Genomic DNA, 44,596 nt, shown 5'->3' on the forward strand with positions numbered 1-44,596 from the left:
ACTTCAGCCCCGGGGGGTTCACGAGCGACCTGTCGATCATCGCCGATTCGAGCCCCCACTTCTTCATGATCTGCTGGTAGACGCCGCTTTCCATGAGTTCCTGGGTGGCGAGCTGCAGGGGCTTGGTGAGCGGGGATCCGGCCTTCAGCAGGAAGCCGATGTGCTCGTTGTAGATCTTGTTGACGTAGGTGAGCCGGTGCGGCTGGCGTTCGGCGGCGTACTGGAGGAACACGCTGGACAGGACCAGGACGTCCATCTTGTTCTGGGACAGCGCCAGCATGCTGTCGGCGGTGCCCCGGTACACGGAGACGCGGTAGCTGTCCTTGCCCTTCGCCGCGCACTTCGAGGCGTTGTTGTGCAGCAGCTCCTCGAAGCTGGTTCCCGCGTTGGTGCCGACCCGCAGCCCGCAGAGGTCCGACACCTCGCGGACGGGCGGCTGTTTGCGCTGGGCCCGTACCAGGAAACCGAATCCGTCGTCGTAGTACGTGACGAAGTCGGCCTGCTTCTTGCGTTCCTCGGTCACTCCGAAGTTGCCCTGCCCGATGTCGTAGCGCCCGGACCTGATCGCCGGGATGATCTGGTCGAAGGTGGCGTCCTCGCTCTCCATCCGGACGCCCAGCACCTTGCCCACGGCCTTCTGCAGGTCGATCTCGACGCCGACCAGTTCCTTGGTGTCCTCCGTGTAGTAGCGGACGGGTGCGCTGCCCTTGGCCGCGGTCGCGACCTTGATGCGGCCCGACGCGCGAACGGCCGCGGGGAGCTGCGCCGCGATGGCGTCGACGCGCGACACCTTGGACAGCACGTCCTGCGAGGGGTCGATCTCGCCGGGCAGCTGTGCCCCGGAGGTGCCGCACGCGGTCGCGGTCAGCAACGCGCACAGGCCCAGGGCCAGTCTCGTACGGGTGCGGGACCTCCAGGAGGGCGGCATGGTCACCTCGCCTCCCGGCCGGCGGGGGTGTGCTCAAGGACCCGGGCGAGGAACTCCCTCGTCCTGGCCTCGCGCGGATCGACGAGTACCTGTTCCGGCGGTCCGCTCTCGACGACCTCACCGGAGTCCAGGAGTACGACCGTGTCGGCGGCCTGCCGGGCGAACGCCATCTCGTGGGTGACGACGACCATGGTCATCCCGCTGGCGGCGAGGTCGCGCATCACGTCCAGGACCTCGCCGACGAGTTCGGGGTCGAGGGCGCTGGTGGGCTCGTCGAAGAGCATCAGTTTGGGCTCCATCGCCAGTGCGCGGGCTATCGCGATGCGCTGTTGCTGGCCGCCGGAGAGGTGGCGCGGGTACGCGTCCTGCCGTCCGGCGAGGCCGACCCGCTCCAGCAGGTCGCCCGCGGTGCGTTCGGCGTCCTGCTGGGACAGTTTCCGCACTGCCGTCGGGGCTTCGACGAGGTTCTCCAGCACCGTCAGGTGCGGGAACAGGTGGAAGCTCTGGAACACCATGCCGATGTCGGCCCTGCGGCGTGCGATGGCGGACTCCTTCAGCTCGTGGAGCTTGCCGTTGCGGCGGCGGTGGCCGATCAGCCGGCCGTCGATCTCCACGGTGCCCGCGTCGATCCGCTCCAGGTGGTTCAGGCAGCGCAGCAAGGTGCTCTTGCCGGAGCCCGAGGGGCCGATGACGCAGGTCACCTCGCCGCGCAGGACGTCCAGGTCGATTCCGTTCAGCACCGGGACGGTGCCGTACCGCTTGGTCAGGCCGCGGACCCGGACCATGGGGACCGCGGCGTCCGTGGGTGTGCCTGGCGCGTTCATCGGGCCGCCTTTCCGGCTGCCCGGCGGACGCTGCCCCGGGCGTAGTGGCGTTCCACGTAGTACTGGACGGCGGACAGCACGCTCGTCACGACGACGTACCAGACCGTGGCCACCATCAGCAGCGGAATGATCTGGTAGTTGCGGTTGTAGATGAGCTGCGTGGCGTAGAGGAGGTCCTCGACGGCGAGCACGCTCACCATGGAGGTTCCCTTGAGCGTGCCGATCAGCATGTTGCCCGCGGCGGGGATGATCGAGCGCATCGCCTGGGGCAGCACGATTTTCCGGAAGGTGCGGAACCTGCTCAGGCCGAGCGCCTGGGACGCCTCCGTCTGGCCGTGCTCCACGGAGAGCAGGCCGCCCCTGATGATCTCCGCGGCGTACGCGGCCTCGTGCAGCGTCAGCCCGATCACCGCGGCCGCCGTGGGCCCGATCAGATTGACCATGTCCAAGGTGTGGAAGGTGGGGCCGCCGAAGGGCAGCCCGAGTGTCAGCGTCGGATACAGCGCGCCGATGTTGAACCAGAACAGCAGCTGCACGAGGAGCGGCGTGGACCGGAACAGCCAGACGTATCCCCAGCTCAGCGATGCCAGCACCGGGTTGCGGGAGAGCCGCATGGTGGCGAGCACGGCGCCCAGCAGGAAGCCGACGACGACGGTCACCGCGGTCAGCCACAGCGTGAGGACGAGGCCGTCCAGCACGCTCTGGGCGGTGAAGTAGCGCCACACCACGGGCCAGTCGAAGTTGCGGTTGGTGACCACCGACCTGATCACCACGAGGAGGACCAGCAGCGCTGCCAGTATCGCGGCCCACCGCCCGTAGTGCCGCAGCGGAACGACCGGTTCCGGGGTCTCCTGGTGCTGTGGTGGGGTGAGTGTGCTCAGTCCGCTCATCGTGGTGTCCTTACGTCCGGCTCGGCCTCGGGCACCGCGGCGTGCCCGGCGCCTGCTGACTGCTGGGGTACGTCGGCGGCACCGGGCCCCTGCTCGGTGGAAGCGCCGCCACCACGGCCGCGGCCGAGCAGCAGGATGACCAGCAGCGCGGCCAGCGAGGTGCCGGCCAGCAGCCACATCGCGGCCTGATCGCCCGCGGAGAAGAGCGAGTCCAGGAGATCGTCGGCCTCCTTGCCGGTGATCGAGCCGTGCTCCTTGAGCAGGACGAGCGCCGCGTCGGGGTTGGTGACGGCCTCCTTGGTCCACGAGCCGGTCTCCACGCCCCGGGCGGTCAGGTTCTCGACCAGGGAGCCCTCGGCGGAGGAGCGGTAGACGGTCATGCCCACGGCGAGGCCGACGGCGCCGCCGAAGTTGTGGAAGGTCCAGGTGGAGCCGACCGCGAGCCCGGCCATCCGGTCGGGCACCGACGAGAGGGCTGCCACCGCGGCCGGGCCCAGGACGAATGCCCAGCCGATGCCCATCAGCGCGAACGAGAGGACGACGAACCCGAGGCTGCTGTCGGGCTTCAGCATCGACTGGCAGAGAGCCGACAGCGCGAAGGCGGCGAAACCGAAGGACAGCAGCGGCCTCGGCCCGACCCGCTCGACGAGCCGCCCCACGAACGGTGAGGCGATCGCCATCGTCGCCGTGGTCGGCAGCATCATCAGCCCGATGGTGAGCTCGCCGTAGTCCCGTACCCAGCTCAGGTACAGCGGCATCAGGAACAGCGCGAGGGTGTAGAAGAACGCCAGCGCGAAGTCCGCCGACAGGGCGCTGACGAACAGCCGGTTGCGGAACAGCTCGAAGCGGACGATCGGGAACTCGGCCTTCCGCTCCACCACGACGAACAGCACCAGGGCGACGACCCCGACGCCGAGCGGTCCGAGCACCTGCCAGGAACCCCATCCGAAGGTGTCGTTGAAGGTCAGCCCGAAGATCAGCCCGGACAGTGCGAGCCCGACGAGGACAAGACCCGGCCAGTCGATCCGTGCGCCGTCCTCGCCGCCGCGCGATTCACGGACGCTGAAGGCGCAGATCAGCAGTGCCACGGCGGTGAGCGGCACATTGATCCAGAACACCCAGTGCCAGTCCAGCCAGCCGACGATGAATCCGCCGAGCATCGGCCCGACCGCGAGGCCGACGCCGTTGACGCCGAACAGCGCGCCGATGGCCCGGCCCCGCTGCTCCTCGGGGAAGGCGTCCGAGACGATGGTGCTGGAGCTGGTGTACAGCACCGCGCAGGCCGCTCCCTGGAGGAAGCGGAAGGCGATCAGCCACTCGATCTCCGTGGCCAGTCCCGCGCCGAGCGAGGCGAGGCCGAACAGCCCGGCTCCGATGTAGAGCACCTTCCGCCTGCCGAACAGGTCGGAGAGCCGGCCGGCCGTCACCATGAACATGGACAGCGCGACGATGAAGATGTTGACGATCAGCTGGAGTTGGGCGACGTCCGCGTCCAGCTCCTGGCGGATGGCCGGTGCGGCCGTGTTCACGATCGTCAGGTCGATACAGCCCAAAAAGCTCAGCGTGCTGACGCCTACCAGCACCCACCACTTCCGGTTGGTCTCAGTGATCACGCCGCCCCATTCCCGCACACGGTTGCTCTCTCGTCTCTCGATGTCGTTGGTTTGCGTGCCGCAGCCCGGTCAGGCCGGCGGCCCGAGCCGGTCCAGCGCCTCGGCGAGGACCGGCCCGATCACCTTCAGCGCCTGCGGCCGCATCAGCTCGCTGTGCGGCCGGGCCACGTCGTGCTGCGCGATGTGTCCGGCGACGTAGGGCTCCCACTCCCGATCGAGCAGCCGGACCTCTGGCGCACCGGCCGTTCCCGGGGCGTCGGTCACCGACCGGAAGAGCAGCAGGTCTCCTGCGTACCTGCTCGGCTCGAACTCCTGCCGCAGCCGGAAGTGGTGCCTGATGACGTCCACGAGGGCGAGGAGTTCGCGCTGCGCGGGCAGGGCGTCGGCGAGTGAGCCGCCCGCCTTGATCGCCTCGGCGACGCCCTCGGGGCCCGTCACTCCTTCCGGCAGTTCCGCCGTGTCCACGCCGACCGCCTCGCACAGCAGGTGCAGCACGTCGCGGTCGATGGGCTCGTGGCCCCGCTCGCGCGGGTACGGTCCGATGTCGACGACGGCGAGGAGGTCCACGCGCTCCCCCGCGTCGTGCAGCTGGGCCGCCATGGTCTGCGCGACGATCCCGCCGAAGGACCAGCCGAGGAGGTGATAGGGCCCGGACGGCTGGAGCATGCGGATCTGCGCGACGTAGTCGGCCGCGATCTCGGCGATCGAGCCGGGACGGATGCCGGGTTCGGCGACACCGCGGGCCTGCAGCGCGTACACCGGTCGGCGCCGGTCGACGTACGGCAGCAGCCCTGCGTAGGACCAGCCGAGGCCGCCCAGTGGATGGACGCAGAAGAGCGGCGGCAGTTCGCCCTTGGCGCGCAGCGGGAACAGCACGTCGAGCCCGCCCCCGTCGTCCTCCGAGCCGACCCGGCGGGCGAGTCCGGCAGGGGTCGGCGCTTCGAACAGTGCGCGCACCCTCAGTTCGGCGCCGAAGGCCGAGCGCACCTTCTCCACCAGCCGGGTGGCCAGCAGGGAGTGCCCGCCGAGGTCGAAGAAGTTGTCCTCCACACCGACCGAGGGCAGGCCGAGCACCTCGGCGAACAGCCCGGTCAGCACCTCCTCCACCGGGGTGCGCGGCCGCCGGGACCCGCTGCCGGCGTGGAACACCGGGGCGGGCAGCGCCTTGCGGTCGACCTTCCCGTTGGCGGTCATCGGCATGGCGTCGAGCACCACCACCGAGGCGGGCACCATGTAGTCGGGCAGCCGCAGCCGGACGAACTCGCGCGCGACCGTGCCCAGTTGCCCGACGTCGCGGGAGGCGGCGGGGTTGTTGCTGAAGGAGGCCGGGTCGCCGACGGGGCGCGGTGCGGTCACGACAACGGGGGAGGACGCAGCGTCCGCCGCAAGGAAGACCGCGTCGAACAGGTCGGCGCCCTCCTGCGACCACAGGGTGGTCACCGGCCGTCCGAGCTGTTCACCCAGCCGGTGCAGGCTTTCCGGCACCACCGTGGCGGGAGCCGCGGAGGCGGACGGTTCCAGGACGTCGCCCCTCGTGTGCCCGGCTTCCAGCGCGCGTACGGTACGGACGTCCGCCGCCAGCCGCCGGTTGGGGACGCCGGTGACCCGTACGGCCGACGGCAGGGTGCGCAGCCGCTGCTCCAACTGCTCGGCGGAGCCCACGTCGTGGCCCCAGCGCAGTACGGGCAGGGACTCGGCGGGCACGGTCCGCGGGGGTGCGGTGTGCAGGACGACGTCGTAGCGGTAGCGGGACAGCTCGTTGTCGTACCAGCCCCGCTTGAGGGCGATGTCGGCGGCGGCGAACTCGGGTGCGTCGTGGCTGAGCGCGGCGAAGAACTCGGGGGCGACCAGCAGTTCGTTCTCCCGCAGGGCGCGCTGTTCGATCGCGTGCCGGGCTTCGGCCGGTGTCGTGGCGCCGCTGAGGCGGTGCAGTTGGGTCGCGCCGTGGAAGGTGCGGGCCAGGTGCAGGTTGCGGACGTCGCCGACGAAGACGGTGCCGCCCGGGGTGAGCAGGGCGGTCACGTTGCGCAGGACTTCGGCGAGGTAGGCGCCGCTGGGGAAGTACTGGACGACGGAGTTCAGCACGACGGTGTCGAAGTGGCCCTGCGGGAGGGCGGAGAGGTCGTCGGCGGGCGCGGTATGCAGCCGTACCCGGTCGCGGAGCGCCGGGTCGGCGGAGACCTTGGCGCCGAGCGCCGCGACGACCTCCTTGGAGAGGTCGGTGCCCCAGTACTCGTCGCACTCCCCCGCCAGGCGGGACAGCAGCAGTCCGCTGCCGACGCCGATCTCCAGGATCCGTCGGGGCCGCAGTTCGCCGATGGCGGTGACGGTGCGGTCGAGCCATTCGGCCATCTCGTCCAGCGGGATGGGCGCCTCGTCGTAGCTGGAGTTCCAGCCGGAGAAGTCCTCGCCGAGGGCTCCTGTGTCGGCCGCCCGGTAGACGTCGTTCCAGATCTGCTCCCAGTCGCCAAGCTGCTGGGCGCGCAGCTCGTCCTCCGCCTCAGTGTCCTTGGCGGGTACGACGTAGCCGATGAGCTGCTGGGCGCCGAGGGCATCGGCGCGCGGTGCGACGACGGCGCGGGCGACTCCGGGGGCGGCGGCGAGTACGGACTCGACCTCGCCGAGCTCGATGCGGAACCCACGGATCTTGACCTGGTCGTCGCCGCGTCCGAGGTACTCAAGCGTCCCCTCGGCGGTCCAGCGCACGAGATCACCGGTGCGGTACATGCGTTCCCCGACACCGAACGGATTCGGCAGGAAGCGTTCAGCGGTGAGCGCGGGACGCCCCAGATAACCGCGGGCCAGACCGGCCCCCGCCAGGAACAGCTCACCGGGAACACCCACCGGCACCGGTGACAGCTCCGCATCCAGCACGAACGCCCGGGTGTTGGGCAGCGGACGCCCGATGGTGACCGGGCTGTCGGGGCGGACCTCGCCGCCCGTGGAGTAGATGGTGGTCTCGGTGGGCCCGTAGAGGTTGCTCAGTCGTACGCCGAGCGCGCACAGGTCCTGGGCGAGCTCGGTGGGCAGCGCCTCGCCGCCGGTCAGCCCGGTCAGTCCGGTCAGGCTGGTGGGCGCCTCGTGCACCAGGGCCTTCCACAGGGACGGGGTGGCCTGCAGATGCGTCACGTCGTGCGAGGCGATCTCCTTCGCGAGCGCCTGCGGGTCCCGTACGGTGTCACGGTCGGCGAGTACGACCGCGGCGCCGCAGGTCAGCGGCAGCAGCAGTTCGACCGTCGCGATGTCGAAGGCGAAGGTGGTGATCGCCAGCCAGCGGTCGTCCGCGTCCAGGGCGAAGCGGTCCGACAGCGCGGCGAGGAGGTTGTCGAGGGCGCCGTGCGGCAGGACCACACCCTTGGGCCGGCCCGTGGAGCCCGAGGTGTAGATGACGTAGGCGGGCTGCTCCGGGTGTACGGCGGGCCGCTCGAAAGCGGTCGTACGGTCCCGGGGCTCCGAGTCCGGTGACGCCAAGGCCGTGGACTCCAGCTCGGTCACGGTGCCCGGCGCGTCCAGCAGGGTCCAGGACGCGCTCAGTTCCTCGAACCGCGCGGCCTGCCCGGTGCTGGAGAGTACGAGTGCGGGCGCCGCGTCGCCCAGCACGTACGCGACGCGCTCGGCCGGGTACTCCGGGTCCACCGGCAGATACGCCCCGCCCGCCTTCAGTACGGCCAGTACCGCGACGAACATGTCGACGGAGCGCGGCAGCACCAGACCGACCACGGACTCCGGGCCCACACCCCGCGAAGCGAGCAGTCGCGCGAGCCGGTCCGATGCGGCGTCCAGCTCCCCGTACGAGACGCACAGGTCGCCGAACACCACCGCGTCCGCGCCGGGGTCGTCGGCCGCGCGGGCGGCGAACCGGTCGGCGATCGTGTCGGGCGGCGGCGCGACCGCCGGCCCGTTCCAGTCGGTCAGCAGCTGCTGCCGTTCCCCGTCGGCGAGCAGGTCGATCCGGTCGAGGGCGAGGTCGGGGGCCTCGACTGCGGCGCGCAGCAGTCGCTCCAGCCGGTCGGCGATCCCCTCGGCGGTCGCCCGGTCGAAGACGTCCAGGTTGAACTCGACGTGTCCTTCGAGGCCCTGGGGGTCGCCGTCCTCGGTGCGGTGCTCGAAGAAGTGCATCACCAGGTCGAACTTGGAGGTGCCGTTGTCGACCAGGAGCGGCGTCACGTCGAGGCCGGGCATGGTCAGCTCGCCGCGGGTGATCTGCCAGGCCAGGCTGACCTGGAAGAGCGGGTGGTGGGCCAGCGAGCGGGTGGGGTTGACGGCCTCCACGACGCGCTCGAAGGGGAGGTCCTGGTGGGCGAAGGCGTCCAGGTCCGTTTCGCGGACCCGTGCCACCAGTTCGCGGAACGAGGGCCGGCCGGAGGTGTCGGCGCGCAGCACCATGGTGTTGACGAAGAAGCCCACGAGGTCGTCCAGGCTCTCGTCCAGCCGGCCGGCGGTGGGCCCGCCGACGGGAATGTCGTCCCCCGCGCCGAGCCGGGAGAGCAGGGCGGCGAGGCCCGCATGTACCACCATGAACAGGCTCGCGTCCGACGCACGGGCCAACTGGGCCAGCTTGTCGTGCAGTTCGGAGTCGAACCGGACGGTGAAGGTCTCGCCCCGGTGGGACATGACGGCGGGGTGCGGCCGGTCGGTGGGCAGGTCGATGCGGTCCGGGAGCCCTGCCAAATGCTTTTGCCAGTAGCCGAGTTGTTGCGAGATCAGGCTGGAGCGGTCCTGGGGGTCGCCGAGCAGTTCGCGCTGCCAGAGCGCGTAGTCGGCGTACTGCACGGGCAGCGGTGGCCAGCCCGGTGCGGCGCCGGCCCGCCTGGCGGTGTAGGCCTCCGCGAGATCGCGCCACAGTTTGCCCATCGACCAGCCGTCGCCGGTGATGTGATGCAGCATCAGCAGAAGCACGTGATGCGGCTCGGGGCCTTCGACCTCGTACAGCCAGCCCCGGACGGGGAGTTCCTCGTCGAGCCGGAAGGCATGCCGGGCGGCCTCGCGCATCCGCGCGTCGAGATCCTCCTCGCGCACCGTCCGGAAGGTCACGTCGGGTCGGGCGTCCTCGCCGGTGCGGATCTCCTGGCGCGGAACGCCGTCCACGTCGGGGAAGACGGTGCGCAGGCTCTCGTGCCGCTCGACGACGTCACCCAGCGCCGCGGTGAGTGCCTGCACATCCAGCGCGCCGGAGAGCCGGATCGCCGAGGAGATGTTGTACGTCGGGGAGGGGCCCTCCACGCGGTACAGGAACCAGAGCCTGGCCTGCGCGAAGGACAGCGGCAGTACGTCGGGGCGGGCTCCGCCGCGCAGCGCGGGCCTCGCGGTCCGTGCCCCGGACAGCCGCCGGGCGAGCGCGGCCACCGTGGGTGCCTCGAAGAGCTCCCTGAGGCCCAGTTCGAGCCCGAAGACGGAGCGGATCCGCGCGGCCAACCGGGTCGCGGACAGTGAGTGGCCGCCCAGGTCGAAGAAGCTCTCCTCGATGCTCACGTCGTCCAGTCCGAGCACCTGTCCGAACAGCCCGGCGACGACTTCTTCCACGGGAGTCCTGGGGCCGCCCGACGGGCCGCCGAACGCCGGGGCGGGCAGGGCACGCCGGTCCAGTTTGCCGTTGGGTGTGAGCGGCAGCCCGTCCAGGACGAGCACCGCGGCGGGCACCATGAATGCGGGCAGTTCGCCGCGCAGCCGGTCGCGCACCGCGGTCGGGTCCACAGTGGTGTTCCCGTCCGGTACGACGTAGCCGGTGAGCTGCTGGGCCCCGAACGCGTCGGCATGGGTCGCGACCGCGGCGCGGGCGACTCCGGGGGCGGCGGCGAGTGCGGTCTCGACCTCGCCGAGCTCGATGCGGAACCCACGGATCTTGACCTGGTCGTCGCCGCGTCCGAGGTACTCAAGCGTCCCCTCGCTGGTCCAGCGCACGAGGTCGCCGGTGCGGTACATGCGTTCCCCGACACCGAACGGATTCGGCAGAAAGCGTTCAGCAGTGAGCGCGGGACGCCCCAGGTAGCCGCGGGCCAGACCCGGCCCCGCCAGGAACAGCTCACCGGGAACACCCACCGGCAGCGGCGACAGCTCCGCATCCAGCACGAACGCCGAGGTGTTGGGCAGCGGACGCCCGATCGGCGGCACCTCCCACGGGTCGTCGCCGCTGAGGGGCTCGCTCATCGTGGCGCACACGGTCGCCTCGGTGGGGCCGTAGATGTTGACGAGCCTGCGGCCCGGAGCCCACTGGGCCACCAGGCTTCTGGTGCTCGGCTCTCCGGCGACGGACAGGGTGAGTCCGGCCGGGAGGCCGTCCTGCGGCATGGCGGCGAGCGCGGTCGGCGGCAGTTTCAGATGCGTCACCCCGTACCGTCGAACCGTCTCGGTCAGGGCCGGCCCTGGCAGCAGCCGCTCCACCGGGGCCACGACCAGCGTCGCCCCCGAGCAGAGGGCCACGAACATGTCGGACACGGACGCGTCGAAGCTCGGCGACGCGAACTGCAGGACCCGGCTCTCCGGGCGGACGCCGAGCCGGTCCGCCTGAGCGCTGATCAGGTTGGGCAGCCCGGCGTGCGGGACGACAACTCCCTTGGGTCGGCCGGACGAGCCCGAGGTGTAGATGACGTACGCGGGATGCTGAGGCTGTATCGCGGGACGTATCGCGGGCCGCGCGGCTGACGCGTCTGCGGGTGCGGAGGCCGGTTCGGGCATCGTCGAGGGGTCGTCCAGCAACAGCCAGCCGCGGGAGCGCGCACCGAACGGCGCGGCCGAACCGGTGGTGGAGAGTACGAGTGCGGGGGCCGCGTCGCCCAGCACGTACGCGACGCGCTCGGCCGGGTACTCCGGGTCCACCGGCAGGTACGCCCCGCCCGCCTTCAGTACGGCGAGCAGCGCGACCACCATGTCGACGGAGCGCGGCAGCACCAGGCCCACAACGGACTCCGGGCCCACCCCACGCGCCGCGAGCAGCTGCGCGAGCCGGTCCGATGCCACGTCCAGCTCCCCGTACGAAACCCGCAGTTCGCCGAAGACCACCGCGTCCGCGTCCGGCGTCCGCAGGGCCTGCGCCGCGAACCGGTCCACCACAGAGGTCTCCGGCACGTGTGCCGTCGGCCCGTTCCATTCGACCAGCAGCCGCTCCCGCTCACCCTCGGCCAGCAGGTCGAGGTCTGCCAGCGTCAGCGACGGCGCGTGCGGAGCGGCGAAGGCGCGGACGACGCGGCGGAGCCGGTCCAGGTGCGCGTCGAGTACGGCGCGTCCCCCTGAGGAGGTCAGCTCGACCACGGTCGGCGCCCCCGCTGCGGGGGACGGCCGGACGACGACGGCCAGATCGGCGCGGTCGCGTCCTGGCACCTGGTGCGCCGTGGCCTCGACCTGCCCGAACCGCAGAGGGGATGCCTCCGGTGCGCTCCGCACGGTGATCCCTGTGAAGTCCCTGGTGCCGCCGCGCAGCGAGAGGTCGCGGGCGATGTCCTCACCGCGGCGACGCTGATGCGCACGGGCCTCGCGGGCCCGCTCGGACACCTGCTGCACGAGGTCGGCGAGGGCGGTGTCGGACCGTACGGACAGCCGGAGCGGCAGCACGTTGGCGACGGGGCCCGGCACGCGGTCGAGAGTGTCGTCGGGGCGGGCGGGCAGCGACAGGCCGACCACGAGGTCGCCGCGACCGGTGAGCCGGTGCAGATAGCCGGCCAGGGCCGCGGTCACCAGGTCGGTGGGGTCCGTGTGCTGAGCGCCGGGTGCCGGGTCGGAGGGATCGGCCTGCCGAGTACCGGAGGTGTCGCCGGGCACTTCGAACGTGCCGGTGTGCCAGAGGTCTTCGGGGTCCGCGTGCTCCTCCGGCAGCCGCACGGGCTCCGGCAGGCCCGCCAGCCGGCTCTGCCAGTAGCGCCGGTCGGCCTCTGCGGCCGGGGAGTTCTGGTACGCGTGGTCGCTGTCGACGAGCGTGCGCAGCGGACCGAACGGCGTGGGCCGCGCGTCGAGACCCGTGAGCCGCGCCGTGTACAGCGCGGCCACCCGGGCGGCGAGGAGCGACATCGCCCGCTCGTCCATGACGAGGCGGTGCGGCCCCTGGTACCAGAGGGTCCTGCCCGTTTCCAGCAGGAGCAACGCGTAGGAGAACAAGGGCTGTTGGGCCGGGTCCAGCGGCCTGTCCAGGTCGGCGCGCATCCAGGCACGGGCCGCGCGGAGCGGATCGGGCTCCGCGCGGAGATCGACGACCGGGAGGGCCCAGTCGCTCTGCTGAGTGATCCACTGCCGGAGCCCGCCGCCGTGGCCGTACTCGCCGGCCTCTCCCGGCCTGTCGCCTCCGGGCTCCCCCTCGCCCGATGCCTCGTCGCCGAACCTCACGTGGAGCGGCTCCGCCTCGGCGACCGCCTCGCGGAGCGCCGACTCGAAGATCCCGATGTCGAGGGAGCCGTGGAGCTCCAGGTACTCGCCGATGCGCAGGCCCTGGCCACCGGGGTTCAGTTGGTGTGCCAGCCACGTCTCGTGCTGGGCGCGCGAAAGCGAGAAACGTGCTTCCTGCGCGTCTTGAGCTGGAATTCGCATTTCCCATCCCTGAAATCACGTGGCGAGGCCGCGCACCGCCGGACCGGCGGCACGAGGGGGTGTGGCGGGGATCCGTGGCTCCGGTCAGCTCCAGTAGACGAGCGGCCGGTCCTCACCGAGGTAGCCGATGAAGCTGCCTATCGTGATGCGGGTGGCGTCGCTCGACGGCCGTACGGCGTGGATCAGCCGCGGGTTCAGGAGCGCCAGGTCTCCCGGTTCGGGCTTCACCACCACGGTGGGCTCGGGGAGTTCGGCGCGGTCGATTCCGTAGGCGCGGTCGCCGACCCGGCGCTGGTACTCCTCCTCGTCGAGCTCGATGTCCCACATTTCGAGCTCGCCGCCCACGTCCGGAATGTCCACATAGATGTTGGTGGACAGCTGTGCCTGCAGACGGGCCTGATAGCCCTCGGGCAGGAACCGCTCCACCCGGTCGCTGTGCGGTACGAGATCCACGTTGTTCCCCTGGAACCGGGCCACGCCGACGAAGCACTTCTCACCGTTCACGCGCATGAGTTCGGCACCGGACGGCCAGCGCTCGTCGAGGGTCAGCCGCAATTCGTCTTCCGGGGAGGCGTAAGGAGCGAAAATTTTCCGCAGCCTGGCCATCGAAGGCTGAGCTTCGTCGTGGTACTTGCGCCGTGTCGCCTCGTCGGTGATCTCGGAATAGGGGAACCCCAGGCGCCAGAAGTCGCTGTCCACAGTGGACTGTTCGCGGGCACGGTAGGAGGAAAGTTCCTCCTGTGCCCGCTTGAGGCTCTCCGGGCTGCAGAAGTCCTTCACCAGGACGGCAAAGTATTCCTTCTTGACCACCGCGAGAATGTGCTCGTGCGAGAAGTCGTCCTTTGTCGTCAGCAGAACCCGATCCATGATTCTCCGCTCCCCTCCGGGACCACCGGTTGAAGTTCCTCCCTCAGTCAATAGGGCGGCACCGTGGCCGGAAAGCGGATCCGGGGTCAACTTCGTGAGAACGCAGTCAGATTGGTCAACTTGACCGGTAGAGCCGCTGGTGAACACCGCTTCCCCGGACACGCATACGAAAATCGGGCACCCGCTCCTTGGGAGCGGGTGCCCGTATCGCTGCTCTTTGTTCGAGACACTTTGTCCGAGGCCGTCTGAACAGGCCGGTTCGCTCAGCCCTCCAGCTGTGCCAGACGAGACACTTCGAGAACCGATCCGAGGAAATCGTCGATCCTGTCCGCGATTTCATGAACGGCCGCAGTGCGGTTCCGGCGGGCCGATTCGTCGCCCTTCTCCCGTGTGCTCCCGCCGTTGCCGCCGGCCGCGTCGCGGCGCAGTTCGGCCGCCGCGTTGCGCAACGTGAGCATGACCATGTTGATCAGCTTGTCCGGCTCCAGGGCGAAGACGGGCTCCAGGATTTCGCGCGCCTCTCCCAGGTCGTCGAGCCGTAACCGGGCCCGCATCAGGTCGACCCTGGCCAGCACGTCCACGGCGTAGAAGCTCTGGCCCGCGGGGAGCCGCCCGGCCCAGTCCAGCGAGGCGGTCAACTCCCGCAGGGCCCACTCGGGTTCGCCCAGCGTCAGCAGGGTGGACCCGGCGAGGTAGCGCTGCCGGTCGTGCTGGAGGGAGAAGAGGCCGATGCAACTGCCGACGGCGTCGCCCTCCCCTGCCTGCTCCCACTCGCGCAGCGCTTCCAGGGCCCGGTCGGTAAAGCCTGCCGCCGCCCACGACCGGGCGGCCATCAGCTTGAGGAAGACATCGAGCCCGTCACTGGAGGGCCAGGTCGTGCCGTCGACGGCACGCTCGGCCGACTCCACGAAGTTCCGTGACCAGTAGGACTGCCTGGACTGCACCACGCGCACCCAGCGCCGGGCCTCGTTGTCGTCCGCGAGATCCGCCAGGTCCCAGGCGGCCAGCGCCTGGTTGTACGCGGCGTTGCCGTCGCCCAGATCGTCCGACATCCAGGCCAGCAGTGCACAGGACTTGGCGCCCAGCGACAGGAGCACGCGCCGCTGTGCCGGCTTCTGCCGTCCCTGGAGCAGCCGTGCCAGCCGGTCGCGCAGCATCACGGCGCGATAGACCAGCGAGCTGGGCGGCACGTGCAGATAGGAACTGGAGATGCTGCTCAGTTCGCGCCTCAGCTGCTCCAGGGTCGAGTCGTCGGCGTTGGTCTCGGAGGCGTCCTGCACCAGCCGGGCCGAGCTGCACGAGTCCTTGAGGAGTGGCGTCAGACCCGGCTCCCGGGGCTCGCGCGACGCGGTGACGACCGGCGCGGCTCCGTTCGGGCGTGACTGTGGCCATACGGAAGCGATGTCGACCGTCTCCTTCAGGTGCTGCGACAGGACCTGGGCAACGGCTTCAGGAATTTCTCGGCGCGGATACGTACCGCGCAGCCAATGATATGGGGCTTTGGCACTGACTGTGCCGTCGCCACAGAGCCGATTGATTTCACGCGCAAGTCGCTCCGGCGACCAATTCAATCGTTCCAGGAAGCCTGCTAATCCTACAGCGCCAGCCATGGGAGAGAACGTCACCCCCGTACATATCCCGATCCGAAATTTCACCGATGACCGTAACACGGCGGGCTGGAATCGTGCCACGAATGTGACGGCAGTGTTTCTTGATGAAACCACCGCAGGTGACGGCCGTGCCAACCGCCCGCCCATGGGCTGCAGCGAACACCCCCGGCGGGGCGGTCGGCTCCGACCACGACTGCGCCACTCCCGTCCCTCAGGCCCTCACTGCCCCCGCAGGCTCAGGGGGCGCATGTCATTCCAGTGCTCTTCTATGTACGTCAGGCATTCCGCTTTCGAACCGGACAATCCTGCCACCTGCCAGCCCTGGGGGACCTCTCGGTCCGCAGGCCAGACCGAATACTGCTCCTCTCCGTTCCGGACGACGGAGTAGGCGCGCTGCTCATCTTCGGACATTCGATGCCTCCGTGACGAATAAGCGGATTCCGGTAGCGCTTCGGCCGCCGGGCGGCCGACATCCTGACAGTGACAGAATGAAGCGGCCGGGGCCACCGGAATTCAGTACCGGACCCTTTTATTCACAGTGCGAAATGAACTGTTGTCGACATCGCAGTAGATCCGGAGTTCGTCGCGCGACAGGGCGCGACAGGGAGCCGGTCCAGGTGCGGCTTCGGGTACGGGTGTCAATCCCCTCGAACTGTGGAGATCTTCTAGGACGGCGTCCTGTGTGGTGAGTCGGACGGGGCGTTTGTAGCAGCAGAGGACTGCGGCGGGACCGAGGAAGGCCAGGTGGCTGGAGGGTTTGCGTTCGTAGCGTGGGCTGAGCCTGCGGTGTCCGGTCAGCCACGACATCGTGCGCTCGATCACCCACCTCCGGCGTCCTCACCGTTCGCTGGAGTCGATGCCCTTGCGGGCGATGCGGACGCCAATGTGCTTGCCCATAACTATTTCCGCAGGTAGGGTATGTCATAGGCTTTGTCCGCATGCAGTCGCCGGGGCTTGAAGTAGCGGCCCCGGTGGGGATCGTGTCGCGTTTGGTGACCGGCGACCATGGGCTTCAGTGCGAGGCTGTCGTGGACGTTCGCGGCGGAGCGGCCGACGACCAGGGGCAGTCCGTTCGCGTCCGACAGGACGTGCATCTTGGAACCCGGCCTGCCCCGGTCCACGGGGCTCGGACCTGTGTGTTCGCCCCCCCCTTTTTTTGCCCGCGCGTGCGCCGAGTCCAGCACCATACGGGAGACATCGATGAGGCCGGCGTCATCGAGGCGGTGCACCACCGCTTCGTGGAGCCGGCCCCAGACACCGGCTCTCGACCAGATCGTGAAGCGGCGGTGCACCGTCGACTTCGCCACCCCGAAACACGGCGGCTCCGTCCAGCTCTGCGGTATCCCGTCCGGCGGAGCGCCTCCGCAGCGAACGGCGCGGCTTTCTGGTGTCCCAGGACGGCAGGCCGGTGACGCTCGTCGCCGCCGTGAAGGTCCTCGGTCCGTACGCCGGTCCCGAGGAACCACGCCTGGCCCCCGCGCGTAAGGCGGCCGAGCAACTGCTGGAGGAGCTGGCGGTACTCCCGGACCGACGACTGGTCGTCGGTCTCGTGACCCCGCGCTTCGGTCAGCTCTCGCAGGTGGACGACGTCGTCCCAGCCGACGATGCCCCTTCCCCGGCGTGGTGGCGTCGTCCCCGAGGTGTGCGCGGAGCTTCGCGAGCGCCATCGGCCGGCCCCGTCCCGTCCGCAGGGCGGGAGGGCGCGCGGGACCGACTGACAGAGCTCACACCCCCTAGCGCAGAGCATCGTCCACCCACGTGCTTTGCCGACCGGTGGCCCCGCGCCCGCGACCGATCCGGCCCTCTTGCGTGCGTCGGCAGTGCCCTTTCGGGCCGCCGGACATGATGATGAGCGGAAGTACGGGGCGAGGTGGCGCGGTGTCGCGGGGAGCGGCCGCCTGAGCACGCGGGAACAATAGGACCGCACACTCCGTCCCTGACTTCCGGCGTGCGTCAACCGTGGAGCCGATGGAACCGGAGCGAAGCGGCACGTCTTCCCCCCCCCCACGAATTGGAAGAGGCACTGCGGTGAACGATGTCCATGCGACACCCCGAGTGGTCTTCGCGAACTTCCTGTCCGATCTCGCGGTGGACCTCGGTGAGAGCGAGGCACTGGCCCACTGGGCCCAGCAGGCACCCCGGAAGATCTGGACCCTGCGGCCGGGAGACGTACTGGTGACGCCCCTGCCGCTCAGCGAGGCGTTCATGACCTACGCCTGTGCGCTTCTGCGCATGCCGCCCGCGTCAGTGACGGTGCTGGACGTACCCCCGGCCGGGGCCGTGCCGCTGGCCCAGGCGGTGCGCGAGGCCGAACTGACCGAGCGCGTGCGGGCGCTCGCCGACGCGCCCGGTACGGTTCTGCTGCCCACCGCCCTGGACGCCTCCGCCATCGGGTTCGCACGAGAGATCGGGGTCACGGTGCACCCGTTCCCGACGGTGGACGCCGCCGGGGCCGCCCTGGAGGTCACCATGCTGCTGAACACCAAAGCGGGATTCCGCGACGTGGCAGGGCAGTTGGGCATGCGGCTGCCCGCCGGGGACGTCTGCCGGCGGGCGGAGACCCCCGCCACCGTGTCCGGCCTCCTGGAGAAGTACCCACGGGTGGTGGTCAAACCCGACCGTTCCGCCGGGGGACACGGACTGCGCTTCGTCGGACGGGAGGACCGGCGGTGGGCCGACGAGCCCCTGGCGGCCGTGGGCGGCGCCGAGGGCCTGTGGGTGGTGGAGGAGTGCCTCGACGTGGCGGCATCGGTCAGCATCCAACTGGAGAACACGGCCGAGGGCACCCGTGCCGTGTTCCACGGGGCGATGCGCACGGTGCAGGGGTCCTTCACGGGCTACCTCTCCCCGCTCCCGCCGCAGTGGGCGCACCTGGCCGACGAGCTGGAGGAGTGGGGGACGAAACTGGGCGGGCACCTGGCACAGTACGGCTACGCCGGGCCCTTCAGCCTGGACGCCCTGGTGACGGAGGACGGACGGCTGTACGCGAGTGAGAGCAACATCCGCCGTACCGCCACCACCACGCCCTACGCCATGGTCACCCGCCTGACGGCGGCGTCGGGCCCCGCGCACCCGACGTGGGCGCTCGGCAAGGGCAGGGCGCGGCACCGCTTCGGACTCCCGGAGGCTCTCGAACGGCTGGCGGCACACCGCCTCGCCTTCGACCCCGCACACGGCGCGGGTGTCGTCCTCTACGCGGACGAGCCCGCGGACGGCCATTCCTGGCGGTACGCGGTGATCGCCCCGCATGCCGCACGCCTCACGGAGCTGGAGGACCGCCTGCCGGGAGCCCTCGGGTTCGTGTCCGTCTGATGGCAGTGGCAGCCCGCACGGACAGGGTGCTCACTCGCACCGCCGGCAACGCGCCAGGGCCGTGCCCCGGAAAGCTGACGGGTCTGAGCGGACGGAGCGGCCTCAGTGGGGCTCCCAGTTGCCCTCGGTGCCCGCGGCAGGTGTGACAGGTGCCCACTGGATGCAGCCGCCGGAGCGCCGCGGGGCGAACTCGCTGTTGCGGGGCGGCGGAAACCTGGAAGCCGTCCGGCACCGTCTGAGCACAGCCGCCGGGGCACGGCGGGCAGAGTGCGCCGGCCTGGGCGGTGGCGGCAGAGCCCAAGAGGAGGACCGCGGTGGCGCTGCTCCCGGCCAGCGGACAAGCGGCCGGTCGAAGAAGTGACCTCATTGTTCGCTCCTCCAGGTTCTTCCGGTTCCCTGACCTTGTGCGGTCAGGAAGCGTGGCAAAGTTTCCAGGCGGCCCCTCAGCGCCTCTGGCGTGGGGGGGGGCGGGGTGCCGGTTGTCGGAATCCGTGTCTCCGTACAAAGGGGAGTCACCGTTGCGATGTCGTATGCGTTTTCCGATACGCCAGCGATACGGCCCCGCTTCTCCCAAAATCCCCCGCTCATACGCCGGCCTTGCGTCTTCCGCGCACGCGGGCCGGATCGCCCCGCCATTGCGTAACGGAAAACCACTGGAGTTGCAGGACGCCGCCCTCGACGGGGCCATCGGTCAGAGATCAGAGAGTGGACATGGCCCAGATGCCGTTCCCCGCCACTCCACGCCCTGACCGAACTGCGAAACCCGGGCGCGGCATCTGTCCCGCCCCTCCGGTGTCCGGCTGCCCGGTGACCTCGGCGTGATTGTGCCTGTCCCTGGCCAATTTCCACTACTTCATGGCGTCTTCGCGCCGAGTTTTTCGTACCGTCCGAGAACGGCGCGCGGCGGGGGCCTCGGCCTTTCATCCGTGATGGAAAGGGGTGAGCTTCCGAATTCCGTCGGGCCGATGTGCGGACGCATGGGCTGTGCGGCAAGACTGACGCCGTTCCCAGCCGACCTCACCCTCACGAAGGGAAAGGTGATTTCCATGCGCATCCTCGCAGGAATGGCCCTTGCTTCCGCTGTCGCCCTGACCGGGCTGACTTTCACTCCCGCCGCGCAGGCCGCCGACAGGAGCGGCGCTCCGCACCCGAGTACCGTGAGCCCCTACGCACCGACCGCGTTGGTCCTCTCGGTCCACCGGGGCATCGCCGAACACGACACCGCCGTGCAGCGGGCCGTGACGTTGTCCTGTCTTCCCGTCGCCGGCACGCATCCGGCCCCCCGGGCGGCCTGCGCCGAACTCAACGCCGTACAGGGCGACTTCGCCGCGCTGAGCGCTCCCGCACCCGGTCGGGCGTGTACCAAGCAGTGGGATCCCGTCACCGTGACCGTTGAGGGAGTCTTACGCGGGGCACGCGTCCACCACGTCGAGACCTTCGGCAACACCTGCCTGAAGGACGCGGCCGAGAGCGCCTTCTACTCCTTCTGACGGTCACCCCTGGCTGCCCGTCTCCACCCCACAGATCTTGGAGCGTCCGCCGCGGACACCGCCGTGGGGTGTCCGAGCCCGTTTGCCGCCCGTCCTCCCCGGCGGGCGGCAAACGCCTCACCGATGACATGTTTCGCTGGACACGGCGGCGGCCGGCTGAAGCCGCCCGGCCGACTTCCTCGCCCCCTCCAGGTCGCGGAACTCGGAGTCGTCGACGGTGTGGCGGGCATCCATCGATGCACGGGTTTCTCCGGGGTCGCCGACGACCGTGTGCAGGCACACCGGCGTCGGCAGCGTCCGCGTCGCTCCCTGCTCCGGGCGGCAAGCCGGGCTCCGGCTTGCCGCCCCTCCTCGCCCGCTGCCCGGTCCGCCTCAGGGCCGCGCCGCGCCCGCCCGGTGCATCCCGGGCAGGTGCACGACGAGGAGCGTGAAGACAGCCAGTGCGACGTTGCGGGCCGCGGCGTCCAGACCGTTCCAGTCGGACGACTGCCACATGGCGAACCACTCGCCGCCGATGGCAAGGAAGCCCATCCCGAAGAGCAGCAGCATCATGACCAGACCCACGGTGCTGGCCGCACGGGCGAGATCGTACGCGTCGCGACGCAGCCCCGCGATCCAGAACCAGGTAGCGGCCAGGAGCACGGAAGCGGTCAGCGTCTCCCAGACGATGACGGTGACGTAGGCGGCATTCTGAACGGCGGGGGATTCGACTGCCCGCCACATCAGGTCAGGGTCCTTGAAGGTGGTGTCCATGCTCAGGACGTGCTGGACGAACTGCTGGTTGGTCCCGAAATCGGTGATGTTCCCGAACGCGACCAGGGACATGTAGAGGGCGACGGCCGCCGTCAGCGCGATCGCCGCGACAGGCGGTGCGCCCAGCCGAAGGAACCAGTTGCGCGGGGCGGCCGGGGCCGTTCCCGGGGAACGGGGCCCGGAGCCGGTGCCGGTCGGTCGGTGGGCCTGTGCCATGCCTGTGTCCTCCCTCGTCGTCCCGCGGGCAGTCGGACCACGGGTCGTGCCTGTCCCTTTTTACGTACGCGGGCCTTCCAGCCGTCCTGCTTGGTGACCACTATCGTGCCTCGGCACAACGGGTGGGTAGGTGAGCGGTCCCGCAGGGCGAGTGGCAAGGGGAGGTCCGGGAGGATGCTACGGCGGACGGACTGCCGGCGGTTGCGGTGCGGTCGTACGTCGCGTTCGCGGAGCACGTCGGACGTCCCGGCACGGAATGTCCTCACAGCGCGCTGCCAGGACGCCCCGGTGAGAACCGACAGCCGGGACAACCCGACCGGCCCGGTGGCAGAGGAGCGCGGCTCCGTCAGACGTCGTGACCCGCAGCGCACCCGCACGGTGCTGTTGGACCTGGTCCTGGAGCTCGTCGCGGACGGCACGCGCGAGCCCGCGCGCAAGCCGATCGCCGAGCGCGCCGGGGTCTCCGAGCGGTCGGCCTTGGTGCACTTCACAGGCGGTCTGTGAGCGGTCCGGGGATCGTGACCGCCGCCTTGTCCGTCCAGTCGTCGGCGGCCTCCAGCAGGGGGGCCTCGGCCGCCAGCATGAGCTCCGGCACGACGACGAGTCGCACCTGCGGGAAGCCCTTGCGGACGGCGCGCACCCGTGCGGCGTACCGGTCCCAGGTGCCTTCGAGGTCGTGCGGGACAGGTGTGGTCTGGAGGGCGGCGACAGTGAGCGTGCGGGTCATGGCGGTGGTTCACTCCTCGGTGACGGTGAGCTGGGTGACGGTGGTGCGTCCGTCGCGGAAGAACGCGCGGAACGCGGGGCGGACGGCGAGGGCGACGGCCACGCCGAGTACGAGAGAGCCGACGCCGAGCAGGAAGACTCCGCCGACACCGGCGACGGACGTCGCCCCGTAGTCGGGGTCGGCCATGTCGTATGCGGCGCGGCCGAAGGCGGCGGACATCATCAGCGCGCCGACGGCCGGGAGAATCCCCTTGAGCATCAATGCGCGCACTGAGTCCCGCAGTTGGCTGCGGAAGTACCAGGCGCAGGCGAGGCCGGTGATCCCGTAGTAGAAGGCGATCAGCAGGCCGAGGCAGAGGATGGCGTCGCCCAGGAAGTCCGCGGACAGCGCGGTCAGGAGGACGAGCACCACCGCGGTCGCGGCCGCCCAGCACACGGTGCCGAAGGCGGGTGTGCCGAAGCGGGGGTGGATGCGGGCGAAGGCGGGCGGGAGCGCGCCGTGGGCCGCCATCGGCTCCGGCCGTCCGTCCGATCAGCCAACCGGACCCGCGGAGCCCGCCCTTTCGACGCGGTGGTCCGTTGGCCGCTCCGGCGCCAGGCGTGAGTGAACAGCCATGCCCGCAGTGCGAGGGGCCCCGCCCCGCACCGGCACGCCGGGGACTCAGGTGGCGGTGCGCTCCCGCAGCGTGCGGTGCCAGGCGGGAGCCGTTTCCTGCGGTTCGGCGGGGGCCGGGTGGCCGCCCCGGGCGAAGAAGTCGGCCAGCGGCAGGATCGCCGCGCCGACGGTCACCGCGTCGGGGCCCAGCGTGCCGAGGCTGACGGTGACCAGGCTCGCCGGGTGGCTGAGGGCGTACGAGGTGGCGTGGGCCCGCACCAGGTCCAAAAAGCGCGCGCCGAGCTGGAGGCCCGCCCAGCCGCCGACGAGGATGCGTTCGGGCTGGAAGAGGTTGATCAGGTCGGAGAACCCCGCACCGAGGTACTCGGCGGTCTCCTCCAGGACGGCGAGCGCCGTGGCGTCGGGGGCGCCGTCCCCGTCCGGCGGATAGGCGGCGGCGATCATCGCGGTGAGCGCGGTCTCCTCGTCGGCGCCCGCCGGGGGCCGCCCGCCCGCCTCCGCCCAGCGGTCCAGGAGCGCTTCGGCCCCCGCGTACGCCTCCAGGCAGCCCAGCGCCCCGCACCGGCACCGGCGGCCCTTGACCCGTACCGTCAGATGCCCCCACTCCAGGCCGCGTCCCGGACTGATCTCGTCGGTGACCACGCAGGCGCCGACGCCCGAGCCGAAGAGCACCACGACCGCGTCCCGCGCGCCGCGTCCCGCGCCGAACCACATCTCGGCCTGGCCGAGGGTCTTGGCCCCGTTGTCGATGAAGTACGGCACAGATGCGGGGAGTTGAACGGTCTCGCGCAGCAGCTTCTCCAGCGGGACGGCGTCCCAGCCGACGGTCTGGCCGTGCACGACCGCGCCGTCCTCGGGGGTGCGGGCGACGATGCCGGGGACGCCGACGCCGACACCCAGGAGGAGTTCGGGGGCGATGGCGGCCCGGGCGAGGACCTCGTCGATGCCGTCGCGGAGGTGGGCGACGACCACGTTGACGTCGTAGCGGTCGGTGCGGTGGGGGCCACCCGCCTCCAACGGCCGCTCCACGCGCGCGAGTTCGGACAGAGCGAGGTCGAACAGCTCGACGCGGACGCGGGTCTCGCCGACGTCGACGCCGATCAGATAGCCGCTGCGGGGGGCGATGCGCAGCAGGATGCGCGGACGCCCGCCCGCGGAGTCCACACTGCCGGCCTCCTCGACCAGGCCGTCGGCGACCAGTTCGGTCACCACGTTGCTGACGGAGCCCGAACTCAGCCCGGTGGCCGGGCCGAGCGAGAACCGACTCATCGGCCCGTCGAAATACAACCGTTGCAGGACCGCGGTGCGGTTCTCCCTGCGCAGGTCACGCACAGTCCGTCCGCCACTGGCCATCGTTCGTCCCCCATGTTCTCGAAACCTGACCGCAACATACCTCTGCCACAGCCCTTGACGCGACATTCCCTTGAGGTTTAACTCACACCATAAATTAAGCCATGAGGGGCTTCGGGAAGTGAACGCGGAACGTTCATCTCCCTTCCCGCTCAGGCGACTTCAGCCTCTTCGAAAGGCCCTGGAGCCATGCCCAGAATCAGAGCCGCACGAGTGGCGGCCGTCGGTGCCGTCACGCTCTCCCTCGTCCTGTCCGCGGCGGCCTGCGGCGGCGGAACGAACGGCGGCGGATCCAACGAGCGGCCCAAGACACTCACCTACTGGGCCTCCAACCAGGGCGCGAGCATCGAGGTCGACAAGAAGGTCCTGCAGCCCGAGCTCGACAAGTTCGAGAAGCAGACCGGCATCAAGGTCAAGCTGGAGGTCGTCCCCTGGGCCGACCTGCTCAACCGCATCCTGACCGCGACGACGTCCGGCCAGGGCCCGGACGTCCTGAACATCGGCAACACCTGGTCGGCCTCCCTCCAGGCCAGTGGCGCGCTGCTCGACTGGGACGACGCCGCCTTCCAGAAGATCGGCGGCAAGGACCGCTACGTCGACTCCGCGCTCGGTTCCACCGGCGCCCCGGGCAAGCCGCCGGCCGCGGTGCCGCTGTACTCGATGGCGTACGCGCTCTACTACCACAAGAGGCTGTTCCAGGAGGCGGGCATCGCCAAGCCGCCCACCACCTGGGCCGAGGTGACCGCAGCGGGCAAGAAGCTGAAGGCCAAGGGCAGGAACGGCATCGGCGTGGAGGGCTCCAACCTCTCCAACAACATCCACCAGGTCTTCGTCCTCGGCAAGCAGCACGGCGCCGACTTCTTCACCCCCGACGGCAAGGCCGACTTCACCTCCGAGGGCGCGGTCAAGGCCGTCAAGCAGTACGTCGACCTGATGGCCGCCGACAAGATCGTGGCGCCGGGCAACGCCGAGTACGCGCAGAACCAGTCGCTGAGCGACTTCACCAAGGGCAGGACCGGCATGGTGCTGTGGCAGACCGCCGCCGCCACCTTCAAGGCCCAGGGAATGGCCGACGACGCGTACGGCGTGGTCCCCGCGCCCGTCCAGTCCGGCGCCCCGGGCACGGGCAAGAACGTGAACTCCATGGTCGCGGGCATCAATATGGCCGTCTTCAAGAACACCAGGAACACCGAAGGCGCGCTGAAGTTCGTGAAGTTCATGGGCAGCGACGAGGAGCAGAGGATCCTCAACAAGGCGTACGGCTCCATCCCGCCGGTGAAGACCGCGCAGGAGGACCCCGCGTTCAACGGGCCCGCCACCGCCCCGCTGCGCCAGACCCTCGCCACCAGCGCGGCGGCCCTGCCGCAGGTGCCGGAGGAGTCCCAGTTCGAGACGGTCGTCGGCACCGCCGTCAAGGAGCTGTTCGCGGAAGCGGCGGCCGGACGTCCGGTGACCGGGGCCTCGGTGAGGGCGAAGCTCGACAAGGCCCAGCAGCAGATGCCGAAGAAGTGAGTGCGGAACCCTCATGACCACTACCGCTGCCCCCCGGGCAGACGAGCGGGCGGTCCGCGAGGGCGGGAGCACGTCCGGAGCGCCGGCGCCCCGTGCGCCGCGCTTCGGACGGCTCCGCCGGATCGGACTGCCGTACCTGCTGCTGCTCCCCGCTCTGCTGCTGGAACTCCTGGTGCACCTGGTGCCGATGGTGATCGGCATCGTCGTGAGCTTCAAGGAGCTCACGCAGTTCTACATACGCGACTGGGGCACCGCCCCCTGGGCCGGACTCGACAACTACGGCGTCTCGGTCGACTTCGACGCTCCCGTCGGCAAGGCGCTGCTCGCCTCCTTCGTCACCACCTGCCTGTTCACCGTCCTGTCGGTCGGCCTGTGCTGGCTGCTGGGCGTGACGGCCGCGATCTTCCTCCAGGAGGACTTCCGGGGGCGCGGGCTGCTCCGCACGATCTTCCTGGTGCCCTACGCCCTGCCCGTGTACGCGGCCGTCATCACCTGGGCGTTCATGTTCCAGCGGGACAACGGGCTGGTCAACGGCGTGCTGAGCGATCTGGGCCTCACCGACGGCAGCTCGTTCTGGCTGATCGGCGACAACGCCTTCGTCACCCTGCTCGTGGTGTCGGTGTGGAAGGGCTGGCCGTTCGCCTTCCTGATGCTGATGGCCGGGCTCCAGAACATCCCGCGCGACCTGTACGAGGCCGCCGCGCTGGACGGGGCCGGGATCTGGCAGCAGATCCGGAAGATCACGATGCCCTCGCTGGCACCCGTCAACCAGGTCCTCGTCCTGGTCCTGTTCCTGTGGACCTTCAACGACTTCAACACGCCGTTCGTGCTGTTCGGGAAGGCCGCGCCCGAGTCGGCCGACCTGATCTCGCTGCACATCTACCAGTCCTCCTTCCAGACCTGGAACTTCGGCTTCGGCTCGGCCATGTCGGTCCTGCTGCTGCTGTTCCTGCTGGTCGTGACCGGTGTCTACCTGGCGATCACCTCCCGGGGCTCCCGAGGCTCCCGAGGAAGGAAGGTCTGAGATGCCCGGACCCACGCCGCGCTCCCCGATGGCGGCCCCGCGCTCGTTCCTGTGGAGCCGCAGGATCTTCCTGGCCCTGCTCACCGGTTTCGTGCTGCTCCCCGTCTTCGTGATGGTCTCCAGCTCGCTGAAGCCGCTGGCCGACGTGACGGGGAGGTTCCAGTGGATCCCCTCCTCGCTCACCGTCCGCCCCTACCTCGACATCTGGAAGACCGTCCCGCTCGCCGACTACTTCGTGAACTCCCTGATCGTGGCGGGCGCGGCGACGGTCTGCTCGGTGGTCATCGCGGTCTTCGCGGCGTACGCGGTCAGCCGGTACGACTTCCGCGGCAAGCGCGCCTTCACCGTGACGGTGCTCTCCACCCAGATGTTCCCCGGCATCCTGTTCCTGCTGCCGCTGTTCCTCATCTACGTCAACATCGGCAACGCCACCGGCATCGCCCTCTTCGGCTCGCGCATCGGCCTGATCGTCACGTATCTGACCTTCTCGCTGCCGTTCTCGATCTGGATGCTCATCGGGTACTTCGATTCGGTGCCCCGGGACCTGGACGAGGCGGCGAAGGTCGACGGCTGCGGGCCGGTCGGCGCGCTGTTCCGCGTGATCGTGCCGGCCGCGCTGCCGGGCATCGTGGCGGTGGCGGTGTACGCCTTCATGACGGCCTGGGGCGAGGTGCTCTTCGCCTCGGTGATGACCAACGACACCACCCGCACCCTCGCGGTCGGGCTCCAGGGCTACGCCACTCAGAACGACGTGTACTGGAACCAGGTCATGGCCGCCTCCCTCGTGGTGAGCATCCCCGTGGTGGCCGGCTTCCTGCTCCTCCAGCGCTATCTGGTCGCCGGCCTCACGGCCGGTGCGGTCAAATAACTCCCTTCTTTTCCAGACTTTGTGACGGTACGTCAGACCCGGCTGCCCGTGTACGCACGCGCGCCCGTCCGTGCCTCCCCGCCCACCGAAAGGTCCTCCGTGTCCGCATCGCCCGACCTCTCCGCCTTCCCGAAGGGCTTCTCCTGGGGAGCCTCCACCGCCGCCTACCAGATCGAGGGCGCCGTCGCCGAGGACGGCCGCTCCCCCTCCATCTGGGACACCTTCTCCCACACGCCCGGCAAGGTCGCGGGCGGCGACACCGGCGACGTGGCCTGCGACCACTACCACCGGTGGCCCGAGGACATCGCCCTGATGAAGGAACTGGGTCTCGACACCTACCGGATGTCGGTGGCCTGGCCGCGCGTGGTGCCCGGCGGCGACGGCCCCGTCAACGCGAAGGGGATCGACTTCTACGACCGGCTGACCGACGGACTCCTGGAGGCGGGGATCAGGCCCTCGGTCACCCTGTACCACTGGGACCTGCCGCAGGTCCTCCAGGAACGCGGCGGCTGGACGGTCCGCGAGACCGCCGAGCACCTCGCCTCGTACGCGAGCGCGGTCGCCGGGCGGCTCGGCGACCGGGTCTCCCAGTGGGCCACCCTCAACGAGCCGCTGTGCTCGGCGTGGATCGGGCACCTGGACGGCGTGATGGCCCCCGGGCTCACCGACCTCACCGCCGCCGTCCGCGCCTCGTACCACCTGCTGCTCGGCCACGGCCTCACCGCGCAGGCGGTACGGGCGGCCGTGCCCGGCGCGCGGATCGGCCTGGTCACCAACCACTCCCCCGTCGAACCCGCGAGCACCCGCCCCGAGGACCTGGCGGCGGCCCGCCGGATGGACGGGCACATCAACCGCTGGTTCCTCGACCCGGTCCACGGGCGCGGCTTCCCGACGGACATGCGCGAGCTGTACGGCGTGGAACTCCCGGAACGACAGGGGGACTTGGACATCATCGCGACCCCCCTCGACTGGCACGGGGTCAACTACTACTTCCCCGTCACGGTCGAGGACGACCCCGGCGGGCCGATCCACGCCCGCGAGATCAGGCTGCCCGACGTGCCGCGCTCCGGCATGGACTGGCCGATCGACGCGGGCGGCCTGGAGACGCTGCTGATGCGCCTCACCGACGACTACGGGGTGCGCGAGCTGTACGTCACCGAGAACGGCTCGGCCTTCCCCGACACGGTGACTCCCGAGGGCGCCGTCGAGGACCCGGAGCGCACCCGCTACCTGGAGGAGCACCTGGCGGCCTGCGCCAGCGCCCTGCGCAAGGGCGCGCCGCTCGCCGGGTACTACGCGTGGTCGCTGCTGGACAACTTCGAGTGGGCGTACGGCTACGCCAAGCGCTTCGGTCTGATCCACGTCGACTACGAGACCCAGCGGCGCACGGTCAAGGCCAGCGGCCGACGTTACGCGGAACTGATCCGCGCCCACCGCGCCGCCACAGCCCCCTGACCCACTTCCCCCCTTCCTCCCTGGCCGCCTCGGGCGGCGACGGCCTCCTTGGGCGGCGACGCCACCCTCCAACTCCCTTTCCCCAGCTCCCTTGGGCGGCGGGGCCGTCCTCCCCCGCCGCCTCCCCCGCCCCCTGAAGGCGCCCGGACGACCGGGCCCGCACGGGACCCACAAAGCCACCCACCCCGAGGAACGGCGCCACTCGCACCACCCCACATCACCCGCACGGGAATCCGAGGAGACCCTTCATGCCCGCAGTCGGCACTCCCCCCGCCAGACCCGCGCTCCGGCCACCGGCACCCGCCCTTCACCGCACGCTCGCCGGAATCCTCGCCGGCGCCCTGACCGCAGTCCTGCTCGTCCTCCTCCCCTCCACCCAGGCCTCCGCCGCCCCCGTCCTGCTCTCCCAGGGCAAGCCCGTCACCGCCTCCAGCCAGGAGAGCGGCGGCACCCCCGCCACCGCCGCCGTGGACGGCGACACCGGCACCCGCTGGTCCAGCGCCTTCGCCGACCCCCAGTGGATCCGCGTCGACCTGGGCGCGCCGACGGCCGTCAGCCAGGTCGTCCTGCGCTGGGAGGCCGCGCACGCGAAGTCGTACCGCATCGAGCTGTCGGACAACGGCACCGACTGGACCTCCGCCCACGCCACGGCCAACAGCCCCGGCGGCACCGAGACCCTGAACGTCACCGGCACCGCCCGCTACGTCCGGATGCTCGGCCTGACCCGGGCCACCGGCTACGGCTACTCCCTGTGGGAGTTCCAGGTGTACGGCGGGACCGACGGCGGCCCGACGCTGCCCGGCGGCGGTGACCTCGGTCCGAACGTGCACGTCTTCGACCCCGCCACCCCCGGCATCCAGGCCAAGGTCGACCAGATCTTCAAGGAGCAGGAGTCCGCGCAGTTCGGCACCGGTCGCCACGCCCTGCTCTTCAAGCCCGGCACGTACAGCAACCTCAACGCCCAGATCGGCTTCTACACCCAGATCGCCGGCCTCGGCCTGCGGCCGGGCGACACCACCTTCCACGGCGACGTCACCGTGGACGCGGGCTGGTTCAACGGCAACGCCACGCAGAACTTCTGGCGCTCCGCCGAGAACCTCACCCTCAACCCCGTGAGCGGCACCAACCGCTGGGCGGTCTCCCAGGCCGCCTCCTTCCGCCGCATGCACGTCAAGGGCGGTCTCAACCTCGCGCCCGACGGCTACGGCTGGGCCAGCGGCGGCTACATCGCCGACAGCAAGATCGACGGCCAGGTCGGCAACTACTCGCAGCAGCAGTGGTACACCCGCGACAGCGCCATCGGCGGCTGGTCCAACTCCGTCTGGAACCAGGTCTTCTCCGGTACGCAGGGCGCTCCCGCCACCGGCTTCCCCGAGCCGCGTTACACCACCCTGGACACCACCCCGGTCTCCCGCGAGAAGCCCTTCCTCCACCTCGACGGCAACGAGTACAAGGTCTTCGCCCCCGCCAAGCGCACCAACGCCCGCGGCACCACCTGGGCGAGCGGGACCCCGGCCGGTGAGTCGATCCCGCTGAGCAGGTTCTACGTCGTCAAGCCGGGCGCGACCGCCGCCACCCTCAACCGGGCCGTGGCGCAGGGCCTGCACCTGCTGTTCACCCCGGGCGTCTACCACGTGGACCGGCCCATCGAGATCAACCGGGCCAACACCGTCGTGCTGGGTCTGGGCCTGGCCACGATCATCCCGGACAACGGCGTCACCGCGATGAAGGTCGCCGACGTGGACGGCGTCCGCCTGGCCGGCTTCCTGATCGACGCCGGGCCGGTCAACTCCCCCACCCTGCTGGAGGTCGGCCCGCAGAACGCGTCCGCCGACCACGCGGCCAACCCCACCACCGTGCAGGACGTCTACCTCCGCATCGGCGGGGCCGGTCCCGGCAAGGCCACCACCGGCATGGTGGTCAACAGCGACGACACCGTCGTCGACCACACCTGGATCTGGCGCGCCGACCACGGCGAGGGCGTCGGCTGGGAGACCAACCGGGCCGACTACGGGCTGCGGGTCAACGGCGACGACGTACTGGCCACCGGCCTGTTCGTCGAGCACTTCAACAAGTACGACGTCGAGTGGTACGGCGAGCGCGGCCGGACGATCTTCTTCCAGAACGAGAAGGCGTACGACGCCCCCAACCAGGCCGCGATCCAGAACGGCGCCACCAAGGGCTACGCCGCCTACCGGGTGGACGACTCGGTCGACGTCCACGAGGGCTGGGGCCTGGGCAGCTACTGCTACTACAACGTGGATCCGACGATCCGTCAGGACCACGGGTTCAAGGTGCCGGTGAAGCCCGGCGTGAAGTTCCACAGCCTGCTCACCGTCTCGCTGGGCGGCAACGGCCAGTTCGAGCACGTCGTGAACGACACCGGCGCACCGACTTCGGGAACCTCGACCGTTCCGTCGACGGTCACCTCCTTCCCGTAACGGCCGACTTCGCAACTGCCCGACGCGCAGTACCACTTGACACGCGTCCGGGCGCACCGCCCCTCTCCGGGCCGGGCGCCTCGCCTCCCGCGAGCCCCGGCCCGGAGAGGCCCGACCCGCACCGTCCGACGCCCGGTTCCCGCAGGCCGCCCGCCCCCCATTGCTTGGCAGGTGCATGCCATGCACACGCTTCGGGCTGCCGGGACCCGGTCCCCCTCCCCCTGGAGCGGTCATGACCCGTCCACCCGTCCCCCTCACCCCGCCCCGCGTGCGCGGTCCCGTCGCGCTGATCACCCTCGGGGCACTTCTCGCCTCCTGCGTCACTCTCGCCACCGCGCCCTCCGCCGGGGCGGCCGACACCCTGCTCTCCCAGGGCAGGCCGGCCACCGCCTCCTCCCAGGAGGGTGACGGGCTCGCCGCGGCGGCCGCCGTCGACGGCGACCTCACCGGCACCCGCTGGGCCAGCAAGTGGGCCGACGCCGAATGGCTCCAGGTCGACCTCGGCGCGACCCGCAGCCTCAGCCGGGTGGTGCTGAGCTGGGAGTCCGCGTACGGCAGGTCGTACGCCATCCAGGCCTCCGACGACGGCACCACCTGGCGCACCCTGAAGACCGTCTCCGGCGGCGACGGCGGCACCGACGACCTCGCCGTGACCGGCTCCGGCCGGTACGTGCGCATGCAGGGCGTGGCGCGCTCCGGCGGATACGGCTACTCGCTCTGGGAGTTCCAGGTCCACGGCGGTGACGGAGGGACGAACCCGCCGCCCGGCGGCCCGGTCGAGGTGACCGGCTCGCAGGGCGCCTGGCGGCTCACGGTCGGCGGCCAGCCGTACACCGTCAAGGGCCTGACCTGGGGTCCGTCCGCCGCGGACGCCCCGAAGCACCTGCCCGACGTGAAGTCCATGGGCGTCAACACGATCCGCACCTGGGGCACCGACGGCTCCACCGGGCCGCTCCTCGACAGCGCGGCGGCGCAGGGCCTGCGCGTGGTCAACGGCTTCTGGCTCCAGCCGGGCGGCGGCCCCGGGAGCGGCGGCTGCGTCGACTACGTCACGGACACGGCGTACAAGACGAACGCGCTCAACGAGTTCGCGAAGTGGGTCGACGCGTACAAGAGCCACCCGGCGACGCTGATGTGGAACGTCGGCAACGAGTCGGTGCTCGGGCTCCAGAACTGTTACGGCGGTACGGAATTGGAGGCGCAGCGCAACGCGTACACCTCCTTCGTCAACGACGTCGCCAAGAAGATCCACTCCATCGACCCGGACCACCCGGTGACGTCCACGGACGCGTGGACCGGCGCGTGGCCGTATTACCAGCGCAATGCCCCCGACCTCGACCTGTACTCGATGAACTCCTACGGGAACATGTGCAAGGTCCGCCAGGACTGGATCGATGGCGGCTACACCAAGCCGTACCTCGTCACCGAGACCGGCCCGGCCGGTGAGTGGGAGGTGCCGGACGACGCCAACGGCGTCCCGGACGAGCCCACCGACGTGCAGAAGGCCGAGGGCTACACCAGGGCCTGGGAGTGCGTGACGGGTCATCAGGGCGTGGCGCTGGGCGCGACGATGTTCCACTACGGCACCGAGCACGACTTCGGCGGCGTGTGGTTCAACCTGCTGCCCGACGGGCTGAAACGGCTCTCGTACTACGCGGTGAAGAAGGCGTACACGGGCAGCACGGCCGGAAACAACACGCCGCCCGTGATCAGCGGCATGGCGGTCACGCCCGCGGGTTCGGCCCCCGCCGGGGGCGAGTTCACCGTACGGGCGGACGTGCGCGACCCCGACGGCGACCCGATCACCTACAGGATTTACCTGAGCGGCAACTACGCCACCGGCGACAAACGCCTGGTCGAGGCCCAGTGGCGCTCCACCGGCAACGGCGCCTTCGCCGTCACCGCGCCCGAGAAGCTCGGCGTGTGGAAGGTGTACGTCCAGGCGGAGGACGGACGCGGCAACGCGGGCATCGAGACGAAGTCCGTGAAGGTGGTCGCCCCGCCGGTGGCCGGCACCAACGTGGCGCTGAACAAGCCGACCACCGCCTCCTCCTTCCAGGGTTCGTACGGGGACTGCCCGTGCGCCCCGGCGCTCGCCGTCGACGGCAGGCAGGAGACACGCTGGGCGAGCGACTGGGCCGATCCGCAGTGGATACGGACCGACCTGGGCGCGCCCACCGCGATCCGCACGATCCAACTGGTCTGGGACCCGGCATACGCGAAGGCGTACGAGGTGCAGGTGTCGAACGACGGCACCACCTGGCGCACGGTCCACTCGACCACCACCGGCAACGGTGACATCGACACCATCGCCCTCCGGGAGAGCGCCCGTCACGTCCGGCTCCACCTGACGCAGCGCGGCACCGGTTGGGGCTACTCGCTGCGCGAGTTCGGGATCCACAGCTGACCACCGGGCCCCGCCGCCGTGCGGGGCCCGGCCGCACCGCACGTCCATCCACCCCTTCGACATGGGCGGGAGACCCCATGCGAACACACAGGAAATCCAGGTCACGCGGCCTGTCCTTACTGCTCGTCAGCACGGCGACGGTGGTCGGCGCACTGAGCGTCGCCACGGTCGCCACGGCCTCTCCGGACCAGGGCGCCAAGGTCCCGGCGGCAGCCGCTCCGCACGCGGGACACCACATGGCCCCCTCCACCAGGGCCTCCGGCGACGACCCCGACGGGGACGGCTTCATTCCGGCCGTCCCGCAGGTCACCGGGGTGACACCGTCGGACAGGACGCCGCCGCGCGCGTACTTCCACGAGTTCCAGGCCAACTGCGCGGCCACGCACACCGCGCCGGACGACCCGATCGTCTACCCGGGCCAGTTCGGCAGGTCCCACGACCATACGTTCATGGGCAACACGTCGACGAACGCCGCCAGTACGACCGCGAGCCTCCACGGCGGGGCCACCTCCTGCAGGGCGCCCGCCGACGCGTCCGCGTACTGGATGCCCTCGCTGTACAACGGCGACCAGAAGGTCATGCCGACCGGTCCGCAGACGATCTACTACAAGTCGGGGGTCACCGACTACACCAGTGTGCGCCCCTTCCCGAAGGGGCTGCGGTTCGTCGTCGGCGACCCGATGCAGAGCGCCTCGGAGTTCCGGGCGCACAAGGGCTTCGTCGAGGGCTGGGAATGCGGTGACAGTTTCTTCAACACCGACATTCCGGCGACCTGCCCGAGCCGGCCGGACGTGCAGCTCAACCTGCGGATGCAGGCGCCCAGTTGCTGGGACGGCAAGTACCTCGACACGCCCGACCACAAGAGCCACATGGCGTACCCCGTCGTGAAGCCCGGCACCAACGACAACATGTGCCCGGCCTCGCACCCGGTCGCGCTGCCGATGATCGAGTTCAAGATGGCGTGGCCGGTCAACGGCGACATGAGCAAGGTCAGGCCGGCCAGCGGGCGCGGCTACTCCTTCCACTACGACTTCTTCAACGCGTGGGAGGAGCGCACGCTGAAGGCCCTGGTCGACCACTGTGTCGTCGGCGGTCTCCAGTGCGACGCGCGTGGGTACGACGAGACGCAGCCGCAGAGGGGAGCGGCGCTGAACGCGGATTACCGGCTCCCGTAGCCGCAGGTCCCGGGCCCGGCCGTCCCTCCTGCGCGTACGGGCGGGGGCTGCCGGGCCACGCGGTTCGGGCCGGGCGGTCAAGGGACGGGCCGCGCCTTCTTGGCCCCGGCCAGAGAATCCGGAGCACCCCCGCTCCTGCTCCGCGCCCATGGACATCACCGGAATCGAACCGCGCCGCATCGCCAGGCCCCTCACCCCCCTTCCCTACGACCTCCTTCGGCGTCGAGAGCACCCGCTGCGTGCTGCTCGTGCGCGTCGTCACGCCCGAGGCCGGGGGCTGGGCGGAGTGCGGGGCGATGTCCGAGCCCGCACTACTGCGCGCAGTACACCGACGGCGCACAGGATGTCCTGCGGCACTTCCTGATCCCCGCGCTGCCCCAGGGGGCGCCGGCCGCCGAGGCGGCGGGGCGGACGATGCGGCCGTTCACCGGGCACCGGCCGGTCAAGTCCGTGCTGGGGGCGGCGAACACGTCCCCGCCGCGCCCGGCGGCGGGGCCCCCGGTGATGCGGGCTGGAGGGAAGTCAGGGCTCCGGAGAGGACGGCGAGCAGGAGCCAGGGGAGGTGGGCGGTGGGCATGGGCGGACGGTCCCTTGGTAGTGGGCGTGGGCGGACGGCCCCTTGGTGGTGGTTCGCGGCCGGCGCGGTGGGGTTGCCGGGAGCCGGTGCGGCGGCGTTCGGGCCCGCGTGCGCGCCGACTGGTCTTCCCGGACCGCCGTGCGGGGGGCGGGGGCGGGTGCCGGTCTCCGTACGCACGGGGGAAGTTGAGTACGGGTACTCACGTCCGGGTCTGCCGGGGCGCCCAGGATGAGGGCATCGCCGTTGACCTGGAGGTTCTGTGATGCTCAGCCGTCTTGCCGGTGTTCTCGTGCCCTGCGCCGGACGGTTGTCCGTGAGCGCGGACCCGGGGGCCGAGGTGGTGCCGGGCAGCATCGTGGCCGCCAACCACACCTCACTGGCCGACCCCGCGCTCGTCCTGGCCGCGCTCCGCGGGCTGGGGGTGCGGCCGACCGTGATGGCGGCGGCGGGTCTGTGGCGGGTGCCGGTGCTGGGCCGGGTGCTTGAGGAGGGCGGGCACATTCCGGTGCACCGGCGTTCGCGCCGGGCGGCCGACGCGCTGGACCTGGCGGCCGACGCGCTCGCCGAGGGCCGGGTGGTGCTGATCTACGGGGAGGGCGGCATCCCGGACCGTCCGGACGCGGGCGAGGCCGCGCCGGGGGCCTTCCGCAGCGGACTGGCCCGCCTCGCGGAGCGCACCGGTGCGCCCGTGGTGCCGCTCGGGCAGGCGGGGGCCCGGCGGATCACTTCCGGGAGCGTGGCCAAGCAGCTCGCGGGGCTGGCGACGGCTCCGTTGCGGCGGCCCCGGCTGCACGTCCACGTCGGTGCGGCGATCCGCCCGGCCGGGGACGACCTGGCGGCCCGTACCGCGCACGCCCACGCGGCGGTGACGGCGGCCTGGCGCACGGCGGCGACGCGCATCGCCGGGCTGCCCGTCACGCTCACCGTGTGACCTGCCGGGTCAGCCCGTGCCCGGGGCCTTCCAGGGGCTGGAATGACCCTGGTCAGCCCGTGCTCGGCGGCTTCCGGGTGTCGAGGGCGAAGAGGGTGTCCTTGGCGGCGGTCACGGCCAGGGCGCGCCCGGCGACGGCCGCCCGGGGGCACACGTCCTTCACCGGTGAGGCGTCGGCCCGCGGGTCGGTCGTGCACAGCGGGCGGCCAGCCGGGTGGGTCCCGGCCCGGTGCCTGGGGTGCCGTGGGAGAAGACCTCCAGGCGCGGCCCGGCACCGAACAGCACCTGCCACGGCGTCAGGAGCTGCTCAGCGATGTCGGGACGTCCGGCAGACAGTGCGCGCACGGGCTCGGAGGCGGGCCCCGGCATGCCGTTCGGCCGGTCGGTGCCGTGCGCGACGAACGCGTCGTGCGGCACGACCGGAGGCCCGTCGGTGCGGTGGCCGAGGTCCTCCTGGACGACGGCTGCCTCGACCTCAGCCGCGATCACCTGCCCAGCACCTACCGCGCCATCGCCGGCCTCGTCCCCGACCGCGCCGACAACGGCTGACAACAGGCCGGGGACAAGCCGAACACGCCTCACCCCCTGTTCACGCACCAACTCGTCGGGCGGGGCGCGGCAGGCGGGCACATCCGTGCCCCGGGCGGTCAGCGGGCGTCGACGAGCAGGCGTCCTTCCTCGTGGGTGTGCGTGGCGGCACGGATGCCGTAGGCGGACTCGACCCGGGCCCGTTCGGCCGCGTTGGGGACGGAGTTCTTGCAGCCGGTGCCGGCGCTGGAACCGGACATCAGCTGGGAGCACGGTCCGGGCTTGGTGTCCGGCAGGCCGAGGTTGTGTCCGATTTCGTGGGCGGCGATGCGTGTTTTGTCATGGCCCTGGGCGACCGCCTGGTTGCCGAGTTCCACCCTGGCCCGGCCGCCGGGACGGACCGGTCCCAGTGTGGCCTGCGGCCAGCCGTTGGTGGCGACGATCTGGATCTCGGCGCGGGCGCCCGGGCCGGCCTTCGCCAGCTTGACCTTGCTGGTGTTCGCGTTCCAGGAGGCGACTCCGGCAGCGACGGCGGCTTCCCAGCCACGCGCGAGGCTGTCGTCGTAGTAGAGGGTCGTGACTGCGGAGGCGCCGGTCGGCGCAGCCGTCGCGGGCGCGGGCACGGCGTACGCGGCGGGCACCGCGAGCACGGTGAGGGCTGCGGCGGTGCCGACTGCGGCGAACCACTTCGAGCGGGACATGACGATCCCTTCATCAGGCTGGTCTCAGCCAGGGGGAGGCCCCGGGGGGGGCGGGGGCGCGAGCAGCGGAGGCGACCCCTTGCGGGAGGAGTGCGCCCCCGTCTTGTCAATGCACTGTCAATGCTTCCTGGTGGGGAGTGTGGAGCACCACGTCGGCTGCCGCCAATGCCAGTGGGTCATAACACCCGTGGATGCACCTGATGCCCGGGGAGGGCGGCCGGGGGAGCGTTCTCCGCGCCCGGCGGGGCAGTTCGGCATCGACCCTTCGTTGTCGCAGCGCGCTCACTGGAGGACGGCGAGCGCGGTCACGGATTCCGCTGTCCGTTGTCCGTCACCGTGGCGGGCGGGTACTGTCCGCGGCCAGCCGCGGGGGCGGACGGGTGCTGTCCGCGGCCGGCCGCGGAGGCGGGGCCAAGGCGATCAGGAAGTCCTGGTCGGGGGCGCCGGAGCAGCGGCTGTGGACGACTTCCGCGCCGTCCTGGGTGTCCTGGCCGCGCAGGCCCAGACATTGGCCGGTGACGGCCGGGCGGATACGGAAGCGGGCCGCGGCAGCCGGGCCGAGGAGTTCGAGGCGGAACTGTTGCGCGGGGTCGGTGTCGGCACAGCCGTCACGGGGTTCGATCAGGTCGCGGCCCGGTCCGTCCGTCAGGACGGTGAGACAGCCGATGCCGTGTTTCGGGTGGTGCCACTGGATCTGCACGGCGTTCCCGCTCAGCGGTTCGAGGAACACCTGCGGCAGTGCTTCCTTCGTGCAGAGGCGCTGGGCGGCGACCGCGGTGGCGTACCGGCCGCTGCGGTCCCGGCCCTCGGTGAGGCAGAGCTCGGGCGTGCGGGCGGGGTGGATCCGCGCCCAACTGCCCACGGCCGGCATGCGCAGTCCGGCGACCGCCGTCTCGGGCAGGGTGCCCGGGGTCGGGGAAGCGTGCAGCAGGCTGGTGACGCCCAGGGTGCCGACGACGCCGATCCCGGCGGCACCGAGCAGTCCGGCGGCCCGGCGCCAGCGCGGAATCCGTGCGGGGGCGCCCGCGGGCGGGGCGGCGGGGCTGTCGTCGCTGTCGGCCGTGGCCGACGCCGGGCCGGTGGTGGCGATGCGCCGGCGTGCCTCGCGCCACTCGCGTACGTCCTCGTCACTCAGTCCGCACGCGCGGGTGAAGGCGTCGACGAACTGTTCGCGGGGCAGGGTGACGCGGCCGAGGGTGGTCGCGATGGTGCTGGCCGGAAGGGTGTCGGAGCGTGCGCCCGCCCTGGCCTCAAGCTGACGGTAGGTCAGCCCGCTCCAGAGCCGCAGCGCGCGGAGGGAGGCGGTGAACTCGGCGGGAGTCCCGGTCCGTGCGGGCTGCGGTGCTTCCGCCGACGGGTCGTCACAGCCGTCCCCCTTCTGCTCCATCACCGCAGCATGACCCACTGGTTGCTCAGGTGCAGGGCCCAAATCAGCCGTGTTCGGGCACGGACGGAACGAGGTGAGCTGCGTTCCGAACAGACACGAACACCGAATCGTCTTGTCGTGCCTCCGTCCGGGCGGCCATTGTCGGCGGCGGCCGGCCCCGGTCACCGCCCCGGGACCCGAAGGCACGCTCGGACGTCTCCGCAACGGAGCCTCCGCTGCCTCCCGGGCCGGACCGCCGGCCGGGCGGTGTCGCACCCAGTGACCCGAACCCAGGTATCCGCACGCGAAGAACCGACGAAGGAGACACCATGCGTACTCGTACACGGCTCGCCAGTTTCATGGCGGGAACAGCTCTGCTGGCCGCCGGACCGGTGGCCGCCGCACACGCGGCTCCCGTGCCCTCCGTGGTGGGCACGACGGCGGCCGTCGCGGCCGACGGGGCTGAGGCCGGGGCGGAGATGGCCCGCAATTACACCGACGTCGGCACCTACCGCACCAAGCGTGCCTGCGAAGCGGACGGGCGGGCTTCCGTCTACTCCGACTGGTACTGCCAGAAGAGCAGCACCACCAGCAACTACCACCTCTGGGTCAACTTGGACTCGTAACGCCCGTCGAGTCGTGGACCGCGCCTGCCGGGCCCGCGAACCGTAGACCGCGACAGCCTGCGACGGCCACGCGGTCCGGAGTCGGGGGCGGGGTTCGGAGCGCGGCCGCAGCGGCGGGAGGCCGGACACGTCGGCGGTGTCCGGCCTCCTGCCGTCCCCGGGGGCAGCCGCTGCCCCGGACACTCAGACCAATGGCTGCGGAGGCGTCGGAGCCGCGTCGGGGCGGGGCAGTCCCAGGGCCAGATTCCCGACGTGGAGGAGCAGTTCCTGATGGGGTGCGAGGAACTTCACCGGTCCGGTCGGCCGCATGGTGCCGGTGGGGCAGGCGGCGAGTCCGAGATCGGTCGCCGTGAGGCAGAGGGTCTGCAGCAGGCAGCCGGCGTCCCGGTAGACGAGGCTCAGCGCGAGCCCTTCGTACTTCCAGCCGGTGCGTGCCGCGTGGGAGGCGAGGTAGATGCCCACGGGCGGTGGTTCGTCCAGGTAGGCGGGGAGGGTGACGGCCTGGCGCAGTACCTCGGCCACCTCCTCGCCCCACGGGGCCAGGCGGTGCAGAGCGTGCTCGAACGGGTCGTAGTGGTAGGCGCCCCGGGCCAGGCCCTCGACGTCGCGGGCGAGTACGTACAGCTCGATGCTGTGCCGCCCGCCGCCGGACGGCGAGGGACGCTGGGTCTGCTCGTACTCGGCGGGGCCGAGACGGCCGCGGACACGCGCGGAACGCCCGAGCAGCGCCCCGAGGAGGCCCAGTGGCAGGGGCGACGGCGCGTAGCCGCGCAGGGAACGCCGCCGGTCGAGTACGCCGCGCAGCGACCCGCTGGGCAGCCGGTCCTCCGCAGCGAGGACGACGCTGTCGCCGCTGCCGGGGTGGCGCAGCCGTGCCGAGGGGGCGGGGCCCCGTCCCGTGCCGTCGGCCGTCCCCTGCCCGGCCCGTGCGTGAGCGGCGAGATCGTAGGGCGTCAGTCCCAGGGGCGGCGGGGCCGCGCGGGAGGAGGTGCGCAGCAGGCCGACGTCGGCGAGTCGCTCCAGCATCCGCCGGGTCGCCGCCACCGCGGCTCCGCCGGCGTCCCCCCTGCCGTCTTCGTTGTCGTCGTGTCCCTCACCGCCCTCCCGCCTGTCGTCGTGTCCGCCACCGCTCTCCCCTTCGGCGGCGTGCCCGTCGGTACCGTTCCACTTCGTGTGCGCTTCTGGGGCGGTCAGTGGGCGGTCGAGGACATTCAGCAGGTCCAGCAGGCGGGGGCCGGCGGCGAACTTGCGCCAGCGGCGGCAGTCGATCAGGACGGGCCCCGCCCCGTCCTGCCACTCCAGCAGTACGTCGGGGTTGCGGAAGTAGCGGACGGGCTGTCCCGTGCCGTGCCCGGGGCCGGTGGCCGGCGGGTGCTGCTGTACGTCTTCGCGGGACTTCACTGGTTCGTTCGCGTCCTCTCTGCGGGAGGGGCCGGGGGTGCTCGTGGTGGTCACAGGAACGGCAGTGGCAGCGGGTTGAGTTCCGCTTCCGTCAGCGGGGTGCTGCGCACGCCCATGGCCACGGGGGCGTCGAAGACGCGCGGCCCGCCCCGTCGGTGGAAGTCGCTGCGCAGGGTGATCGGGCACAGTCCGGGCACCACGGTCCTGACGACGGTGACGCCGCACTCGGCGACGTCGACGGGGGTGATGTCGACGGCGACCGCTTCGTACCCCCGCGCGGCGAGCCGCCCGGCCGCTTCCTTCACCTCCGCCCCGAAGCCGTCCTGCGCGCGCGGCGCCGGGGCGTCACGCACCGGGCCCTCGTCCCAGAACTCCAGGTGCCGCACCCGGTCGGGCGCCCAGTAGTAGAGGGAGAACTCCTTGAGCGAGGTCAGCACGTCGTCGGTACCGGGAATCGACTCACCGGCGTCGAGGTGCTCCTGCCACAATCTGGCCCCCGCCCAGCCCAGGCACCCCTCCTCCAGCGCTCCGAGCAGAGCCGCGTACGGGTCGAGGCCGGCGCGCGCGGCATGCGTGACGACGGGCCGCCTGTCCGTGTGGCGGAGGAAGCGCACGCCGATCACCGGGATGCCCAGATCGGTCGTGAGGTCCTTCGCGGTGACCGAGACGCCCTGGTCCCGCATCCGGGCGACGATGCGCCGGGCCGGGCCTTCGGGCAGGGTGTCCAGGTCGAGGGTGGGCAGGGTGAGCCGGTTCTCCCAGAAGAGGACGGTGGCGTCCCGTTCGACGGCCTCCATCAGCCCGCCGTGCACCGCGTGGTGGTAGCCGCTGCCGGCCGCGAGACCGGTGGAGATGGGGTCGTACCAGGCGCGGTGTCCCGGCGGGAAGCGGTACGGCAGGTACACGGCGCACGCGGGGACGTGCCGGACGCCGCCGGTGACCAGTGACCGGCCCGGCACCCAGTCGATCCGCGCGTCCGGGTCGCACGGGGCGAGACGGCTGTACCGGGCGTACTCCGCGGCCGAACCCAGCGGCAGCGCACGGGGGTCCACGGCGTCCTCGCCCAGCTCGGTGTACGAGGCGCGCACCAGCCGGCGCGGATCGTAGACGCCTGCCGCGTAGCGTTCCAGGGTCTCCCCCACCGCGCAGACGCGAGCGGTCACCGGGTCGCTCTTGACCGCGCCGCCGCGCGCCTCCGCCGTGACGGGGGAGAACCAGCTCGTCTTCGTCATGCCCGCGGTACGGGCGTACGTCGCACCGCCCAGGTCGCTGTCGCACTCGTCCACTCGCAACTGGGGCACCATGCCGGTGAGCGGGTCCACGGCGTGCCGCATCCGCTCCCAGCAGGCCGCGTCGTCCCGCCCCGTTGCCTCGTCGGCGTTCTCGGAGGGAGCGGCAGTGCGGTCGTTCTCGTGCGGGGTGGGGCCGGAAGGCGCGAGCGGCGTGACGTGATCCGCGCAGGCGGGACAGCCTGGCAGGTGGAAGAGCCGGTGTTCGGTGCGCTGGAGTGAACCGTGCGCGAGCTCGGTCAACACCGTGCGGGCGGGGTGGCTCGGCGCGCCGTGGCCGGTGCCGGCGGGTGCGCCGGGTGCGGGTCGTGGTGTGGTGCCCAGGAGCACGAGCACCTCGTGTGCGAGGAGTCCCGCGGCGACGACCGTGCTCGGGCATCCGTCGCCGTGCGCGGCGCCGAACAGGATGTCCAGGGGGAGGCCGGCGATGGCCTGCCAGGAGTGGTTGGCGCGCAGGCGGCGGACGAGACACACCGGGCAGGGGGTGTCGGGCGGGGTCAGGGTGGCGAAGAGCAGCCGGGTGGGGGTGCTCAGGTACACGACGAGGGGCGTACCGCCCTTCAGCGCCGCTTCCGTCCGCCGCACCAGTTGCTCCTCGGGCAGGGTGAGCGGCAGTACGGTGACGGCCGCCCGTTCCGAGGCGCCGTCCGGCACGGTCCGTACGCCCGCGCGTCCGAGCAGCGTGCCCAGCTCGTCGCCGAGTGCCTGCGGTGCCACGGCGACCGTCCGGTCCCCGCCGACCGCCAGCTCGCCGTAGAGCGGGTGGACGTACCGCCCGCTGTCGTACGCGAGTCCCCGGGAGCGCAGACCCTTCACCACGGCGTCGGGCACGGCGCCCGTGCGCAGGGCAACGGTGTCCGGCCGCGCACCGGTGCCGCTGTCCTCGGCGGACGTGGGGAGCCGGGCCGGAACCCGTAGCGTTCCCGTGCTCGTGCAGACGTACAGCATGTCGTCGCGCGGTACGAGTCGTACGTCGGGCCGCAGTTCCGTCTCAGCATCCATGGGTCCGCCTTCCTGGCGCGGGGCGAGGGGTTCACAGCTCGGGGGCTCTGGGCGCCGGCACCCCTGGCCGCCGGGCAAGCGGCGGCCAGGGGGCCTACGGGGCTAGGACGCGTCGGGCTCGGCCACCCAGCACAGGCAGCTGTGGCCCGCGAAGGCTTCCTCGTTCTCAGGAACCGCCATCTCCTCGAACAGCGACTCGACGTCGGTCGTGACGACCTGGTTCGTGGATTCCATGACTCACACCTCTTTCGGATCTTTCTCCCCCGGTGCCACCGCACCGGTGTCCCGCCACTTTGACGGGGTCCGTTCTCCATTCGAGGGGAGGCGCAGGGCGAAAATCAAGCAATCGGGAAATTAACCCCACGAGAGAGTGGAGAGGAAGCTGTTCAGCATTTAAAGGGAGCACTTTATTTTCCGTCCACGCCCCTCGTGAAACAGAAATCCTGAGCATCCCCCACCCCGCCTGCACCACTGATGAGCTGCCACATCTCCGGGGTCACGGATCGATCCGAGGGCGAAGCCTGCCGACATGATGTTGCCGAAACGATAAAGCGGAACAGTCGTTCATTCGAGGTTCTTTCAATAAACACTGCCGGGTCACCGAGGACGCCCAGGCCGGTCGCTCGGCAAAAGGGACCGGCCCGGAGAGCGCGTCCGCCGCTCCGCACGGTCCTGCCGCCGCACGTCCGTGCGGCGGCAGGACCGTCCGCTCAGGTCAGCGCACCTCGATGCTGGCGCCGCGCGCCTTGCCCCACCAGCACCCCTCGGACGCGGTCTTCCCCGGCTTGAGCCAGCTGGAGAAGCTGTCCGGCTCGGCCTTGTCGCAGTCGACACGCAGCCGCCAGGTCCCGCTCCCGCTCCTGCACGTACCGGTGAAGGTGTCCTTGTCGACGCGGGACGTACTGCACTTCGACGGCACCGCCTCAGCCGTCGTGGTCGTCAGCATGACCGCACCAAGAGCAGCCACGACAGGCAACGCCAACCGCTGGACCCACTTCTGGTTCCTCACGTCTTCCTCCTTGCCTTTCTGCAATGCAGCCACGGGGACCCCACTGCTTGCGCCAGGCACCCGAGGCTCTTTCGATCAGAAACGATAGCCACACGAAATTCGGGGCACATCCGGGTGGGCCCTGAAAATGTTTCAGCCGCACCGTTCACGCCGCTTTCTGCCCGCCACCGGCCCGGACCTGCGATTTCCCTGAGGACCCGGGAAATTACCGAGCAGTACCGTTCGAGTTTTCCCCGCAAGGGCATTCGGTGGACATTCGTGCAGTCAGGTTCCTGAACAGGGAAATTCTCTTTTCTCGGGGGGAGATGCGCCCCCGTGCCACAGTCGGCACGCCCTCAGGGCGAGCAGGCCCGGCGGGGGCGCCGTGCGCCAGGGACGCGGGACGTGGCTGTCCCATCCGTGCACCGGGTCGCCCGCTTCCGCGCCATGGAAGCAGCCGCCCTATGGAGTCCTCCGGTCCAACGCCCGCTCCCGGCCCCGTGCCTCCGCCTGGCGGCGCTGTATGCCGACCGTCCCGTACGCCCGTGGGACGGGCCGCCCCCGAGGGGGTCGATAGGGGGTCCGGGGGAAGGGGA

General features: G+C 71.0%; 32 protein-coding genes and 1 pseudogene (2 of these 33 running past the window's edge). 13 read left to right on the forward strand and 20 right to left on the reverse strand.

The window, feature by feature from the left end; all coding sequences use genetic code 11:
- Window positions 1-2 carry a 2-nt sliver of an MFS transporter gene (locus tag ACZ56L_RS26560; RefSeq protein WP_471066781.1) on the reverse strand. It extends 1,324 nt beyond the left edge of the window, so only 2 of the gene's 1,326 nt are visible here; the start codon is cut by the window's left edge — 2 of its three bases fall inside, at window positions 1-2; its stop codon lies off the left edge, out of view.
- Window positions 1-928 carry the 5' portion of an ABC transporter substrate-binding protein gene (locus ACZ56L_RS26565; RefSeq protein WP_468692163.1) on the reverse strand. 2 nt of this gene lie to the left of the window's left edge, so the window shows 928 of its 930 coding nt (coding positions 1-928); it begins with the start codon at window positions 926-928; the stop codon is cut by the window's left edge — 1 of its three bases falls inside, at window position 1. The genes ACZ56L_RS26560 and ACZ56L_RS26565 overlap by 4 nt, the downstream gene beginning before the upstream one ends.
- A gap of 2 nt (window positions 929-930) precedes the next feature.
- Window positions 931-1,752, reverse strand: coding sequence for an amino acid ABC transporter ATP-binding protein (locus ACZ56L_RS26570; RefSeq protein WP_471066783.1), 822 nt, complete (start codon window positions 1,750-1,752; stop codon window positions 931-933).
- Entirely contained in the window at window positions 1,749-2,642 is an 894-nt protein-coding gene (locus ACZ56L_RS26575) for an amino acid ABC transporter permease (protein ID WP_468692119.1), read from the reverse strand. Before ACZ56L_RS26575 ends, ACZ56L_RS26570 begins: the two co-directional genes overlap by 4 nt.
- A complete protein-coding gene (locus ACZ56L_RS26580) occupies window positions 2,639-4,255 on the reverse strand; it encodes an MFS transporter (RefSeq protein WP_471066786.1) in 1,617 nt (538 codons plus the stop codon). Before ACZ56L_RS26580 ends, ACZ56L_RS26575 begins: the two co-directional genes overlap by 4 nt.
- A gap of 69 nt (window positions 4,256-4,324) precedes the next feature.
- Window positions 4,325-12,769, reverse strand: a complete 8,445-nt coding sequence (locus ACZ56L_RS26585) for an amino acid adenylation domain-containing protein (protein WP_471066788.1) — start codon at window positions 12,767-12,769, stop codon at window positions 4,325-4,327.
- A gap of 84 nt (window positions 12,770-12,853) precedes the next feature.
- A complete protein-coding gene (locus tag ACZ56L_RS26590; protein WP_401761662.1) occupies window positions 12,854-13,636 on the reverse strand; it encodes a 2OG-Fe(II)-dependent halogenase WelO5 family protein in 783 nt (260 codons plus the stop codon).
- Between the two features lie 263 nt (window positions 13,637-13,899).
- Window positions 13,900-14,916 (reverse strand): hypothetical protein, encoded by a 1,017-nt coding sequence (locus tag ACZ56L_RS26595; RefSeq protein ID WP_345226185.1) that lies wholly within the window; start codon window positions 14,914-14,916, stop codon window positions 13,900-13,902.
- A gap of 549 nt (window positions 14,917-15,465) precedes the next feature.
- Window positions 15,466-15,657: an MbtH family protein gene (locus ACZ56L_RS26600; protein WP_471066790.1), complete on the reverse strand. Its 192-nt coding sequence runs from the start codon at window positions 15,655-15,657 to the stop codon at window positions 15,466-15,468.
- A 270-nt stretch (window positions 15,658-15,927) separates the two neighbouring features.
- Window positions 15,928-16,568: pseudogene (locus tag ACZ56L_RS26605) on the reverse strand (IS5 family transposase); the annotation flags it as partial.
- Window positions 16,569-17,274: 706 nt separating this feature from the next.
- Here ACZ56L_RS26605 and ACZ56L_RS26610 point away from each other — a divergent pair.
- Together ACZ56L_RS26610 and ACZ56L_RS26615 are read left to right on the forward strand one after the other, a co-directional pair.
- Window positions 17,275-18,558 carry a preATP grasp domain-containing protein gene (locus tag ACZ56L_RS26610; protein WP_471066792.1) on the forward strand — a complete coding sequence of 428 codons (1,284 nt, stop codon included), beginning with the start codon at window positions 17,275-17,277 and terminating at the stop codon, window positions 18,556-18,558.
- A gap of 1,046 nt (window positions 18,559-19,604) precedes the next feature.
- Window positions 19,605-20,048 carry an SSI family serine proteinase inhibitor gene (locus tag ACZ56L_RS26615; RefSeq protein WP_471066794.1) on the forward strand — a complete coding sequence of 148 codons (444 nt, stop codon included), beginning with the start codon at window positions 19,605-19,607 and terminating at the stop codon, window positions 20,046-20,048.
- 372 nt (window positions 20,049-20,420) lie between these two features.
- Here the strand turns inward: ACZ56L_RS26615 and ACZ56L_RS26620 are convergent, their stop codons facing one another.
- Entirely contained in the window at window positions 20,421-21,017 is a 597-nt protein-coding gene (locus ACZ56L_RS26620) for a DUF2165 domain-containing protein (RefSeq protein WP_471066796.1), read from the reverse strand.
- A gap of 288 nt (window positions 21,018-21,305) precedes the next feature.
- Between ACZ56L_RS26620 and ACZ56L_RS26625 the strand changes: the two genes are divergently transcribed.
- On the forward strand, window positions 21,306-21,521 hold the full coding sequence (locus ACZ56L_RS26625; protein WP_471066798.1) for a hypothetical protein: 216 nt from the start codon (window positions 21,306-21,308) through the stop codon (window positions 21,519-21,521).
- On the opposite strand, the gene ACZ56L_RS26630 is transcribed toward ACZ56L_RS26625, so the two are convergent.
- The 3 genes from ACZ56L_RS26630 to ACZ56L_RS26640 all read right to left on the reverse strand — a co-directional run bounded on the left by ACZ56L_RS26630 (window position 21,505) and on the right by ACZ56L_RS26640 (window position 23,712).
- Window positions 21,505-21,744: a carbon-nitrogen hydrolase family protein gene (locus ACZ56L_RS26630; RefSeq protein WP_345226174.1), complete on the reverse strand. Its 240-nt coding sequence runs from the start codon at window positions 21,742-21,744 to the stop codon at window positions 21,505-21,507. The genes ACZ56L_RS26625 and ACZ56L_RS26630 overlap by 17 nt on opposite strands.
- Window positions 21,745-21,753: 9 nt before the next feature.
- Entirely contained in the window at window positions 21,754-22,254 is a 501-nt protein-coding gene (locus ACZ56L_RS26635; protein WP_471066800.1) for a hypothetical protein, read from the reverse strand.
- 150 nt (window positions 22,255-22,404) lie between these two features.
- A complete protein-coding gene (locus ACZ56L_RS26640) occupies window positions 22,405-23,712 on the reverse strand; it encodes an ROK family transcriptional regulator (protein ID WP_471066802.1) in 1,308 nt (435 codons plus the stop codon).
- Between the two features lie 195 nt (window positions 23,713-23,907).
- Here ACZ56L_RS26640 and ACZ56L_RS26645 point away from each other — a divergent pair, with 195 nt between their 5' ends.
- The 9 genes from ACZ56L_RS26645 to ACZ56L_RS26685 all read left to right on the forward strand — a co-directional run bounded on the left by ACZ56L_RS26645 (window position 23,908) and on the right by ACZ56L_RS26685 (window position 36,648).
- Entirely contained in the window at window positions 23,908-25,221 is a 1,314-nt protein-coding gene (locus tag ACZ56L_RS26645; RefSeq protein WP_471067035.1) for an ABC transporter substrate-binding protein, read from the forward strand.
- A gap of 13 nt (window positions 25,222-25,234) precedes the next feature.
- Window positions 25,235-26,245 (forward strand): carbohydrate ABC transporter permease, encoded by a 1,011-nt coding sequence (locus tag ACZ56L_RS26650; protein ID WP_471066804.1) that lies wholly within the window; start codon window positions 25,235-25,237, stop codon window positions 26,243-26,245.
- A 28-nt stretch (window positions 26,246-26,273) separates the two neighbouring features.
- Window positions 26,274-27,113, forward strand: coding sequence for a carbohydrate ABC transporter permease (locus ACZ56L_RS26655; protein WP_471067036.1), 840 nt, complete (start codon window positions 26,274-26,276; stop codon window positions 27,111-27,113).
- A gap of 99 nt (window positions 27,114-27,212) precedes the next feature.
- Complete coding sequence (locus ACZ56L_RS26660) at window positions 27,213-28,568, forward strand: GH1 family beta-glucosidase (RefSeq protein WP_471066806.1); 1,356 nt, start codon at window positions 27,213-27,215, stop codon at window positions 28,566-28,568.
- Between the two features lie 248 nt (window positions 28,569-28,816).
- Window positions 28,817-31,009, forward strand: a complete 2,193-nt coding sequence (locus ACZ56L_RS26665; protein WP_471066808.1) for a discoidin domain-containing protein — start codon at window positions 28,817-28,819, stop codon at window positions 31,007-31,009.
- A gap of 232 nt (window positions 31,010-31,241) precedes the next feature.
- Window positions 31,242-33,416 carry a discoidin domain-containing protein gene (locus ACZ56L_RS26670; RefSeq protein WP_471066810.1) on the forward strand — a complete coding sequence of 725 codons (2,175 nt, stop codon included), beginning with the start codon at window positions 31,242-31,244 and terminating at the stop codon, window positions 33,414-33,416.
- 77 nt (window positions 33,417-33,493) lie between these two features.
- Window positions 33,494-34,591 (forward strand): DUF1996 domain-containing protein, encoded by a 1,098-nt coding sequence (locus tag ACZ56L_RS26675; RefSeq protein ID WP_471066812.1) that lies wholly within the window; start codon window positions 33,494-33,496, stop codon window positions 34,589-34,591.
- Window positions 34,592-35,430: 839 nt separating this feature from the next.
- A complete protein-coding gene (locus tag ACZ56L_RS26680; RefSeq protein WP_471066814.1) occupies window positions 35,431-36,099 on the forward strand; it encodes a lysophospholipid acyltransferase family protein in 669 nt (222 codons plus the stop codon).
- A 390-nt stretch (window positions 36,100-36,489) separates the two neighbouring features.
- Window positions 36,490-36,648, forward strand: a complete 159-nt coding sequence (locus ACZ56L_RS26685; protein WP_471066816.1) for a hypothetical protein — start codon at window positions 36,490-36,492, stop codon at window positions 36,646-36,648.
- 98 nt (window positions 36,649-36,746) lie between these two features.
- Here ACZ56L_RS26685 and ACZ56L_RS26690 read toward each other — a convergent pair whose 3' ends face one another.
- Window positions 36,747-37,328 (reverse strand): snapalysin family zinc-dependent metalloprotease, encoded by a 582-nt coding sequence (locus tag ACZ56L_RS26690; protein ID WP_345226154.1) that lies wholly within the window; start codon window positions 37,326-37,328, stop codon window positions 36,747-36,749.
- A 331-nt stretch (window positions 37,329-37,659) separates the two neighbouring features.
- On the reverse strand, window positions 37,660-38,715 hold the full coding sequence (locus ACZ56L_RS26695) for a helix-turn-helix domain-containing protein (protein ID WP_471066818.1): 1,056 nt from the start codon (window positions 38,713-38,715) through the stop codon (window positions 37,660-37,662).
- A gap of 308 nt (window positions 38,716-39,023) precedes the next feature.
- On the opposite strand from ACZ56L_RS26695, the gene ACZ56L_RS26700 reads away from it, so the two are divergent.
- Window positions 39,024-39,320, forward strand: coding sequence for a hypothetical protein (locus ACZ56L_RS26700; RefSeq protein ID WP_471066820.1), 297 nt, complete (start codon window positions 39,024-39,026; stop codon window positions 39,318-39,320).
- A gap of 183 nt (window positions 39,321-39,503) precedes the next feature.
- Here ACZ56L_RS26700 and ACZ56L_RS26705 read toward each other — a convergent pair whose 3' ends face one another.
- The 4 genes from ACZ56L_RS26705 to ACZ56L_RS26720 form a co-directional block, all read right to left on the reverse strand.
- On the reverse strand, window positions 39,504-40,721 hold the full coding sequence (locus ACZ56L_RS26705) for a SagB family peptide dehydrogenase (RefSeq protein ID WP_471066822.1): 1,218 nt from the start codon (window positions 40,719-40,721) through the stop codon (window positions 39,504-39,506).
- Window positions 40,722-40,771: 50 nt separating this feature from the next.
- Window positions 40,772-43,012 carry a YcaO-like family protein gene (locus ACZ56L_RS26710; RefSeq protein ID WP_471066824.1) on the reverse strand — a complete coding sequence of 747 codons (2,241 nt, stop codon included), beginning with the start codon at window positions 43,010-43,012 and terminating at the stop codon, window positions 40,772-40,774.
- 102 nt (window positions 43,013-43,114) lie between these two features.
- Window positions 43,115-43,246, reverse strand: a complete 132-nt coding sequence (locus tag ACZ56L_RS26715; RefSeq protein ID WP_345220081.1) for an azolemycin family RiPP peptide — start codon at window positions 43,244-43,246, stop codon at window positions 43,115-43,117.
- Between the two features lie 481 nt (window positions 43,247-43,727).
- The gene (locus tag ACZ56L_RS26720; RefSeq protein ID WP_468693186.1) at window positions 43,728-44,021 is read right to left on the reverse strand and encodes a hypothetical protein; all 294 of its coding nucleotides are present in this window, start codon (window positions 44,019-44,021) and stop codon (window positions 43,728-43,730) included.
- Window positions 44,022-44,596: the final 575 nt, after the last annotated feature.

Source organism: Streptomyces sp. NPDC039736, assembly GCF_055596485.1.

Coding starts and splice junctions, on each gene's coding strand:
- ACZ56L_RS26715 (WP_345220081.1), bottom strand. CDS start 43,246: ATGGAATCCACGAACCAGGTCGTCACGACCGACGTCGAGTCGCTGTTC.
- ACZ56L_RS26600 (WP_471066790.1), bottom strand. CDS start 15,657: ATGTCCGAAGATGAGCAGCGCGCCTACTCCGTCGTCCGGAACGGAGAG.
- ACZ56L_RS26615 (WP_471066794.1), top strand. CDS start 19,605: ATGCGCATCCTCGCAGGAATGGCCCTTGCTTCCGCTGTCGCCCTGACC.
- ACZ56L_RS26635 (WP_471066800.1), bottom strand. CDS start 22,254: ATGGCGGCCCACGGCGCGCTCCCGCCCGCCTTCGCCCGCATCCACCCC.
- ACZ56L_RS26665 (WP_471066808.1), top strand. CDS start 28,817: ATGCCCGCAGTCGGCACTCCCCCCGCCAGACCCGCGCTCCGGCCACCG.
- ACZ56L_RS26700 (WP_471066820.1), top strand. CDS start 39,024: ATGCGTACTCGTACACGGCTCGCCAGTTTCATGGCGGGAACAGCTCTG.
- ACZ56L_RS26570 (WP_471066783.1), bottom strand. CDS start 1,752: ATGAACGCGCCAGGCACACCCACGGACGCCGCGGTCCCCATGGTCCGG.
- ACZ56L_RS26675 (WP_471066812.1), top strand. CDS start 33,494: ATGCGAACACACAGGAAATCCAGGTCACGCGGCCTGTCCTTACTGCTC.
- ACZ56L_RS26680 (WP_471066814.1), top strand. CDS start 35,431: ATGCTCAGCCGTCTTGCCGGTGTTCTCGTGCCCTGCGCCGGACGGTTG.
- ACZ56L_RS26670 (WP_471066810.1), top strand. CDS start 31,242: ATGACCCGTCCACCCGTCCCCCTCACCCCGCCCCGCGTGCGCGGTCCC.
- ACZ56L_RS26575 (WP_468692119.1), bottom strand. CDS start 2,642: ATGAGCGGACTGAGCACACTCACCCCACCACAGCACCAGGAGACCCCG.
- ACZ56L_RS26630 (WP_345226174.1), bottom strand. CDS start 21,744: ATGACCCGCACGCTCACTGTCGCCGCCCTCCAGACCACACCTGTCCCG.
- ACZ56L_RS26640 (WP_471066802.1), bottom strand. CDS start 23,712: ATGGCCAGTGGCGGACGGACTGTGCGTGACCTGCGCAGGGAGAACCGC.
- ACZ56L_RS26650 (WP_471066804.1), top strand. CDS start 25,235: ATGACCACTACCGCTGCCCCCCGGGCAGACGAGCGGGCGGTCCGCGAG.
- ACZ56L_RS26690 (WP_345226154.1), bottom strand. CDS start 37,328: ATGTCCCGCTCGAAGTGGTTCGCCGCAGTCGGCACCGCCGCAGCCCTC.
- ACZ56L_RS26590 (WP_401761662.1), bottom strand. CDS start 13,636: ATGGATCGGGTTCTGCTGACGACAAAGGACGACTTCTCGCACGAGCAC.
- ACZ56L_RS26585 (WP_471066788.1), bottom strand. CDS start 12,769: ATGCGAATTCCAGCTCAAGACGCGCAGGAAGCACGTTTCTCGCTTTCG.
- ACZ56L_RS26655 (WP_471067036.1), top strand. CDS start 26,274: ATGGCGGCCCCGCGCTCGTTCCTGTGGAGCCGCAGGATCTTCCTGGCC.
- ACZ56L_RS26620 (WP_471066796.1), bottom strand. CDS start 21,017: ATGGCACAGGCCCACCGACCGACCGGCACCGGCTCCGGGCCCCGTTCC.
- ACZ56L_RS26695 (WP_471066818.1), bottom strand. CDS start 38,715: ATGGAGCAGAAGGGGGACGGCTGTGACGACCCGTCGGCGGAAGCACCG.
- ACZ56L_RS26710 (WP_471066824.1), bottom strand. CDS start 43,012: ATGGATGCTGAGACGGAACTGCGGCCCGACGTACGACTCGTACCGCGC.